Origin of the sequence: Schauerella aestuarii (genome assembly GCF_009866805.1) — a bacterium.
GTDB lineage: Bacteria > Pseudomonadota > Gammaproteobacteria > Burkholderiales > Burkholderiaceae_B > Schauerella > Schauerella aestuarii.
Window position 1 is genome coordinate 851399 of record NZ_SIZW01000041.1, and the last position, 57671, is coordinate 909069.

The following is a 57671-nucleotide window of genomic DNA, read 5'->3' on the forward strand; positions in this document are numbered from 1 at the left end:
TGTAAAAGAATCGCGGATAATGTCGCCTTCGCCAATTGCTTTGCCGCCGCGCCAATCCACCATGACCGCTTCCACACCGTCCACTTCCGCCGTCGATTTCGTGCGCTTCGCGCTGTCTGCCAACGTGCTGCGTTTCGGCAGTTTCAAGGTCAAGTCCGGCCGCATCAGCCCGTATTTTTTCAACGCGGGCTTGTTCAATAGCGGCGCGCTGGTGGGCAAGCTGGCGCAGTTTTACGCCGATGCGCTGGCGCAGTCCGGTGTGCCGTTCGATATGCTGTTCGGGCCGGCCTACAAAGGCATTCCGCTGGCCACCGCCACGTCGGTGGCACTGGCGAGTCATCCCGACATGGCGGGCCGCGATATTCCATTTGCCTACAACCGCAAAGAGGCCAAGGATCACGGCGAGGGCGGCACGCTCGTGGGCGCGCCGTTGGCCGGCCGGGTCGTCATCATCGACGACGTCATCACGGCGGGCACCTCGGTGCGCGAGTCGGTCGACATCATTCGCGCCGCGGGCGCGGAGCCCGCTGCCGTGCTGATCGCCATGGACCGCATGGAACGCGCCGGTGCCGACGATGCCTTGTCGGCGCATTCGGCGGTGCAAGCGGTGGCCGATACGTATGGCATACCGGTGGTGAGCATCGCATCGCTCACCGATATCCTGACGTTGATCGAGCGTGACGATACGTTTGCCGAACATCGCGCGGCAGTACTGGCGTACCGGTCGCGGTACGGCGTCGCGTAAATAAAACAGCCCCGGCAGATCGAATCTGGCGGGGCTGTGCGGCGCGCGGTACCGCGCGCCCAGCGGATCCGAATGCCGCCGATCAGGCGTCGAGTTTCGCCTTCAACAGATCGTTGACCTGCTGCGGATTGGCCTTGCCGCGAGCGGCTTTCATGATCTGGCCGACCAGCGAGTTGAAGGCTTTTTGCTTGCCCGCGCGGTATTCGGCCACGATTGCCGGATTGGCGGCGAGCACCTCGTCGATCATGGCGCCGATCGCACCCGTATCGCTGATCTGCTTCAGGCCGCGCGCCTCGATGATGGCATCCGGTTGGCCGCCTGCTTCACCGGCCCACATCGCACCGAAAACCTCGCGGGCGATCTTGTTGGAAATCGTGCCATCGACGATGCGGTTGATGAGCGCGGCCAGCGCCGGCGCCTGAACCGGCATGGCGGCCACGGTTAGGTCATCGCGGTTCAGCGAGGCCGTGACTTCACCCATGATCCAGTTGGCGGCCAGCTTGGCCTGGCCCGCCGGCAATGCGCGCGCCACCGTCTCGAAATAGGCCGACATGGCCGCATCGGATGTGATCTGCGCGGCGTCGTAGGCCGAGAGGTCGTATTCGGTTTCGAAGCGTGCGCGCTGGGCGTCGGGCAGCTCCGGCATCTCGGCGCGCACCCGTGCGATCCAGTCTTCGCCGATGATCAGCGGGGGCAGATCGGGATCGGGGAAATAGCGGTAGTCGTGCGCGTCTTCCTTGCTGCGCATGCTGCGCGTTTCGTCGCGATCGGCGTCGTACAGGCGCGTCTCTTGAACGACCGTGCCGCCGTCTTCGATGAGTTCGATCTGACGGCGCACTTCGTACTGAATGGCACGTTCGAGAAAGCGGAACGAGTTGACGTTCTTGACCTCGGCACGCGTGCCGAACTCCGCCTGGCCTTCCGGCCGCACCGAGACGTTGGCATCGATGCGAAACGAGCCTTCCTGCATATTGCCGTCGCAGATGCCGAGCCACAGCACCAGCGCATGCAGCTTGCGTGCGTAGGCCACGGCTTCGGCCGCCGAGCGCATTTCGGGCTCGGTCACGATTTCGAGCAATGGTGTGCCCGCGCGGTTCAAATCGATGCCGCTTGCGGGTGCGCCGTTGGGCAGCGAAAAATCGTCGTGCATCGACTTGCCGGCGTCTTCTTCCAGATGCGCGCGCGTCAGGTTGATCGTGCGCTCTTCTTCGCCCACGAAAAACGACACCGTGCCGCCTTGCACCACCGGGATCTCGTACTGGCTGATCTGGTAGTTCTTGGGCAGGTCGGGATAGAAATAGTTTTTACGCGCAAAGATCGAGCGCGGCGCGATGTGCGCATTCACCGCCAGGCCGAAGCGGATCGCGCGCTCGACGGCGCCGCGGTTCATGACCGGCAGGCTGCCGGGCAGGGCGAGATCGACCAGATTGGCCTGAGTGTTGGGCGCCGCGCCGAAGCGCGTGCTGCTGCCCGAAAAAATCTTGGATTCGGTCGAGAGCTGAACGTGCGTCTCGAGCCCGATGACGATTTCCCAACGCATACTGGCGTCCTAATGTGCAATACAAGTGCAAAACAAACTGCGGATGACGAGGTTCAAGCGCCGGGGCGCTGGCGATGCCAATCGGTGACTTGCTGATAACGATCGGCGACGGCCAACAGTCGGCCTTCGTCGAAATAATTGCCGATGATCTGCAGGCCGACAGGGCGTTTGGCATGGGCGGCGACGCCGAAGCCGCACGGCACCGACATGGCAGGCAGGCCGGCCAGGCTCACGCCCAGCGTGTATACATCCGCCAGCCAGTCGGCCGTGGGGTCGTCGCGGTTTTCGCCGATGTTCTTGGCCACGCCCGGCGTGACCGGACCCATGATCACATCGCACTGTTCGAACGCACTGCGGAAATCGTCGACGATCATGCGGCGCAGGCGTTGGGCTTGCAGGTAGTAAGCGTCGTAATAGCCATGCGACAGCACGTACGCGCCGATCAGCATGCGGCGCTGCACTTCCGGGCCCAGCCCTTCGGCACGCGAGCGGCTCGTCATGTCGGCCAGATCGGTGTAGGTGGCGGTGCGGTGACCGTATCGCACACCGTCGTAGCGCGACAGGTTGCTCGAGGCTTCCGCGGGCGCGATCACGTAGTACGCGGGAATCGCAAGCTCGGTGCGGGGCAGCGAAATCGCGACGCGCACGGCGCCCAGCGACTCGTAAACCGCCAAGGCAGCTTCGACGGCCGCGGCCACTTCCGGCGTCAGTCCGGCGCCGAAGTACTCCTTCGGCACCCCGATGCGCAGGCCTTCGAGCGGCCGGCTGCTCTTGGCGTCGAAAGCAGTTTGTGCGTGGTTGAAATCAGTGCGCACCCGGCCCGGCGCATTAGCAACGCCGTTGCAGGTTTCGATGCTGGTGGCGTCGCGCTCGTCGAAGCCGCTGACCACGTCGAGAATTTCAAGGAGGTCGCGGCTGCTGGCGGCGATAGGGCCGGCCTGATCCAGGCTGGAGCCGAACGCCACCATGCCGAAGCGCGAGACGGTGCCGTAGGTGGGTTTGATGCCACTGACCCCGCACAGCGCGGCGGGCTGACGTACCGAGCCCCCCGTATCGGTGCCGGTGGATGCGGGCACCAGGCGAGCGGCGACGGCGGCGGCCGAGCCGCCCGACGAGCCGCCGGGCACCGCCAGGCGATCCCACGGGTTGCGCACGGCACCGAAGGCTGAGTTTTCGTTGCCCGATCCCATCGCGAATTCGTCGCAATTGAGCTTGCCCAGGGACACGGCACCGGCAGTAGCGAGCCGCTCGACCACGGTCGCGTCGAACGGGCTGGTGTAGTTCGCCAGCATCTTGCTGGCGGCGGTGGTGCGCCACTGGCGCGTGACGAACACGTCCTTGTGGGCGATGGGCACGCCGGTCAGCGGGCCCGCGGTGCCGGCTGCAATGGCCGCGTCTGCCGCACGCGCTTGCGCCAGCGTGAGCTCGGCATCGGTGTGCAGAAAGGCATTCAGGTCGCCGGCACCGGCAATGGCGTCCAACGCGCTCTGGGCGAGTTCGACGGCGCTGACCTGACGGGCGGCGACGGCGTCGCGCAAGGCGGCGATGCCGTCGAATTGGGTGTGAAGCGGGGCTGTCGACATGGACTTACTCGATGACCTTGGGAACCAGAAACACGCCTTCCGCGGTGGCGGGGGCGTTGGCGAGGAGCGCCTGGCGCTGCTCGACGGAGGCCGTCTCGGTGACGGCATCCTCGCGCAGCCGCAGGCTGACCTCGGCGAGCGCCGACAGCGGGTGCGCCAACGGCTCCACGCCGGTGGTGTCCACCGACTGCAGCTTGGCAATGATGTCGAGCATGCCGTTTAATTCGTGCTCCGCGCGGGTCAACTGATCCGGAGTCAATGCGATGCGGGCCAGCCGAGCGATGCGGACCACGTCCTGTTCTGTGAGCGCCATGGGTAGTTACGAAAAAGATGAGATCGAGCGAATGGGCGCGTAGCCCGCGTGTTGCGGTCAATCCAGCGCTATGAACGTCAATTCGCCGGGATTTGTGCGCTATTTCCGGCGAAATTATAAGTTATGATTCACGATTCCATCGCCGCGGCGTTTCGGCGGGCTTGCGTATACGCGAGTCAGACGCCCCCGCAGCATGACTTCACACACATCGAATCGAGCTGAGCTCCCATGTTCGGATTTCTGCGTAGTTACTTTTCCAGCGATATGGCGATCGACCTCGGGACCGCCAACACGCTTATTTATGTTCGTGGCAAAGGCATCGTCCTGGATGAACCGTCCGTCGTCGCCATTCGGCACGAAGGCGGTCCGCACGGCAAGAAGATCATTCAAGCCGTCGGTCGCGAGGCCAAGCAAATGTTGGGCCGGGTTCCAGGCAATATCGAAGCCATCAGGCCGATGAAGGATGGCGTTATCGCCGACTTCACGGTCACCGAGCAAATGCTCAAGCAATTCATACGCATGGTGCATCCCCGCAGCATGTTCGCACCGAGCCCGCGGATCATCGTCTGCGTGCCCTGCGGCTCGACCCAGGTCGAGCGCCGTGCCATTCGCGAATCCGCGTTGGGCGCAGGTGCCTCGCACGTATATCTGATCGAAGAGCCGATGGCAGCCGCCATCGGTGCCGGGCTGGCTGTGTCCGACGCCAGCGGCTCCATGGTGGTCGATATCGGTGGCGGTACCACTGAAGTCGCCATCATTTCGCTCGGCGGCATGGTCTACAAGGGTTCCGTGCGCGTGGGCGGCGATAAGTTCGACGAGGCCATCGTCAACTACATCCGTCGCAATTACGGCATGTTGATCGGCGAACCTACCGCCGAATTGATCAAGAAGCAGATCGGCTCCGCATTCCCGGGGTCGGAAGTCCGCGAAATCGAGGTCAAGGGCCGCAATCTGGCCGAGGGCGTTCCCCGCAGCTTCACGGTCTCGTCCAACGAGATCCTGGAGTCGCTGACCGATCCGCTCAACCAGATCGTGTCTGCGGTCAAGATCGCGCTCGAACAAACGCCGCCCGAACTCGGGGCGGATATCACCGATAAGGGCATTGCCCTCACCGGCGGGGGCGCGCTGTTGCGCGACCTCGATCGCCTGCTGCAAGAAGAAACGGGTCTCCCCGTCGTTGTTGCCGACGATCCGCTGACGTGCGTGGTGCGCGGCTGCGGCGAGGCGCTCGAGCATCTCGAAAAGCTCGGCGCGATTTTCATCAACGACTGACCGGCGCGGGCTTTTGCCGGCGTCCTCGGACGCGGGCACCGACCGGTTTCGATGGTTTGGTGCGCGCGGCGCTTGCATTGAGTATTCATGGCAAGACATCACGGGACTCCGCGACTTTTTCGGCACGGCCCTTCGGCCGAAGTGCGGCTGTTGGTGCTGGCCCTGGTCGCTTTGGCGCTTTTGATCACCGATGCACGCATTCGCGTGCTCGATCCCGTTCGTCAGGCCGTGGCCGTTGCGCTCTATCCCTTTCAACGGGTGGTATTGCTGCCGCGCGATGGCGTACAAACCGTCTACGAATGGATGAACGCCGCGAGCCTGATCCGCAACGAGAACGAGGCGTTGCAAAGGCAGCGCATCGAGCTCTCGCAGGTGGCCTCGCATGCTGCCCAACTGGCCGCAGAAAACGCGCAGTTGCGTCGTCTGCTGGGCATTTCCGATACCACCGCCCAGTCCGCCGTGGTGGTCGAGGTGCTCTACGAGCCGCCCAATTCCTTCAATCAGCGTCTGGTGTTCAACAAAGGCAGTAACGCCGGCATCGCCCCAGGCATGCCCGTGATCGACGAAGGCGGGGTGGTCGGGCAGATCATCCGCGTGACGCCGATGACGGCCGAAGCCGCCCTGGTGACCGACGAGCAGGTTTCCATCCCGGTGCAGATTTTGCGCAACGGGCTGCGCTTGATCGCGTTCGGCGGCGACTCCGCAGGCGAAATGGAAGTACGCTATCTGGCAGCCAATGCGGATATCCGTCAAGGCGACACGATTGTCACCAGCGGCGTCGGCGGCTTGTTTCCTGCCGGATTGCCGGTGGCCAAAGTCGATTCGGTCGAGCGCGATACGGCATCCGGTTTTGCGCGCGCGGTGGTTCAGCCGCTGGCGCATCCCGAGCGTTACCGGCACTTTCTGGTGCTGCAAGTGGATACAGCGGGCGCGAATATGAACCGTGACGAGGCACAGGCCGGTGAAAAGCAATAAGGCCAATCAAGCGAGCGCGCTGGCGGCGCGCCGCATCGTCGAGCCCGAACGCGTCGCGCGTCCGGCGCATACGGCATTCATGTGGGGCACGGTCATCGTGGCCTGGCTGGTGTCGCTCCTGCCCTGGCGGCTCTGGCCGGGCTCACCCGATCTGCTGCTGGTCGTGATTGCGTTCTGGTGCATTCACGAGCCGTCGCGCATCGGCATGTTTACCGCATTCGTCTTCGGCATCCTGATGGATGTGCATGACGCGGGTTTGCTCGGCGAACACGCCTTGGCGTACACCTTGGTGGCATACGGGGCGATCGTGCTGCATCGTCGTTTGCAGCGCTTCGATTTGCTCAGCCAGGCCATCCATATGCTGCCGGTGTTCATCGTGGCCGAATTGCTTACCGTCGTGATTCACGCGTGGCTGGCAGGCGCCTGGCCCGGCTGGCAATGGGGCTTGGGCGCTGCGCTCACGGCCGCGATTTTTCCCGTGGTCGGATGGGTGTTGCATCTGCCTACCCGTGGTGCGGACGACGGCGAACCCGCGTCTTCCTGATTCATGTTCGAATTCAAAAAAACCGGCCAGCAGCAGAAGCAGCGCTTTCGCTTTCGCGCCTGGGTGGGCGGTGCCTTCGCACTCGCCTTCTTTCTCGCGTTGGGCGGACGGTTCTGGTATTTGCAGGTTGACCGCTACGAGGGATTTTCCGAGCGGGCCGATCGCAACCGGATTTCGGTGGTGCCGATCCCGCCGCGCCGCGGTCAGATTCTCGATCGCAACGGTGCCGTGCTGGCGCGCAACTACCGCACCTATACGCTTGAAGTCGTGCCGGCCAAGGCGGGCAATCTGGATGCGCTGTTCGAGCGCTTGATGCCGCTTGTGTATGTGAGCCCGGCGGATCAGCGCCGCTTCAAACGCCGCGTGGGCGAATCGAGCCGCTACGCCAGCCTGATGTTGCGCAATAACCTGAACGATACCGAGGCGGCGTGGTTTTCGGCGCACGCCTTCGAATTTCCGGGTGTTGAATTGCGCGCCCGCTGGGTGCGCGAATATCCGTTCGGGCAGGTGGCCGGTCACGTCGTCGGATATATCGGGCGCATCGCCGAGAACGACGTCGAAAATCTCGAAGAGGCCGGCCAGCTCGGCAATTATCGCGGCACCGATGTGATCGGCAAGAAAGGCGTCGAGAAGACCTGGGAAGCGGTCTTGCACGGCCAGACCGGTCTGGACGAAGTGGAAGTCAATGCGGCGGGCCGCCCCGTGCGCGCGTTGCGCCGGGTCGATCCCGTGCCGGGCGCCGATATCAAGTTGTCGCTGGACATGGGCTTGCAACGTGTGGCCGAGAACGCATTCGGGAATCGCCGTGGCGCGCTGGTGGCGATCGAGCCGGCCACGGGGCAGATCCTCGCCTTCGTGTCGCAGCCGTCGTTCGATCCCAATCTGTTCATCGACGGCATCGATGTGGAAAGCTGGCGCGGACTGAACGAGTCGCCCGATCATCCGCTCATCAATCGGCCGTTGTACGGCACTTATCCGATCGGTTCGACGTACAAGCCGTTTGTGGCGCTGGCGGCGCTGGAGCTGGGCAAACGCTCGGCTTCGCAGCGGGTGTCCGATCCCGGTTACTTCGAGTTCGGCGGTCAACGCTTCCGCAACGCGGGCAGCGCGGCCTATGGGTCGACCGACATGCACAAGGCGCTGGTAGTGTCTTCGGACACGTATTTCTATTCGTTGGGCCCGGAAATCGGCGTCAACGCATTGCACGATTTCTCGAAGCAGTTCGGCTTCGGGCAATTGACCGGTATCGATCTGGAAGGCGAGCGGGCTGGTGTGTTGCCTTCGACCGAATGGAAACGCCGCGCGTATAAAAAACGCGAACAGCAGCAATGGTATGCGGGCGAAACGATTTCGGTCGCGGTGGGCCAGGGCTACAACTCGTTCACGTTGCTGCAGCTGGCGCAAGCCACTTCCACGCTTGCCAACAACGGCCTGTATCTGAAGCCCCACATCGTGGCGGCCAAGAAAGATACGCGCAATGGCCGCGAAGACGACGTCATTCCAGGCTCATACCAGATCCCCTTGAAGCAGCAGAACATCGACGTCGTGAAGTCGGCCTTGGCCGATGTGGTGCGCGTCGGCACGGCGCGGCGGGCGTTTGCGGGCACGCCTTATCAGGCGGCCGGCAAGACAGGCACCGCGCAGGTGTATAGCCTGCGCGGTGCGAAGTACAGTGCGTCGTCGATCGACGAACGCCTGCGCGATCACGCGTTGTTCATGGGTTTCGCACCGGCCGACAAGCCGAAGATCGCCGTGGCGCTGATCGTTGAAAACGCCGGTTGGGGCGCCAGCGTGGCCGCGCCCGTTGCACGCCAGGTGTTCGACTACTGGCTGCTGCACAAGATTCCGGATGGTCCGGCCAATCCCGATCCTGAAGAGGGCGTGGAGGAAGAGGGCGACGTGGTCGATATCGGCACCGATGCGCCCGGCGCGCCGTCGCAGCCCCTGGTGCCGCCTGCCCCGGCGTTGCCGCTGGTGCCCACGGGCGCCACCGATGAATCGGCGGAATCGTATCTGCCGTTCAATGGGCATCCGCTGTTGCGCGGGCCATTTCCGCCTCCGCCGTTCGATACGCGTGTCGCGCCGACGGTGGCGTTGCCGCCGACCAATAGTTTGTCGTATCGGGCGATCGGTATGCCGACCGCCACGATTTTGCCTCCCGATACCCCATGAAGCGTCTTGGCCTCATCCTGCTGCGCGTGCTGACGGCTTTCGACTGGCCGCTGCTCTTCATCCTGCTGATGTTCGCTACGCTGGGCCTGACCGTGATGCACTCGGCCGTGGGCAGCACCGATTGGCGGTTCGCCGAGCAATCGCGCAACTTCATGATTGCCTTCGCATGCATGTGGGTGGTCGCACTCGCGCCGCCGCGCCTGCTGATGAAGGCGGCGGTGCCGTTGTATGTGATCGGCGTGGTGCTGCTGCTGGGCGTGGAATTTTTCGGCGAAACCAGCAAAGGTGCCACGCGCTGGCTCAACCTGGGCATCACACGCATTCAGCCGTCCGAGATGTTGAAGATTTCGGTGCCGTTGATGCTTGCCTGGTATTTTCAGCGGCACGACGGTCAGGTGCGCGTGCGGGATTTTTTCGCAGCCGGTGCGTTGCTCTGCATACCCTTCGCGTTGATCGTCAAGCAGCCCGACCTGGGCACCGCCTTGCTGGTGTTCGGCGCCGGGTTTTGCGTGATTTACTTTGCGGGTCTGTCGTTCAAGCTGCTGGTGCCGCTGATTACGGTGGGCATCATCGGCGTGAGCACGTTGGTGTATTACGAAGATCAGCTCTGCCTGCCCGATGTGGATTGGGTGGTGTTGCACGACTATCAAAAGCATCGCGTGTGCACGCTGCTCAATCCGAGTTCCGATCCTTTGGGCAAAGGGTTTCACACGATTCAATCGATGATCGCGGTGGGTTCCGGCGGGCTGTACGGCAAGGGATATATGCGCGGTACCCAAACCCATCTGGACTTCATCCCTGAACGCACCACCGACTTCATTTTTGCCGTGTATGCCGAGGAGTTCGGCTTTTACGGCGGCGTGTTGCTGCTGATTCTGTATGGCCTGCTCATCGCGCGCGGGCTCACGATCGCCGCGCGATCGGCCACCCAGTTCGGCCGCCTGCTGGCGGGCGCGTTGACGATGATGTTCTTCATCTATGTGTTCGTGAACGTCGGGATGGTTACCGGCGTGCTGCCGGTGGTGGGGGTACCGTTGCCGTTCATGAGCTATGGCGGCACCGCCTTGCTCACCATGGGCGTGGCGTGCGGGATTTTGATGAGCATCGGCCGCTACCGTGGCCCCAAGGCGAGCTGAGCACAGCCCTGGCGCCAACGTGAGCTGAGCACAGCCGCTCGTTTCTTCAATTGGAATGCGACAGTGCGAAGTCGCGATCCATGCCCGCTTCGAACATCCCTTCCAGCAGCTTCTTCACCGGCGCGGGCAATCCATACTTGTCGAGATCGCGCGCGCTCACCCACACCTGCTGTGCGCCGCCGTGAGAAGGTGCCGCCGTGGGTGCCGTCACCGGAATGAACCACGGACGCACATGCAGCCGGTAGTGCGTGAACGTGTGCACGAACGCCGCCAGGGCATAGGCCTGGCGGCCGGTCAGTCCCAGCGCGTGCGCGGCGGCAATGGGTTCGGCCTCGGCTGCACATTCGGGCAGGCTCCACAGCCCGCCCCAGATCCCGGTTTGCGGGCGTTGGATCAATAGCACGGCCCCGTCGTGCTCCAGGATCAGCATGCTGGTACTGCGTTCGGGCACCGCGCGCCGCGTTTTGGGGGTGGGCAGCGACGCCTGGCGGCCCTCGCGTTTGGCCGTACAGGTGTCCGCCACAGGGCAGCGCTCACAGGTGGGCGAGCGGCGGGTGCACAGCGTGGCCCCCATATCCATCAGCCCCTGCGTGTAGCCCACCATATCCAGGGTGTCGTCGTGCGCATGGACCTGCTCGCGCGCGAGTTGCCACAGCTTTTGTTCGACGTCGCGTTTGGCCGGGTCGCCTTCGATCCCGAAGTGTCGCGTAAACACCCGTTTGACGTTGCCGTCCATGATGGGTGAGCGCTCGCCAAACGAGAACGCGGCGATCGCAGCCGCCGTTGACGGACCGATGCCGGGCAGGGTGGCGATCGTTTCGGCGCTTTGCGGAAAGGCGCCATCGAATCGGGCGACGATCTCCTGTGCGCAGCGGTGCAGGTTGCGCGCGCGGGCGTAGTAGCCCAGCCCCGCCCAGTACGGCATCACCTCGTCCTGGCTGGCCGCAGCCAGCGAGGCTACATCCGGAAAGCGTTCCAGAAAGCGTGCGTAGTAGCCGATCACCGTGGCGACCTGCGTTTGCTGCAGCATGATTTCCGACAGCCAGATGCGATACGGGTCGCGGGTGCGCTGCCAGGGAAGATCGTGCCGGCCATGCGCAATTTGCCAGGCCACGATGCGAGAGGCGAAGTCCATACGCAATTATCGCAGGATCGGTGCTGGCATCGCCCTATTGCGGCATCGCGGTGTGGCGGTTAAAACCATAGGCAAACGTAGTCATAAACGTAGTAGCGCTTGGGTCTCACACGACACCTTGCTTCACAAGAGCGGTGGTGGGTGCCGAGACTCGGCATCCCGCACCCACGGAGTAGACAAATGAATGCCCCCATCACGCCGGCGCAACGCACGGCGCTATCTGCTGTAACCCTCGACGACCGCTATACGCTCGACCAAGGCCGCGCCTGGATGAGCGGCATCCATGCACTCGTGCGCCTGCCCATGATGCAACGCGTGCGCGATCTCGACGCGGGTCACAATACCGCGGGCTTCGTGTCCGGTTATCGGGGTTCGCCTTTGGGCGGCGTCGACCAGAACATGTGGAAAGCGGCCAAGCACCTCAAGTCGCATCATGTGGAATTTCAGCCCGGCATCAATGAAGACCTGGCCGCGACCGCCGTCTGGGGTTCGCAGCAGGTCAACCTGTTTCCCGGCGCCAAATACGACGGCGTTTTCGGCATGTGGTACGGCAAAGGTCCCGGGGTGGACCGCTGCGGCGATGTGTTCAAGCACGCGAATGCCGCCGGCACCTCGCCACTGGGTGGCGTGCTGGTCGTGGCGGGCGACGATCATCCCGCCAAGTCGTCCACGCTGCCGCACCAAAGCGATCACATCCTCAAAGCCTGCATGATTCCGGTGCTGTTTCCGTCGAGCGTGCAGGAAGTGCTCGATTACGGTTTGCACGGTTGGGCCATGAGCCGCTATGCGGGCGTTTGGGTGGGGATGAAGTGCATTACCGACATCGTTGAAGTGTCGGCGTCGGTCGATGTGGACCCGCATCGGGTGAAGATCAATCTACCCGAAGATTTTCACTTGCCTGCGGAAGGGCTGAATATTCGCATTCCCGACACGCCGCTGCAGCAGGAGGCACGGCTGCTCGACTACAAGCTCTATGCGGCGCTGGCCTATGCGCGTGCCAATGGGCTCAACCGCCAGTTGTGGGACGTGCCCGCCGATCAGGCCCGATTCGGCATCATGACCTCCGGCAAAGCTTATCTGGATACCCGCCAGGCGCTGACCGACCTGGGGCTTACGGATGAAATCTGCCGCACCATCGGTGTACGGCTTTTCAAGGTGGGAATGGTGTGGCCGCTTGAAGCGACCGCCACGCAAACGTTTGCCGAGGGCCTGGACGAGATCCTGGTGGTCGAAGAAAAGCGGCAGGTGCTTGAGTATCAACTCAAGGAAGAATTGTTCAGCTGGATTGGCACGGGCAAAAAGATCCCGCGCGTAGTGGGTAAATTCGGCGATAAGGACGGTGGTGAATGGTCGGTGCCGCAGGGCAATTGGCTGTTGCCGGCGCACTACGAATTCTCACCTGCCATGGTGGCACGTGCCGTAGCGGCGCGGCTGCTGAAGTTCGAGTTGCCGGATGAGGTGCGTGCCGGCATCGAGGCCCGCCTGGCCTTTCTGGATGCGCGCGACACGGCGCTTGCCCGCCCCCGTGTGGTGGCCGAGCGCAAGCCGTGGTTCTGTTCGGGCTGTCCGCACAACACCTCGACGCGTTTGCCGGAGGGCTCGCGTGGCATGGCGGGCATTGGCTGCCATTACATGGTGACGTGGATGGGGCGCAACACGCAGGTATTTACGCAAATGGGCGGCGAAGGCGTGCCGTGGCTCGGTCAATCCGCTTTTACCGAAGAGCCGCATGTGTTCGCCAATCTGGGCGATGGCACCTACTATCACTCCGGATTGCTCGCCATTCGGGCGGCGGTGGCGGCCAAGGTTCCCATTACCTACAAGATTCTGTTCAATGACGCTGTGGCCATGACGGGCGGGCAACCGGTCGACGGGCCGATCAGCGTGCCGATGATTACGCGGCAAGTGGCAGCCGAAGGCATCGAGAAAATCGTCATCGTGACGGATGAGCCCGAAAAATATGAGGGGTTGAAGGGTGAACTGGCGCCCGGCGTACCGGTGATCCACCGCGACAAGCTCGATGAAGTGATGCGCGATCTCCGCACGCACGTGGGCGTGTCGATTCTGATCTACGACCAAACCTGTGCGACCGAGAAGCGCCGGCGCCGTAAACGCGGCTCGTATCCCGATCCCGCCAAGCGCGTGGTCATCAATGAACGCGTGTGCGAAGGCTGTGGAGATTGCTCCGAGAAGTCGCATTGCTTGTCGGTCGAGCCGCTCGAAACGCCATTTGGCCGCAAGCGCACGATCAATCAGTCGAGCTGCAATAAAGACTACTCCTGTTTGAAAGGCTTCTGTCCCAGTTTCGTCACGGTGGAAGGCGGCAAGCTGCGCCGTCCGAAGGCGCTGGCGCAAGACAAATCACCGGACGCGGGCCTGCCCTTGCCTGCGACTGCGGGGCTCGCACAGCCCTATGGGGTGTTTGTGGCGGGCGTGGGTGGCACAGGTGTTGTCACTATCGGGCAACTGCTCGGTATGGCCGCGCACCTCGAAGGCAAGGGCTGCTCGGTACTGGATATGGCGGGTCTGGCGCAAAAGGGCGGTGCGGTGTATTCGCACGTCGTGCTGGTGGCGTCGCCTGAGGAGATCGTCAATACGCGTGTGGCCATGGGCGAGGCCGATCTGGTATTGATCGGCGATCTCGTCGTGGGAACGAGCCAGGAAGCGATTGCCCGCATGCGGCCGGGGCGCACGCATGCGCTGCTCAATAGCGATGTGGCGCCTACCGCCGAGTTCATCACCAATCCCAACTGGCGACTGGCGGGCGGCGATCTGCAAGCAGATCTGGCGGCGGCCTGCGGTCCGGGTCGTGTGGATACCCTCGATGCCGCCGCGCTGGCGGTGAAATTGTTGGGCGATGCGATCTATGCCAATCCCCTGATGATGGGCTACGCGTTCCAAAAAGGATGGTTGCCGCTGGGACTGGACGCCTTGTTGCGGGCCATCGAACTCAACGGCACGCAGATCGAGAACAATCTCTCGGCGTTCGCCTGGGGCCGGCGCGTGGCGGCCGATTCGGCGTTCGTCCACGATCTGGTCACGCCGCATACGACCGTTGCGCCCATTGGGGCGGACGACCTCGACGTGCGCGAAGTGAAGCGCCATGTGGCGCCGGTCGTGGATATCAAACGGGTGGCCGTCGCCATCGAGGAAGTGATGGCGCCGCGAGTGGCCTTCCTCACCGCCTATCAAAATGCGGCGTACGCGCGCGAGTACAGCAGCTATATCGATCGGATCGCTCAAGCCGAACGCAGCAGCACCGGCACGACGCGTCTGGCCGAAGCGGCAGCCCGCTATCTCTTCAAGCTCATGGCGTACAAGGACGAGTACGAGGTGGCGCGTCTCTATACAGACGGCGCGTTCTTGAAGCGTATCGAGGATATGTTCGAAGGCGAGTGGTCACTGCGCTTTCATCTGGCACCGCCGCTCTTCTCCAAACGCGACAGTGAGGGCCATTTGATCAAGCGGGCGTATGGCCCAGGCATGTTGCGCGCTTTCAAATGGCTCGCACGTGCGCGCTTTCTGCGCCACACCGCGTTCGATCCGTTCGGCTATACCGCCGAGCGCCGGGCAGAGCGGGCGCTGATCTCGACCTATCGCGACACGATTGCCGGCCTGTTGCCACAGCTTACTCAGGGCAACCTGGATGCTGCCGTGGCTTTGGCCACCTTGCCCGAAGAGATTCGCGGCTATGGGCACGTCAAGGAAGCGGCCATGGAGAAGGCCGAAGCGCGGCGCGCGATGCTGCTGCAGCAGTTCGCTGCGCGTTCGGCCCCGGTTGACGGGAAAAAGGCGGCCTGAGAGGGTTGAATGGATGGGTCAGCTCGGCGGGGGCGTCTCGGCGGGCTGACGCTTCCGCACGGATAGCGCCGACCGGTTATCCGGCGACGCTCAGCGGCTGGGGGCGGTAAACCAGGACGCCGTGCCGCTCGCCGGGCGGGACGGGGCGGTATCGAATCGCTCCACCCGCGGCTTGGCCGGTTTGGTGTCGCGCATCGATTGCACCACCGCCTGCTCGCGGGCAGCCACGGCATCGGCCCGCTGCGACGACGCCATCTTTCGCATCAGCGCCTTGCCGGACTTCGGAAAGTAATGAATGCGCCGGGCGTAGTCGGCGCGCAGATCCTGGCCGACCACCGGAATGCCTTCGAGCTTGAGGTAGCGCAGCACGAATTCGGCATTGCGTTCGCCGATGTTCATGTATTGCATGGCGCTCAATACCGCGCCGCCGCCGAATACCTTGGCCTGCAGCCGCTCGCGCACGCCGCCCGCCTTGAGGATCTCGTTGATGAGCATTTCCATGGCGTAGGCGCCATACCGCATCGTGGAGGACGCAGGCGACGTGGTGTCGCCATCTGGCAACATGAAGTGATTCATGCCACCGATCCCCGCGACCGGATCGTTCACACAGGCGGCCACACAGGATCCCAGCACGGTCGACAACATGATGTCGTCACCCGCGACGTAGTACTCGTTGGGAAGAATCTTGACCGCATTGCACCTGAAGGTGCTGTCGAAGTAGTGACGGGAAGCTTTGTCTTCAGAGGGGAAGGGCATGGCGGTACGGGGAAAAACCCAAAAAATGTAGCGCCGCGGAAAGAAGTTCCCGATCGAATGCAGGCGAGATAGCAATATAGCTGGAGTTCTCGCGCTGCATTGGGGGAATAGCGACGTTAAAACCGCGTATTGCGTGTGACTGACCAGCGGGCCGAGAGGGCGCCCAGCGCTGCCGCGCCCACGACGGCCAGGATCAGCAGCGAAGCAGGGGGCATGTGAAGCGTGAACGTGGCGCCGTAGCTACGGGCCAATCCCACCAGGGCACTGTTGAGGGGTTGCAACAGGATGGAGGCGAGCGCAATGGCCACCAGCCCGGCCACTGCACCGGTCACGGCACCCAGATACAGGAAGGGACGCCGCACGAACGATTCGGTTGCGCCCACCAATCGGGCGACCGCGATCTCCTCGCGCTGCGAGAGCGCCTGCATGCGGACGGTGTTGAAGACGGTGGCCAGCACGACGACAGCCACGCAAGCCGCCAGGAACAGCAGCCCGATCCGGGCAAAGCGAAGCAACGCTTCGAGACGCTGCACCCAGGCGCTGTCGAGCTGCACGACGTCGACCTGATCCAGCTTGCGCCATGTGGCCGCGAGCGTATCGGCGCGCGTGGCCAGATCGTCGCCCGTGCGTAGCGTGGCAACAACAGCATCGGGCAGCGGATTTTCGGGCAATACCGCCAAGGACGCCGACCACGCCGGGTTGTTGCGCAACGCGGCGAGCGCCTCTTCGCGCTTGATCACGCGAACGTCTTCGATCTGCTGCGCATGCTCGGCGCGGATCTGGGCGGCGACGCGTTCGGCCGCGCCGGGGGCGGCATCGACCCGCATGTACACGGTGAGCTCGGGGGTGACGGACAATTCGCGCGCCACGGGCTGCACCGAGATCAGGATGGCGCTGCCCAACAGCGGCAACGCCAGCGCCAGCCCCATGACCAGTAGATTGGACAGCGACGAAAACGGCTGGCCGGCAAGCCGGCGCAAGGTGACGGCAAGGGCGTAACGGTGTTGGCGCAACCAGGAATTCATGCTTGCGCTCCCTTCGAGTCGGCGAACTTGCCGTTATCGATGCGCAGGGTGCGCGTGGCATAGCGTGCCATGAGCTCCTGGTCGTGCGAGGCGATGAGCAGGGTGACACCGACCCGGTTGAAGTCGCGGAACACGTTCATGATGCGCGTGGCGGTGTCGTGATCGAGGTTGGCCGTAGGCTCGTCGGCGATCAGGATGGCGGGGCGGTTGACGATGGCGCGCGCGATCGCCAGACGCTGCTGTTCACCGCCGGACAATTCGATCGGACTCAAATCTTCCTTGCCCGACAAGCCGACCTTCTCGAGCGCGGCGCGGGCACGTGCACTGGCCGTGGCGGTGGGGTTGCCGGTGACGGCCAGCGGCAGCATCACATTGGCCAGCGCCGTGCGATCGAACAACAAGTGGGTATCTTGAAGGATGACCCCGACGGCGCGCCGCAGGTAAGGGCGCGCCCGGGCCGTCATCTTTTCAAGCCGCTGGTTGTTGACCTGCACCGAACCCCGGCTGGACGGCTCCAGACCGCCGATGAGCTTCAACAGCGTGGATTTGCCAGCGCCCGATGGGCCCGATACGAAGACGAACTCACCGGCTTCGACACGGAAGTTGATATCGGCGAGGATGTTGCGTCCCCGGCCATACGATTTGAAGACGTGTTGGAATTCGATCATGGCGGCTTTCGTTGGAAGCGCTAATCATACCTGTCCTGCTTATGGACGATGGCAATTGCTGCAATGCGATTGCGTCTGATTTTTTCCGATATCCTCGCCAGCGCGAGGATCGCAGAAGTCCGCCCTATGGCCGACGATTGGGCGCAGTTAGCGGGGATATGTCCCCGATTGATGCTTTTTATAACAAGGGATTTTCCCTATGTCCCTAAATATCGGCCAGCGGCTACCATCCGCTCCAAGCGAAAGCTTTGTTGCAAAACATCTATCACGTTGTAAGCCCGGAGATTGTGTATGAAAGCATTGAAACTCGTCGCCATCGGCGCCGCATTGTTCGCCGCGTCCTCGGCCGCTCAGGCTGGCGCGACCTACGACGCCGTGAAGAAGAAGGGGTTTGTACAGTGCGGTGTGTCGACCGGTATCGCCGGTTTCTCGGCCGCCGACAGCAAGGGCGAATGGAAGGGCCTGGACGTGGACATGTGCCGCGCGATCGCCGCCACCATGTTCAACGATTCCACCAAATTCAAGGTCACGCCGCTCAACACCCAGCAACGCTTCACCGCGCTGCAATCGGGCGAAATCGACGTGCTCACGCGTAACACCACGCAAACGCTCACCCGCGACACCACCCTCGGCCTCATCGGCGCCGGCGTCAATTACTACGACAGCCAAGGCATCATGGTCTCGAAGGACCTGGGCGTGAAAAGCGCCAAGGACCTCAACGGCGCCACGGTTTGCGTTCAGCCCGGCACCACCACCGAACTCAACCTGGCCGACTGGTTCCGCTCGGAAAAGATCGAATTCAAGCCGGTCGTGATCGACAAGTTCGACGAAATCGTGCGTGCGTTCACGGCCAATCGCTGCGACGCGTTCACGACCGACAAGTCGCAATTGGCTTCGATTCGTACCACGCTGGAAAATCCGGACAAGTACGAAATCCTGCCGGAAGACTTCTCGAAAGAGCCGCTCGGCCCGATGGTCCGTCAAGGTGACGATCCCTGGCTGAACGTGGTTCGCTGGTCGTTGTTTGCCCAGATCGAAGCCGAAGAATATGGCATCACGTCCAAGAACGTCGATGACATGCTCAAGAGCCCGAACCCCAACGTGCAGCGCATTCTCGGTGTGACGCCGGGCATGGGCAAGAACATGGGCGTGGACGAGAAGTGGGCCTACACCATCATCAAGCAGGTCGGTAACTACGGCGAAGTGTTCGAGCGCAACCTGGGTCAAGGCAGCGCGATGAAACTGGCACGTGGCGTTAACGCCAGCTACAAGCAAGGCGGCGTGATGTACGCCTGGCCCGTGCGTTAATACCTTTGCCGCGCGGGCACCGTCGCCCTTGTGACGGCGCTCGCGCGCACGCGCTGCATCCTGCTTAATGGATCTGCGTACCGGATGCGCGCACTTGCGCGCATTCTTCAGTCTTACTGCGGTTAATTGATCCATGACGACACATCAAAAAAATGCGCCCGTCTCGCCGCCAGCCCGGCGCATGTCTTGGAACGATCCAGGTGTACGCGCCATTGCGTACCAAGTCATTGTGCTGCTGCTGGTCGCGTTTGCAGCCTGGTTCCTGATTTCCAATACGCTTACCAACCTGGCCGTGCGCAATATCACGACCGGATTCGATTTTCTGGGCCGCGAGGCAGGCTTTGCCATCGGCGAGTCCGCCATCAGCTATGGCCCGGCCGACAGTTACGGCCGCGCCGTCTTCGTCGGTATTCTCAACACCCTGCGTGTGGCCGTGCTCGGCATCGTGCTCGCCACGATTTTCGGCACGCTGCTCGGTATCGCCCGCCTGTCCAAGAACTTCCTGCTCAACAAGGTCGCTTCGGTGTACGTCGAAGTGATGCGCAACGTGCCCTTGCTGCTGCAATTGTTCTTCTGGTATGCCCTGATCACCGAGAACCTGCCCGGCCCCCGCAATGCCCTCAATCCTTTGCCCGGCGTGTTCATCAGCAACCGCGGCGCACGGATTCCGGGTGTCGATGGGCCGTCCCTGGACTGGATCTTCTGGGGTTTCGCACTGGCGATCATCGCCAGCGTGGTCCTGGCGAACTGGGCGCGCAAGCGTCATGAAGCCACCGGGCACATGTTCCCGGCGGGTCGTATCGTGTTGGCCATGCTGATCGGCTTTCCGATCGTGGGCTGGCTGATCAGCGGCATGGCATTGACCTTCGAGGTGCCCGAGCTGCGCGGCTTCAACTACACCGGCGGCATTTCGATGTCGCCCGAGTTCTTCGCGTTGCTCGCCGGCCTGGTCATCTACACCTCCGCCTTCGTGGCCGAGGTCGTGCGCTCCGGCGTGCAGTCGGTCAACAGCGGGCAGTGGGAAGCTGCCGGTTCGCTGGGCCTGAGCCGGGCGCGCGTGCTGCGTCTGGTGGTGCTGCCGCAAGCCTTGCGCGTCATCATTCCGCCGATGACGAGTCAGTACCTGAACCTGACCAAGAACAGCTCACTGGCCGTGGCCATCGGTTATCCCGATATCGTCTCGGTGGTGAACACGACCTTGAACCAGACGGGGCAGGCGATCGAAGGTATTTTGATCATCATGGCCGCCTACCTCACCGTCAGCCTCTCGATCTCGATATTCATGAACTGGTACAACAAGCGCATTGCGCTGGTGGAGCGTTGAGATGAGCAGCACAACGACATCACCTACGGCGCCTCTGCCGCCGCCCACCGAGCACACCGGCGTGTGGGCCTGGTTCCGCTCGCGTCTGTTCTCCTCGCCGCTCAATATCCTGGCGACCGTGCTGATCGCGTGGCTCTTGCTGATGTTCATTCCGGCCGTGGTCGAATGGGCATTCATCAAGGCCAACTTCACTGCCGCCACGGCGCAGGAGTGCCGTGCGACGGGGGGCGCCTGCTGGGCGTTCATCATCGAGAAGCATCGCCTGATCCTGTTCGGCACCTATCCGTACGATGAACAATGGCGTCCGCTCTTGGCCACGATCCTGCTGCTGGCGGTGATCATCGTCAGCGCGATCCGCATCTTCTGGAAGCCGTGGCTTGCCCTGGTCTGGGTCGTTGGCCTGGCCGGTTTCTACGTGCTGATGGGCGGCGGTATTTTCGGTCTCACGCCGGTCGAAAACACCCGTTGGGGCGGTCTTCCGCTGACGCTCATCCTGGCCACCTTCGGCATCGCCTGCGCGTTTCCGATCGGGGTGTTGCTGGCACTGGGACGCCGCTCGCGCATGCCGGCCATCAAGGCGCTGTGCGTGGTCTACATCGAATTGATCCGCGGCGTGCCGTTGATCAGCCTGCTGTTCATGTCCTCGGTCATGCTGCCGTTGTTCTTGCCGGTCGGTTTCTCCATCGACAAGCTGCTGCGGGCGCAGATCGCCATCATCATGTTCGCGTCGGCCTACATCGCCGAAACGGTACGCGGCGGTTTGCAGGCCATTCCGAAAGGGCAGTACGAGGGCGCGGATTCGCTTGGGTTGTCGTACTGGCAGGCCATGCGCAAGATCATCCTGCCGCAGTCGCTCAAAGTGGTGATTCCGCCGTTGGTGGGGATCTTCATTTCGCTGTTCAAGGATACGTCGCTGGTCGTGATCATCGGTATTTTCGACTTGACGCTGGCAGCCAAGGCCGCGTTGTCGGATGCGGCATGGCGCGGGTTCGGGATCGAAGCGTACGTCTTCATCTCGCTCATCTATTTCGTGTTTTGCTATTCGATGTCCAAGTACAGCCAATCGATCGAACGCCGTCTGCAGACGGGACATCAACGGTAAAGTTGCGCCGGGGCGGCCGCAAGGCGGCGCGCCCGGTGCGTTCAAGGGAGTACAGGCATGTCCGATGCCATGATCAAACTGCAAGGCGTGAACAAGTGGTACGGTCAGTTCCACGTGTTGCGCAACATCAATCTCGACGTGGCCTCCGGCGAACGTATCGTGGTGTGCGGACCTTCGGGTTCGGGCAAGTCCACGATGATTCGCTGCATCAACCGGCTTGAAGAACATCAGCAAGGTCAGATCATTGTCGATGGCACCGAGTTGACCAACGATCTGAAGCAAATCGAAGTGATCCGCCGCGAAGTCGGCATGGTGTTTCAGCACTTCAATCTGTTCCCGCACCTCACCGTGCTGGAAAACCTCACGCTGGGACCCATGTGGGTGAAGAAGGTGCCGCGCGCCGAAGCCGAAGCGACCGCGATGAAGTACCTGGAACGCGTGCGCATTCCCGATCAGGCCAAGAAATTCCCGGGTCAGTTGTCCGGCGGACAACAGCAGCGCGTGGCGATCGCCCGCTCGCTGTGCATGAACCCGAAGGTCATGCTGTTCGACGAGCCCACCTCGGCACTCGATCCCGAGATGGTCAAGGAAGTGCTCGACGTCATGGTGACATTGGCTGAAGAGTCCGGCATGACCATGATCTGCGTCACGCACGAAATGGGCTTTGCCCGCAAGGTGGCCGATCGCGTGATTTTCATGGACCGTGGCGAGATCATCGAAGAGAACAAGCCCGACCAGTTCTTCGATAATCCGCAGAATGAGCGCACCAAGCTCTTCCTGAGCCAGATCCTGCATTGATGGCAGGATGATCGACCGCGCGCATCGGGCGCAAGCGTGTCCGGCCGCCGAGCGCGCATAGCGAGAGGCCCTCCTGTTGGAGGGCTTTTCTTTGGGCGATGCTCTTCGCCGAAGCCGCGCCGCGTGCCGACGTTCGAGCCTCCGCGCCGGACCTGCTTCCGGTGTCATATGGCATGCAGAAGTGTTGCGTTCATGTCAGTGCGCTTCGGGTAATCCCCAGTCTCGCGTGGCAAGCCACGATACGCTGCGTTATATTCACCGCCTCTCACAATCGAATAATGACAGGAGACATCATGTCCCTCGCTCTGCGCGGTCGGCCGGCACGTCGGCGCTCTCTCATCGGGGGCCTCGCGTTGGCCGCCTTCGCCCTGACGGGCATGACGTCGGTGGCGACCGCAGCGGAGGATGTCGCGGCGTTTCCGTCCAAGCCGATTCGCTTCATCGTGCCTTACCCGCCCGGCGGCCCGCTGGATACGATGGCCCGCATGCTGGCCGAGAAAGTGCGCGGCCCGCTCGGCCAAGCCGTCATCGTGGAAAACAAGGCGGGTGCCGGCGGCAACATCGGCGCCGACATGGTGGCGCGCGCGCAGCCCGATGGCTACACGCTCGTGATGGGCGCGGTCGCCACGCATGCCATCAACCCGTGGCTCTTCAATAACCTGCCGTACGATCCGGTGAAGGATTTCGAAGCCGTCGCGCTCGTGGCCTCGGTGCCGAACGTGCTGGTCATCAACGTCGACTTCGCCAAGAAAAACAACATCGAATCATTGAAGGATCTGATCGCCTATGCGAAGGCGCATCCCGGTGCGTTGAACTACGGTTCGGGCGGCAACGGCAGTGCCGGTCATTTGTCGGGCGAACTATTGAAGGCGCGTGCCGGCATCGCTGCCGAGCACATCCCTTACCAGGGTGCGGCGCCCGCGCAATTGGCCTTGTTGTCGGGCCAGTCCGACTTCATGTTCGACAACCTGGCAGCATCGGCACCGTTGATCAAGGATGGCAAGGTCAAGGCCTTGGCCGTCACGACCGTCAAGCGTTCGCCGCTGCTGCAGGACGTCCCCACCGTGATCGAAGCTGGCATTCCCGACTTCGATCTGGAAACCTGGTTTGGCGTGTTCACCACCGCCGGTGTGCCCAAGGAGATCGTCGCCAAGCTCAATGCCGCTTACGCGCAAGCCTTGTCGCAAGACGACGTGCGGCAGCGTTTGCTGACGATGGGGTCGGAACCGCAGCCCACCAGCAGCGCTGCCTTTGCCGACTTCGTCAAAAGCGAAATGGCCAAGTACAAGGAAGTGGTCAAGCTCTCGGGCGCCAGCCTGAACTGATCGCGGCACGGGCGCCCGGCGCCCACGTGCAAAGGCCTTGAGACGGTGTGACACCGGCTCAAGGCCTTTTTCAATGGTGAGCGCCAGTGGCAGCGTGTGGGAGAGGGGCTCAGCTTGGCTTTGCGGCTCAGTCTGGCACCGCTTCGTGGCTCAGCCGGCGTGGCTCAGTTCAGCGCCGCTTCGTGGCTCACCCTGCGTGGCTCAGCCCGGCGTCGCCCAGCCTTTCGACAGCTCTACTGCTTGCCGCCAGCGCGCCAGCCGCGCTGTGCGTTGATCTTCATTCCATTGCGGCTCGAAGGTTTTCTCGGCCTGCCACTGCGCCGCGAACTCATCCATCGTCCAGATCCCGCAGGCAATGCCGGCCAAGCCCGCTGCGCCCAGCGCGGTGGATTCGGGGATGCGTGGGCGTACCACCGGCACGCCCAGCAGATCGGCCTGGATCTGCATGAGCAGGTCGTTGCGGGCCGCGCCGCCATCCACGCGCAGCTCGGAAAGCGCGATGTCGCTGTCGGCGTGCATCGCATGCAATAGCTCCGCGCTTTGCAAGGCAATGGCTTCGAGCGCCGCGCGCGCGATGTGCGCCCGGGTGGTGCCGCGCGTCATCCCGATCAGGAGGCCGCGCGCATACGGATCCCAATCGGGAGCACCCAGACCGGCGAAGGCGGGCACGAGAAAAACGTCGTCGGTATCTGCCACGCTGGCTGCCAACGCTTCGGTTTCATCGGCACGCTCGATGATCTTGAGCCCGTCACGCAGCCATTGCACCGTGGCGCCTGCCATGAAGACGCCGCCTTCCAGCATATAGGTGGTGTGCCAGCCTTTGTCGTCGCCGGGCAGGCCCCACCCCACGGTGGACAACAGGTTGTGGGTGGAGGTGACCGGTTGGTCGCCCACGTTCATCAGCATGAAGCAGCCGGTGCCGTAGGTGTTCTTCGCCATCCCGGGCGTGAAGCACGCCTGGCCGAAGGTCGCGGCCTGCTGGTCGCCGGCGACGCCCGCGATGGGGATGGCGCCGCCGAAAAGCGTGGCCGCGGCATGGGCGCGCACGCCACTGCTGGGCACCACCTCGGGCAGCAGGCTGCGCGGGATGTTCAGGCGCGCGAGCAAATCGTCGCACCAGGCCTGCTTGTGGATATCGAACATCAGCGTGCGCGAGGCGTTGCTGGGGTCGGTAACGTGCGTCTGACCGTCGGTGAGGTTCCAGATCAGCCAGGTGTCGACGGTGCCGAAAGCCAGCTCGCCGCGCTCGGCGGCCGCACGGGCACCCTTTACGTTATCCAGCAGCCAGGCGAGTTTGGTGCCTGAAAAATACGCGTCCAGTACCAGCCCGGTGCGGGCTTGCAGCACGTCGGCATGGCCGGCGTCGCGCAGCGATTGGCACAGGGCGGCCGTGCGGCGATCCTGCCAGACGATGGCGTGCGCCACGGGCCGGCCGGTTTTGCGCTCCCACAAGAGGGTGGTTTCGCGTTGGCTGGTGATGCCTATGCCGGCGATATCGGCGGCCGTGGCCCCGGCGTTGCGCAAGGCTTCGCGGGCCACCTCAAGCTGGCTGTGCCAGATTTCCATCGGATCGTGCTCGACCCAGCCCGGCTTGGGGTAGTACTGGCGAAACTCGCGTTGTCCCACGCCTTTGACCGCACCGTTGCGGTCGAACACCATCGCGCGCGAGCTGGTGGTTCCCTGGTCTAGCGCCAGAATCAGTTCATTCTTCACTGTGTTCCATCTCCTCGGCTTTCTTCTCGCGTTTGTGCCTGCTGTTGAGCTGCGCGCCGGCGTCGGGGGCCAGGCGGCGGAAGAAGAAGAACGATGAGGCCGTGAAGAGGCCCACCACGATGAATCCATTGGCCACGTCCTGCAGATCGAGGCTGGCGTGACCGCGCAACGTCATGCTCATGTTGAGCGTGAAGGCGGCCACACCCACGCCCAGGCTGATCGCCAGTTGCTGCGCCATCGCCGCAAAGCTGCTGGCGCGGCTCATCGCTTCAGATGAAATGTCGGCATAGGTGAGCGTGTTCACCCCGGTGAATTGCAGCGAGCGGAAGAAGCCGCCGATCAGCAACAGCAGGATCATCAGCCACACCGGCGTGAGCGGCGTGAATGTGGCGCAGATGGCGACGAACACGGCGGTGAGCAGGGCGTTGATCATCAGCACGCGCCGAAAGCCGAACTTCATCACGATCGGCGTGGCCACGAACTTCATCAGCAGGGCGCCGGCCGCGCTGGCAAACGTGATGAGGCCGGCCGAAAAAGGCGACAGGCCAAAGCCCACCTGCAGCAGCATCGCCAGCAGGAAAGGCGTGGCGCCCACCGCGAAGCGGCACAGGTTGCCGCCGGTAATCGAGATCGAGAACGTGGGCAGGCGCATCAGCGACAGATCGATGATGGGCGCGGCAGTGTATTTTGAGTGCCAGTAGTACAGCAGCCCGCAGACGATGCCGATGGCGATCATCCCGGCCAGAACGGGCAGGGGAAGCAGGCCATGGCCGATCGCATCGAACCCGGAGACGAGCGTGGCCATGCACACGGCGCTCAGCAGAAATCCCACCCAATCCAGCGGCGGTTTTTTGTCGAGCCGCACGTCCTTTACGAAGCGCATGACCAGCGCGATGCCGATGATGCCGATGGGGATGTTGATCAGGAAGATCCAGTGCCACGACGCGTAGGTCACCAGAAAGCCGCCCAGCGGCGGCCCGATCACCGGGCCCAGCAACGCCGGCATGGAGAGGAACGACATTGCGCGCAGCAGGTCTTTTTTCGGCACGGTGCGCAGCAGGATGATCCGCCCCACCGGCACCATCATCGCCCCGGCCATGCCCTGGACCACCCGAGCGATCACCAATTGACCGATTGTGGCCGACAACGCACAGGCGATGGAGCTAAGCGTAAACAGCGCGATCGCGGCGATGAACACCCGGCGCGCGCCGAAGCGATCGGCCGCCCAGCCGCTGATCGGTACGAATACCGCCACGGCCAGCAGATACGACGTGATCGCCACGTTGAGCCGCACGGGCGAGGTGCCCAGCGCCCGCGCCATGGCGGGGAGCGCCGTGGCGACGACGGTGGCGTCCAACATTTGCATGAACAACGCGCATCCCACGATGAAGGGGATCATCTTTGCGGCGCGGACGTCGTCTGGGCTATTGAGGGAGGGAGCCTGAAGCGTCGGTTGGGCAGACATGACGTCGAGGGTGGGGCGCGGCGACGCCCGAGGACGGAGGGAGGAGCGTCGATTGTAACGCTGCGGGCTGTCCGACGCCTGAAGCGCTCGCCTGTCCGTCGCCTGAAGTACACTGTGGATCTTCCCGTTTTGCCGTCCCACTGCGTCATGGCCAATAACTACCAATCCGAAATTACCCAGTTCCTCGAGAGCTACAAAAAGTCGCACCCCGAGACCGAGCAACGTCAGCGGGAAGGCCGGGCGCGTTTGTGGGACAAGCCGCAAGACGCCGAACTGCAGGAAGGCTTCCGTCAGGCCCGTGTGCCGCAAAAGCCGTACGTCTATTCGCCTGAAGAGTAATGGCAAAGGCGCGCGCTCCCGCGCGGTCGGCCGTGTCGGGAGACGATCTGGATAAGCTGGTCGCCCCGCAAGTCGACAGTACGCCCGATGTGGTCGATACGGTCGCGTTTGCGCGGCTCTACGGCGAACCGCTCTTCAAGATGCCGCAGGATCTGTATATCCCGCCGGACGCTCTGGAGATTTTCCTCGAAGCCTTCGAGGGACCGCTCGACCTGCTGCTTTACCTGATCCGCAAGCAGAACTTCAATGTGCTGGACATCCCGATGGCGGATGTCACGCGGCAATACCTCTCTTACGTCGAACAGATCCGCATCCACAATCTCGAGCTGGCCGCGGAATATCTGTTGATGGCCGCCATGCTGATCGAGATCAAGTCGCGCATGCTGCTGCCGGTGCGGAAATCCGATACCGGTGAAGAGGCGGAAGATCCGCGGGCGGAACTGGTGCGCCGGCTGTTGGCGTACGAGCAAATGAAGCTCGCGGCGCGCAATCTGGATGCCATCCCCCAGGTGGGCCGCGATTTCATGGTCGCGCACGCCGAGGCCGATCTGAGCGTGGAGCGGGCTTTGCCCGAGGTGGGCGTGGACGATCTGCGCCAGGCCTGGGCCGACATCATGAAGCGGGCCAAGCTCAACCAGCACCATCACATTACGCGCGAGCAACTCTCGGTGCGCGATCACATGACGCACATTCTGCGCCGCCTGGGCGATGTGCGCTTCATCGAGTTTTCCGATCTGTTCATGGAACGCATCGATGCGGGGGCGCCGGCCGCTGTGGTGGTCGTGCACTTCATCGCCATGCTCGAGCTGGCGCGAGAGTCGTTGCTCGAAATCACGCAAGCCGAACCCTATGCGCCGATCTACGTGCGCCTGGCCTACACCGCGGTAGCTGCCTGAGCGTTGCCGCTTCGATGAGAGGGCCATCATGGCCGCGACCGGAGACCGTTTTTGAAAGTCGTCCACACCATCCAGGAATTGCGCGATCAATTGCGCGGTCAAAACCGTGCGGCCTTCGTGCCCACCATGGGCAACTTGCACGAGGGGCATTTGCAGCTCATGAAAGAGGCGCGCCAGCACGGCGATCCCGTGGTGGCCAGCATCTTCGTCAATCGCCTGCAATTCGGTCCCAACGAGGACTTCGATCGTTACCCGCGTACGCTCGCGGCCGATATCGAAAAGCTCGAGGCCGCGCGCGATGTGTACGTCCTGTTTGCCCCCGATGAGCGTGAGCTGTATCCCGAGCCGCAGAACTTTCGCGTGCAGCCGCCCGCCGACCTGGGCGACATCCTGGAAGGCGAGTTTCGGCCTGGTTTCTTCGAGGGGGTGAGCACGGTGGTGCTCAAGTTGCTGTCGTGCGTGCAGCCGCGCACGGCGGTTTTCGGCAAGAAGGATTACCAGCAGCTGATGATCGTGCGCAATATGTGCCGCCAATTTCAGTTGCCGGTGGATATCGTGGCGCATGAAACGGTGCGCGATGCGGACGGATTGGCGATGTCGTCGCGCAACCGTTTTCTTTCCGAAGCGGAACGCGCCGAGGCGCCGCGCTTGTATGCGCTGTTGCAGGGCCTGCGCGAACAGGTAATCGCGGGCGAGATGGATGTGGCGGCGCTCGAACGCGCGGCGCAGGACGATCTCACGGCGCATGGCTGGCAGGTGGACTATCTCGCGTTGCGCCGGCAGCACGACTTGCGCGCGCCTGCGGCCGCGGATATCGAAGGCAAGACGCCATTGGTGATCGTGGCGGCGGCCAAACTGGGTGCCACGCGCCTGATCGATAATCTGGAAGTGTGACGCTGCGGGGGCAAGGGACGGCGCCGACCCCTGTCAGAATCGCCAGCTAGCGGGCACGCCACGCCCATGCCAGACTCGCCCTTCGATAGCAGAGGGCAACCATGGCGCAACCACAACACTCCCCTTACGACTTGCCGCAGCCGGGCACGTTGGCGGAAGGCGTAGCGCGCCTCACACCGCGTGAGCGCGAGGTGCTCGGCTATCTCGCCGACGGCAAGCCCAACAAGGTCATTGCCATCGAATTGGGAATTTCGCAGCGCACGGCAGAAGCGCATCGCGCGCGCGTGTTCGCCAAGCTTGCAGTGCGCAATGCGGTAGAGCTGGTGCGATTGATGTGCGGGCCGCCGATCCGGCTGGCCGAGCCCGATGCGCAATGCGCCTCAGCCGAATCCGGTCAAGGCGAATTGCTATTGGAGGCGTTGCCGCCGGGCAACGACGCCGGTGCATGCGCACCGGGGTTAAGCACCCCTTACTTGCAGGCGGGCGCCGGTTGACCGTTCAACTCGTCGATGGCGTCCAGGTCGGGCTGGCGCGTGAGGTTGTAACTCAGGTTGGGGGTGGTGCCGTCGATCGCGCGCACGCGCAACACGTTGTTGGCGGTGACCACAAACTCGGCGCGCATATTGCCGCGGTTATCGAGCAGCATGACGCGCGGCGGCTTCTCGTCGGTGGCGTCCCAGCAGCCTTGCTCGGTAATCGGCTTGGCGGTGCTCACACCTGCAGATTGATTCAGATAGGACGAACGCGCGCGCCAACGGCCATTGGGCGCCAGGGTAAGCACCAGACGTTGGCCAGTGCACTGCATCCCCGCGCCAAAACACGGCAGCGTGCCGAGATAGGTGTGGGCCTGCGGCACCAGGCGCGCAGCGGTTTCGCTCATCTGCGCGGCGGGTTCGTTCGTGCTCGATGCGCTCGCGGCCACCGGCTGTGCCGTGGCCGTCGCGCCGCGGCGTGCGGGGTTGGGACTTTCGTTGGCGGTCGTTACGACCGATTCGCCATCGGCTTGCGCCTGCGAAGCGGCAATCGCCTGCTGGCTGGGCGTCTTGGCATCCGGCTTCAAGGCGATCTGCAATTGGGACGGCGCGCGCAGCGTACTGCGATAGCCGCCGCCCTGAGCCTGGTTTTGCGAGTCGGTGACCGAGCTTTCGGCCGGCAGGTCGTAGTAGCTGGCATTATCGCGCTGTTGCGCGCAACCTGCTGCGCCGAAGGTCAGCGCGAAGACCGATCCCCACAGCAAGAGCGGCTGACGCCGGAGAGTAAGCGAGGGAAATGCAGCAGCCATGGTGTCGATCCGCGAGATAAGGGGTTTTACGCAGCATTCTACGCATATCCTCGCACCCTTGGCACGATTCGGATCGGTGCGTTTCGATGTGTCACGGTTTGAATACGCAGCAGCATGATGAATAATGCCGCCATCATGTCGTTCCCTTCCGATCTTGCTTCGTTCTGGTGGGCGCTTGGGCTTGCCACCGTGCTCGGCGCTTGCGTCGGCAGTCTGCTCACGCGCCTGATTCATCGCTTGCCGCTGATGATGGAAGAAGAATGGGCGTCGCAAGCGCGTGAGGGCGACGGTGCCGAGTCAGCCCCAGCACGGTTGCGCCTGTTCACACCGCGCGATCACTGTCCGCACTGCCGTGCAACCTTGCAATGGCGCGACACCGTACCCGTCTTGAGCGGGCTGCTGCTGCGGGGCCGCTGTCGGCACTGTGCGGCGCCGGTGGGCCTGCACTATCCGATCGTCGAGGTGATGACCGCGGTGGCATTCGGTTTGTGTGTGTGGCGTTTCGGGCTGACCTGGCCGGCGCTGTATGCCATGGTGCTCGCCGCCGCGTTGATCGCCTTGGGATGGATCGATGCCCGAACCAATCTCCTGCCGGATATCGTCACGTTGCCGTTGATCTGGCTGGGATTGCTGGTGAATCTGAACGGCACGTTTGCGCCGTTGCCGCAGGCGGTGCTGGGCGCGGTCTGCGGCTACGGTTTTCTGTGGCTCGTCTTTCATGCGTTTCGCGCCATCACCGGTCGTGAGGGCATGGGCTATGGCGACTTCAAATTGCTGGCGGCCCTGGGGGCCTGGCTGGGCCTGGCGATGGTGCCTTGGCTGTTGCTGGCGGCGTCGCTGACGGGCGTGGTCTTGGGGTTGAGTCTGATGTTCATCGGGCGTGCGGCACGGGGGCAGGCACTGCCGTTCGGGCCGTATCTGGCCGTGGCGGGACTGCTCGGGCTATGGTTGACCGATGGCGCGTGGTGGTGACCACCGCCGCACTCGGATGCGGCATGACGAAAAGGATGTAATGTTCAAGATCGGTTTGACGGGCGGTATCGGCTCAGGCAAATCCAGCGTCGCGCGGTGGCTGGCGGAGTGGGGCGCCGCAGTGATCGACACCGACGATGTGGCGCACAGCCTGACGGCGCCCGGTGGCGCGGCCATCGACGGTATTCGTGCGCATTTCGGCGCTCAGGCCATCGCTGCCGACGGCGCCATGGATCGGGCCTGGATGCGGGAACGCGTGTTCGCGGCGCCGGAGGTGCGGCGCGAGCTCGAAGCCATTCTCCATCCGCTGATCGGCCGCGAGACCGAGGCGCAAGCGACCGCGGCCACCGGGCTATATCTGGTGTATGTGGTGCCGCTGTTGGTCGAATCGGGTCGGTGGCGCAACCGCGTCGATCGCATCTGTGTGGTCGATTGCGATCCGCCCACGCAGGTCGCCCGCGTGGTGCTGCGCAGCGGGCTGACGGAAGACACCATCCGGCGTATCATGGCGGCACAAGCCAGTCGTGACGACCGGCTCGCCGCGGCGGACGACGTCATCGATAACGGTGGCGACGTCACCACCGCGCAGTTGAAAACACGTGTTCAAGCCTTGCATGACCGTTGGTGCGCAGACGCGCGCGGATGATGACGCCGTCTTGCTGTCGGACGGCCACTGGAAGGCACACACGCCCTCCGGTAAAGCGGAATGGGTTAGCGAAAGGTGAACAGCAAACGTGATTCTTTACGAATATCCCTTTAATGAACGTATCCGGGCCTATCTTCGGCTCGAGTACCTGTTCGATCGGCTTTTCTACTTCGCGCGCGGCGATAATCTGCGCCAGCATCAGATCGCCATCACCACCTTGTTCGATATCCTTGACGCCAGCGAGCGCACGGAGATCAAGGCATCGGTGCTGCAGGATGTCGAGCGCCAGCGCATCTCGCTCACCAATCTGCGCGGCCACCCGCGGGTGGAGCAGGACGCACTCGAGAGCATGTTGCGTGAGATGGAGCAGGTCGCCGCCGCATTGAGCGCCGCCGGCAAAACCGGGCAGGCGCTGCGCGAAAACGAGTGGCTGAACAGTTTGCGGGGCCGATTGGCGGTGCCCGGCGGCGCGAGCCAGGTCGATATGCCGTCGTATCACGCTTGGCAGCACAAGTCGGAAGCCGGGCGGCACGAAGATCTCGAGCGCTGGATTCAGCCGTTGCTGCCGATGCACGAAGGCTTGCGCATTGCGCTGCGGCTGGTGCGCGAATCGGGCGACAAGGCCGAGGCACGTTCCGATCAGGGCGCCTACCAACAGATGCTGGGCGGCAAGACCTACCAACTGTGCCGCGTGTGGATCGATCCGGCGCAGGGGGCCTTCCCGGAGATCAGCGCCAATAAGTACATGGTGTGGATCCGCTTTTCCACCCAGGACGGTGAGCTGAAACCCCAGCCGATCACGGGCGATGTCGGGTTTACGATGGCCTTGTGTAACGCCTGATCACACATTTTTGCGCCAAAATCCGCCAACGCATTCAATTTTCAGCGATTTTTCTGTTGCGGACGATTTCAACTGCAATCGTTGGAATTTCATTCGGCCCCCGGCTCGTACACAATAGCGGCTTCGTATAGGCCCGCCGGATCTTCGTAACATGTCACAGCCCCACTCCTCGCCGCCGCGTTCCCGTTGGACGCGCACGCGCATCGCAGGCCTGATCGTCCTGCTGCTCGTTGCAGCCGGGGTGGTCTGGTTCCTGATGAAGCCGGCGGCCACGACAGCACCTGGGGGGCGGCCGGGCATGCGCGGCGGACCGCCGGGGGCGATGGGCATGAACATGCCCATCCCGGTGAAGGCGGCCACGGCGCGGGCGCAGGACATGCCCATCTACCTGCAATCGCTCGGCACGGTCACTGCCTACAACACCGTCACCGTGCGCAGCCGGGTGGGCGGTGAACTGGTGAAAGTGGCCTTCGATGAGGGGCAGCGGGTGAAAGCCGGCGACTTGCTGGCGCAGATCGATCCGCGTGCCTTTGAGGTGGCGCTGGCCCAGGCGCAGGGCACGCAGCAGCAAAACGTGGCCCAGCTCGAAAACGCCCGCCGCGATCTGCAGCGCTACCAAACCCTCTTCAAGCAGGATTCGATCGCCCGCCAGCAGGTGGATACGCAGCTTGCCTTGGTGCGCCAGTATGAAGGCACGCTCAAGAGCGATCAGGCAGCGGTCAACAGCGCCAAGCTACAGCTCGACTACGCACGCATTACCGCGCCGATCTCCGGGCGTCTCGGGTTGCGTCAGGTCGACGTCGGCAACCTGATCGCCAGTTCGGATACGGCGGGCCTGGTCGTCATCACGCAAACCCAGCCGATCGCGGTGATGTTCACCATCCCCGAAACGCAGTTGCCCGAGGTACTCAAGCAACTGCGCAGCGGTGCCACGCTGCTCGTGGACGCCTACGATCGCGCCAATACGCGCAAGGTGGCCTCCGGCACGCTGGAGACGCTGGATAACCAGATCGACGTCGCCACAGGTACCGTGAAGCTCAAGGCGCGTTTCGAAAACGCCGACGAAAGCCTGTTCCCCAACCAGTTCGTCAATATGCGATTGCTCGTGCAGACGCGCGAGAACGCCACCGCGATCCCGACAGTAGCCGTGCAGCAGGGCGCGACCGGCGCGTTCGTTTTTGTGGTCAAGGCGGACAATACGATCGAAGTGCGCACGGTCGAGCTGGGTCCGATCTACAACGATATGGTCGCGGTCAACAAAGGACTCAATGTGGGCGAAGTGGTGGTCACCGAAGGCACCGACCGCTTGCGCAATGAGAGCAAGGTGCAGGTGATGACCGACGCGGCCGCCGCGATCCCGGCCGCCACCGGCAACGCGTTGGGCGGCGGCACGCCGCCGGGCGCCGATGGCAGTACCACGCAGCGCCGCCGGAACCCCGCGCCTTGAGCCCGTCACGCCTCTTCATCCTGCGGCCGGTCGCCACGACGCTGTCGATGTTGGCGATCCTGATCGCCGGCCTGATCGCCTACCGGTTCCTGCCGGTCGCCGCGTTGCCGGAAGTCGACTACCCCACGATTCAGGTGGTCACGCTCTATCCGGGCGCGAGCCCCGATGTGATGACCACGCTCGTGACTGCGCCGCTCGAACGGCGCTTCGGGCAGATGCCGGGTCTGGCGCAGATGGCGTCGTCCAGTTCAGGCGGGGCCTCGGTGATCACGCTGAAGTTCACGCTGGAAGTGAGCCTGGACGTGGCCGAGCAGGAGGTACAGGCGGCCATTAACGCGGCCTCCAATCTGTTGCCGTCCGATCTGCCGGTGCCGCCGATCTACAACAAGGTCAACCCGGCCGACGCGCCGGTGCTGACGCTGGCCATTTCGTCGCCGACCATGCCGCTGCCGCAGGTGCGCGATCTGGTCGATTCGCGCGTGGCGCAAAAGCTCTCGCAAATTCCCGGTGTGGGTTTGGTGAGCGTGGCCGGCGGCCAACGGCCGGCCGTACGGCTGCAGGTCAATCCCACCGCGTTGGCCAATAACGGCTTGAGCCTGGCCGATCTGCGCACGGCGATCGTGGGCGCCAACGTCAATCAGCCGAAGGGCAATCTGGACGGGCCGCAACGCTCGACCACGATCAATGCGAACGACCAATTGCGCTCGCCCACCGACTACAACGATCTCATCATCTCCTACAAGGACGGCGCCCCGATACGCTTGAAGGATGTGGGCTTGGCCGTGCAGGGCGCCGAAGATATCCGCCAGGCCGCCTGGGCCGGCAAAGAGCCGGCGATTCTGCTCAATATCCAGCGCCAGCCCGGCGCCAACGTGATCGATGTGGTGGACCGCATCTATGCGTTGCTGCCGGCGCTCAAGCAAGCGTTGCCGGCCACGCTCGATGTGTCGACCGTCACTGATCGCACGCTGACGATCCGCGAATCGGTGGCGCATGTGCGCTTCGAGTTGCTGCTGGCCATCGCGCTGGTGGTGATGGTGACCTTCATCTTCCTGCGCAGTTTTACCGCCACGTTGATCCCCAGCGTGGTGGTGCCGCTCTCGTTGATCGGCACGTTCGGCATCATGTACCTGGCCGGATTCAGCATCAACAACCTGACGTTGATGGCCTTGACGATCGCGACCGGTTTCGTGGTGGATGACGCCATCGTGATGATCGAGAACATCGCGCGGCATATCGAGGAGGGCGAAACGCCCATGCAGGCCGCGCTGAAAGGCGCGTCCCAGATCGGCTTCACGCTCATATCGCTCACGCTGTCGCTGATCGCGGTGTTGATCCCGCTGCTGTTCATGACCGAAGTGGTGGGGCGGTTGTTCCGCGAGTTTGCGGTCACCCTCGCCGTGGCGATTCTTTTCTCGCTGGTGGTGTCGCTCACGCTCACACCGATGATGTGCGCGCGCATGCTCAAGCCCGAATCGGAGCAGAAGCACAACCGCTTCCACCAGTTCACCGGCCGCTGCATCGATCGGCTGGTCGCCGTCTACGACCGCATTCTGGTCAAGGTGCTGGCGCACCGCAAGCTCACATTGCTGGTGGCGTTGGGCACGTTTGCGCTCACTGTGGTGCTGTACGCGCTGGTGCCCAAGGGTTTCTTTCCGCAGCAGGATACGGGGCTGATCCAGGCGATCACGCAAGGCCCGCAATCGATTTCGTTTGCCGGTATGGCCACGCGCCAGCGCGAAGCCGCCGGCATCATCATGGAAGACCCCGCTGTCGCTGCGGTGTCGTCGTTCATCGGCGTGGACGGCAGCAATGCCACCATCGCGGCCGGCCGGATGCAGATTGCGCTCAAGTCTGGCGATGCACGCAGCGATTCGGTGGCCACCGTGATGGCGCGGCTGCAGGACCGATTGGGCGACCGGACCGGGCTCACGGTATATATGCAGCCGGTGCAGGATCTCACCATCGAGGATCGGGTGAGCCGCACGCAGTATCAGCTCACCTTGTCCAATCCTGATCTCTCGGTGCTCAGCCAGTGGGCGCCCAAGCTGGTGGACAAGTTGAGCGAGACGCCCGGTTTGGCGGACGTGGCGCACGATCTGCAGGACGAAGGCCTGCAAACGTACGTCGACATCGATCGCGACGCGGCCTCGCGATTGGGCATCAGCGCATCGGCCGTGGATGAGGCGCTTTATGACGCATTCGGTCAACGCCTGATTTCGACGATCTTCACCCAATCGAATCAGTATCGCGTGGTGCTCGAAGTGGCGCCGCAGTTCCGCCAGGATCCGTCGGCCCTGGCGCGCATCTACGTGCCCACCACAAACAGCACATTGGTGCCGCTGGCCAGCATCGCCACGATTTCCGAGCGGCGCACGGTGCTGGCGATCAACCGGCTCGATCAGTTCCCGATGGTCACGGTGTCGTTCAATCTGGCGCCGGGGGCGTCGCTCTCGGATGCGGTCGAATCGATCAAGCAGGCCGAGATCGATATCGGCATGCCGAGCGGCGTCGAAACGCGCTTCCAGGGTGCGGCGCAAGCCTTCCAGTCGTCGCTGTCGAGCACGTTGCTGCTGATCCTTGCCGCCATCGTCACGATGTATATCGTGCTGGGCGTACTGTACGAAAGCTATATCCATCCCATCACGATTCTGTCGACATTGCCGTCGGCCGGGGTGGGGGCGTTGCTGGCGCTCTTGATCAGCGGTACCGAACTCGACATGATCGGGATCATCGGCATCATCCTGCTCATCGGCATCGTCAAGAAGAACGCGATCATGATGATCGACTTCGCTTTGGATGCCGAGCGTACGCGCGGGTTGGCGCCGCTCGCAGCCATTCACGAAGCGGCACTGTTGCGCTTCAGGCCCATTCTGATGACCACGCTGGCGGCGCTCTTCGGTGCCGTGCCGCTGATGCTGTCCACCGGCACGGGTGCCGAATTGCGTCAGCCGCTGGGGTTGGTGATGGTGGGCGGCTTGCTGTTCAGCCAACTGCTTACCATCTTCACTACGCCGGTGATCTATCTGATGTTCGATCGCCTGTCGCGCCGGGGCAAGAAGCCCGCGGCTACGGTGTCGCATGACGGCCACGTCACGCCTGGCGATCACCCGCCCGCACCGCCCACGGAGCGCCCGGCGTGAACTTGTCCGCGCCCTTCATCAACCGCCCGGTGGCCACGACGCTGTTGTCACTGGCCGTGGTGCTGGTGGGCATTCTGTCGTTCGTGCTGCTGCCCGTGGCGCCGCTGCCGCAGGTGGATATTCCAACCATCTCGGTATCGGCGAGTCTGCCGGGGGCCAGTCCCGAAACCATGGCGTCCAGCGTGGCCACGCCGCTCGAGCGTGCGCTGGGCAGCATTGCCGGCGTGACCGAGATGACGTCGCGCAGCACGCAGGGTTCCACGCGCATCACCTTGCAGTTCGATCTCAGTCGCGATATCGATGGCGCGGCGCGCGATGTGCAGGCCGCCATCAATGCGTCCCGCAGCCTGCTGCCGACCAGCCTGAAAAGCAATCCCACCTATAACAAAGCCAACCCGTCTTCCGCGCCCATCATGACGCTGGCGCTCACCTCGGACACCTTGAGCCAGGGCCAGCTCTACGACATCGCCGCCACGATCCTCGCGCAGCGCCTGGCGCAGGTCAACGGCGTGGGCGAAGTGACGGTGGGGGGCAGTTCGCTGCCGGCGGTGCGAGTCAACCTGCTGCCCGGCGCATTGTCCAATCGCGGCGTGTCGCTGGACGAAGTGCGTCAGGCGCTGGCCGGCGCCAATGCCAATCGGCCCAAGGGCGTGCTCGAAAACGAGGATTATCACTGGCAGATTCTGGCCAGCGACCAGCTCAATCGTGCCGAGCAATACCGGCCGCTGATCGTGGCGTGGCGCGATGGTGCGCCGGTGCGTCTCTCAGACGTGGCGCGTGTCGAAGACTCGGTCGAAGATCTGTTCCAGACGGGCTTCTCGAACGACAAGCCGGCCATCTTGCTGATCGTGCGTCGTCAGGCCGCAGCCAACATTATCGAAACGGTGGACGAAGTGCGGCGCCAACTGCCGCAGCTCAACGCCTTGCTGCCCGGCAGCGTGCAGATGGTGGTGGCGCAAGACCGCACGCCCAGTATTCGTGCGTTGTTGCACGAAGCCGAACTCACGCTCATCATCGCGGTCGGCCTGGTCGTGCTGGTCACGTTGCTGTTTTTGCGCCGCTGGCGCGCGGCCATCATTCCCAGCATCGCGGTACCGGTGTCGCTGGTCGGCACGTTTACCGTGATGTATTTCTGCGGCTATACGCTCAACACCATCTCGCTGATGGCCCTGATCGTGGCCACCGGCTTCGTGGTCGACGACGCCATCGTGGTGCTCGAGAACATCATGCGCCACATCGAAGACGGCATGCCACCGCGCGAGGCGGCCTTGCGCGGGTCGCGCGAAGTGGGCTTTACCGTGCTGTCGATGAGCCTGTCGCTGGTGGCCGTGTTCATCCCCATTCTGCTGATGGGCGGGATCGTGGGACGACTGTTCCGCGAGTTTGCGGTGACGTTGTCGGCCTCGGTGCTGGTCTCGCTCATCGTGTCACTCACCTTGACGCCGATGCTGTGCGCGCGCTGGCTCAAGCGCGAGCCCGACGACGCGCCGCCGCCCAACCGCATCATGCGCTGGTCGGAGTCGGGCTTCGCCTGGCTGCTGTTGCGCTATCAAAGCGCGTTGCGGTGGGCGCTGCGTCATGGCGTCACCATGATGCTGGTGCTGGTGGGCACGATCGGCTTGAACGTGTATCTGTATGGCGCGATTTCGAAGGGCTTTTTCCCGGAGCAGGATACTGGCCAGCTCATCGGCTTTTTCCGCGTCGATCAAGGTACGTCGTTTCAGGCGACCGTGCCCAAGCTCGAGTATTTTCGCGGCGTGATTCTCAAGGATCCGGCGGTGCAAAGCGTGACCGGTTTCGTGGGCGGACGCGGCGGCAGCAACAGCAGCTTCATGCAGATTCAGCTCAAGCCGATGTCCGAGCGCGGCGTGCCCTCCGAAGCGGTGATCAACCGGCTGCGCAAGCAGATGGCCAATGTAGCGGGCGCCAATATGTTCCTGGTGGCGCAGCAGGATATCCGCGTGGGCGGGCGCGACAGCAGCGGTTCATACCAGTACACCCTGATGGCGAGCGATCTGCCGGTGCTGCGCACCTGGATGCCGCGGGTGCAGCGGGCGCTGGCGGCTCTGCCGGAACTCACGGATGTGGACACCGATACCAGCGATCGCGGCACGCAGATCAATCTGGTCATCGATCGCGAGGCGGCCACGCGCCTGGGCGTGAGCATGGCCTCGATCTCGTCGGTGTTGAACAATTCGTTCAGCCAGCGGCAGGTATCGACGATGTACGGCCCACTCAACCAATACAATGTGGTGATGGGCGTGGATCAGCGGTTTGCCGAAGACGCCGAGTCGCTCAAATTGGTCGACGTCATCACGGCCAACGGCGACCGTGTGCCGCTGGCATCGTTTGCCCGATTTGAAGTCGGCACGGCGCCGCTCAGCGTATCGCACCAGGGCTTGTTCGTGGCCGACACGGTGTCGTTCAGCCTCGCGCCGGGCGTGTCGTTGGGGCAGGCCACCCTTGCGGTCGAGAATGCCATCGCGCGTATCGCCTTGCCGACCGATCAGATTCAGGCTGGCTTTCAGGGCACGGCTGCGCTTTTGCAAACGACCTTGTCGCAGCAGCCGTGGCTGATCCTGGCTGCGCTCGTCACGATGTATATCGTGCTGGGCATACTGTACGAGAGCTTCATCCATCCGCTGACGATTCTGTCGACATTGCCCTCGGCCGGTATCGGCGCGTTGCTGGCGTTGGAAGTGCTCAACACGCCGTTTACATTGATTGCGCTGATCGGTGTGTTCCTCTTGATTGGTATCGTGAAGAAGAACGCCATCATGATGGTGGACTTCGCGCTCGATGCCCAGCGGCATCAGAAACTGTCGCCTTCCGACGCCATTTTCCAGGCCTGCGTCACGCGCTTCCGGCCGATCATGATGACCACGATGGCGGCGATCTTCGGTGCGTTGCCGTTGGTGCTGGCCATTGGCGCCGGTGCCGAAATCCGCCAGCCCCTGGGGATCACGATCGTGGGTGGCTTGGTGCTGAGCCAGTTGCTCACGCTCTTCACCACCCCCGTCATTTATCTTTATCTGGATCGTTTGCGCCTGTGGGGCCACACGCGCTTCGGCCGCCGTGGCCGCCGCGACGATCCCGAGTTGGAATCGCTATGAAGTCGATGTTCTCTCCTGGTCGTTTCGCGTTGCGACGCGCCGTGATGGTTGCCGTGTGTGCGGGATTGAGCGCTTGCGCCGTGGGTCCCGACTACGTGCCGCCGGTGGTGGATGTGGGCGAAGGCTATAAAGAAGCTGCCGTCGACACCTCGGGATGGACGCCGGCGCAACCGCGCGACGACCACCCTCGCGGCGAATGGTGGCGCATCTACCAGGACGGCACGCTCGATGGCCTGATGGCGCAGCTCAACATCGCCAATCAGAACGTCGCGCAAGCGGAAGCGAACTACCGGCAGGCCCTGGCACTCGTGCGCAACGCGCGGTCCGATTTGTTTCCCCTGATCACCACCGGCGCGAGTCTTTCGCGCGCGGGCAGTGGCAACGGCACCTCGGGGTCGGGCGGCACCACCTCGTCAGGAGGCGGGCCCAGTAACCAATACACCGCATCGGGCACGGTGAGCTGGGAGCCCGATGTGTGGGGCCGCGTGCGACGCAATATCGAATCGCAGCAGGCCAACGTGCAGGCCAGCGTGTCGGATCTCGCTACGGCGCGCTTGAGCGCGCAATCGGCGCTGGCGCAAAACTACTTCCAACTGCGCATTCTCGATGAACAGGCTCGCTTGCTGGCGCAAACCGTTGCGGCCTACGAACGCTCACTCAAGCTGACCAGCAATCGGTACGACGCCGGCCTGTCGGCCCGGGCGGATATCGCCGTTGCGACGACGCAGCTGGAGAGCACGCGCGCGCAAGCCATCGATCTGGAATGGCAACGGGCGCAGTTCGAACACGCCATTGCGGTGTTGATCGGCGTGCCGCCATCGCGCTTCACGTTGGTCGCCACCGATTTCGGCCAGGCCGTGCCGCAGATCCCCGCCGGGTTGCCATCGGCCTTGCTCGAGCGCCGTCCCGATGTGGCAGCGGCCGAGCGCCGTATGGCGCAGGCAAACGCACAGATTGGCGTGGCGAAGGCCGCTTGGTTTCCCAACCTTACGTTGTCGGCCGACGGCGGCTTTCGCAGCGGTCAATTCGCAGAATGGCTGACGGCGCCCGCGCGTTTCTGGTCGTTGGGTCCGCAGTTGGCCGCCACGATTTTCGATGGTGGCCTGCGCGCCTCGCAGGTCGAGCAAGCCGAGGCGTCATACGACGGCCAGGTGGCGGCGTATCGGCAAGCGGTGCTCTCGGCGTTGGGTGAGGTCGAGGATTACCTTGGTCAGATGCGCGTGTTCGAACGCGAACAGGTGGTGCAGAATCGCGCGCTGGCGTCGTCGCGCGAGTCGTTACGGCTCACACGCAATCAATACGAATCCGGCCTGATCGATTACCTGAGCGTGGCCACGATTCAAGCCACTGCGCTGTCGAACGAGCGCACGGCGCTGAACCTGATCGGCAATCGTTTGACGGCAAGCGTGCAGTTGATTGCCGCGCTCGGCGGCGGTTGGGACGGTGTCGAGCAGGCCATGCGCGACGCACAACCGGCGGTGGATGCCGCGAAAAGGTAGGCGCCACAAGTAATGTGGCGCGGAAGGGCGGCCTGGCGACAGCCGATGTGTGGCGGCATCGGGCTTGCATTGGGGAAGACCCCGTTTGCGGTGCGGTCATGTGACGATCTTTCCGCACGGCATTCATAATATGGGGCTTACCCGTATTCGCTTCAGGAAGTTTGCATCATGTCTCTCTCGCGTCCCCTGCGCACTTTTGCCCTTGTTGGCGCGGCGCTGGCCGCCAGCGCATCGATGTTCTCGGCGCCCGCCCTTGCCGCCCAGGAACGTCCGCTGATCCTCGTCGTGCCTTATCCGCCGGGCGGCAGCACCGATATCGTGGCGCGCATCATTCAACCCGAATTGTCCAAGCGCATGGGCGGCCGTCCCGTTGTGGTCGAGAATCGCGCCGGTGCCGCCAGCCAGATCGCCACCTCGCATGTGGCACGGGCCGAACCGGATGGCAACACGCTCCTGGTGAGCTTCGATAACCACGCGCTGAACCCGGTGGTGAAAAGCAACCTGCCGTATGACACCTTCAAGGATTTCGTGAGCATCGGGCAAACGGTGCGGTTTCCGCTCATCATCGGCGCCAATCCGTCCGTGCCCGGGGACGATCTGAAGGCGTTTCTTGCGGCCGCCAAACAAGCCAAGCCCAATCGCTACAACTTTGCGTCCACCGGTGTCGGGTCGCTCAATCATGTGGCGCCCGAGGAGCTCAAGCAGCTTTCCGGCGTAGAGCTGCTGCACGTCCCGTATTCCGGCGGCGGCCCCGCCGTGCAGGCTGTGGTGGGTGGGCAATCCGATATGACCTGGCTGAGCTATGCCGCGCTGCGCGGTCAGATTCAGGCCGGGAAAATCAAGCCGTTGGCGGTAGCCGGCGACAAGCGTCTACCCGACCTGCCCAATGTGCCCACGGTGGCCGAATCGGGCTTTCCCGGCTTCGTGGCCTATTCCTGGAGCGGCATGTTTGCGCCGGCCGGCACGCCCGAGCCCGTCGTGAAGAAGCTGACGGCCGATTTCCAGGCCGTGCTGGCGATCCCGGAAGTGAAGCAAAAGCTCACCGATGCCGGCTTCGAAGTGGTGGGCTCGGATGGCCCGGCACTTGATGCGTATGTGAAGCAGGAATTCGATCGGTGGTCGGCGTTCGTGAAGGCCTCGAAGATCTCGTTCGAGAACTGATGGTTCAGCGGTCGATGGGCAACGTTTGACGTTGGATACGCGACCTTTGAAGCTGGATCGCTCTGCCAGATTGAGCCTTTAAACCGCGCAGTTGGCGTTGTATCTGCCGAGCGCGCGGCACGGATCGAGGGCGGTATCGGAGGCGCTGTATGGACTAGACGCGGGCGTGATTTGCGCTTGAGCGCTTTACGCCACCGTCACGAGCAGATTCACGCCCGTCGCGATTGCCTCGCGCGGCACGCCATACATGTGCAGCGAGATGCAGACTTCATCGCTTTCGTTGCCCAACCGATGGATGTGGCCCAACCCGGGGCTGGCCGCAATGTGGTCGCCTGCGCGACGCACTTTGCCCCCACAGACCGCCGCCGTCTCGCTGGCCTCATCCCAGCCGTAGTGGGTTTCGGTGAGATCGCCTTGCAGCACGCGGTAGCCGCACCAGGTTCGGTGGCCGTGCACGGGGCTGTGCTGGCCCGGGCGCCAGATCAGGTACACCAACGTAAACGCGCCTTGCGGATCGCTGAAGATCACGTGCCGGGTATAGCTTTCTGCCCGGCCTGCGCGCAGCGCTTGCGGCAAGTCCGCCAGAAGTGCAGCCGGATCGGCCAGACGAAACGCCGGCAATGCGGTGAACGCGGCAGCGGGATCACCGCGTGCGCCCAGCATGGCGTCGCACAGCGTGCGCAGTGCGGGTGATTGCGTCGGCAGGGGATGCGCGTGAGCGTAGGATGAAGTCATGGCTCCATCGTAAAGACGATGCCGAGGTACAAAATTGCCAATGCGGCGCTCGATTGCGCCCCGATTAGAAAAACATTCCAAACGGGCCGCGGCAAGACGATCGCAGGCGCCGGATGCCGGCTTGGGCTGCGCTTTACGCTGGCTCGGCGACCGGGCAAGATGGCGAAACTATTGCTGTTGTTGTTTATGAGGCGCGTGTGGACCAGACCGATATCAAGATTCTGCGCATTCTGCAGAAAAACGCGACCTGCTCCGTGGCGGAAATCGCCGAGCAGGTCAATCTGTCCGTCACGCCCTGTTGGCGGCGCATCCAAAAGCTGAAGGACGACGGCGTGATCGCGCGCGAAGCGATCTTGCTCGATCCCAAGGCGCTGGGCTTGAATCTCACAGTGTTCGTGTTCATCAAAACCAGTCAGCACAATGCCACGTGGACGCAGTCGCTGATCTCCGCGGTGAGTGCTCTGCCGAATGTGGTGGAGTTTTACCGCATGGCGGGCGACGTGGATTACTTGCTCAAGGTCGTGGTGGAAGACATGGCCGCGTACGACCGCTTTTATCGCCGCCTGATCGGTGCTGTGGATCTGTTGGACGTGAGCGCCAGCTTTTCCATGGAAGTGATCAAAAGCACCACGGAGCTACCGTTGGATTGTGTGTGACTGCGCGGTATGACCGGCAGGCCGCGTGCGGCATCGCGGTTGACGACTGGTTTGGCGTACCTGGATGGATGGCCCTTGCGGACGCTTCGGGCTGCGCATTCGCAGGCGTATCGAACAGCGTTACCCCGGTCTGCAGCAGGTCGGCAGTACGCCGACTCGATCCACGCAAAATTTTTTCGCGCCATCGTCCTTTTTGAGATGACATTTTTGCAACACCTCAAAGCATTTTGTTGTCTTGCAATATTTTTCTCCGCAGGCGGGCGTAGGATAAAACCTTGCATGACTGGCATGCGAATGTGACAGCAGCTCGAGGTTTGCTATGTCTTTGGCGGGGCCGACAGGGTCGGTCGGACGGATGTGCGGCACGTCATCAACGACGGTCGACGGCATCCTCGAAAGTTGGAATCGGACCGACGACCTGTGGGTGTTTGCCTACGGCTCATTGATCTGGCACCCCGGATTTCCCTGGGTGGAGCGGCGCCTGGTGACGGTGCGCGGTTTTCACCGGGCTCTGTGTCTCTGGTCGCACGACCACCGTGGTTCACCCGATAACCCAGGTTTGGTGTTTGGCCTCGATCGCGGAGGCTGCTGCCGCGGCGTGGCGTTTCGCATCGCTGCAGCCGATGTGCCCCAAGCGTTCGAAACCTTGTGGCAGCGCGAGATGCCCACGGGCGCCTACACGCCGCGCTGGGTGGGTGCCGCAAGCTGCCGCAGCGAGGCGCCGCCCGTGCGCGCGTTGGCGTTTCTGTTGAACCGTGCGTGCAGTCATTACGCGGGCGAATTACCCGAGGACACCTTGCTCACCACGATCCGCAATGCGGTTGGCGCTTCGGGCCCTTGCCTGGATTACGTTACCCAGACCGCACGGGCGCTGCGCGACCATGGCATCGACGACGAACGGCTGGGATTGCTCGTGCGGCGTTTGACGGAAGCATCGGTGCCATCGCCGATGCCTTCCGCGGCACCGCTACCGCTCACCCCGGTGACGCCGCTGGCTCCGGTGCTGGCCTGACTGAACGTACCGCAGGGCCGATTGATCGATCGGCGATTGCCTGCCGGCTGATGGATCGGGCGCCGGCACTGGTACTGGCCTGACCCACCGGCGGCCTTACAGCAGAAAGATCGTTGCCAGTCCGAGGAAAATAAAGAACCCCAGCGAATCGGTGGCAAAGGTCAGCAGCACCGACGATCCGATGGCGGGATCCTTGCCGAATCGCGCCCGCACCATCGGCACCATCACGCCAAAAGACGCGCCGATCAGCATATTGCAGATCATCGCCGCCATCATCACCAGCGCGATGGCGATCGATCCCGAAAATACCCACGCAAACATGGCCGCCACCAGGCTGCCGCACAGCCCGACGAGCAAGGTCACCATCATCTCGCGCTTGACGAGCGGCCACAGATTTCGGCCGGTGATGCGACCCATGGCCAAGGCGCGGATGATCATCGTCATCGTCTGATTGCCCGAATTGCCGCCGATACCGGCCACGATCGACATCAGGAATGCGAGCACCACGATCTGGCTGACGGTGTTCTCGAAGCGCGAGGCCACGGTCGAGGCCACCGCTGCCGTACAGAGATTGACCAGCAGCCACGGCGCGCGGTTGCGCAGGGCGCTCATCACCGGTGCAAAAATATCCTCCTCGGCCATACCGGCACGCGACAGCGCCTGCTCTTGCGAGTCTTCGCGCATCACGTCCACGACGTCGGCAATCGTCACGCGGCCGATCAGCCGATATTGATCGTCGATCACCGGCGCGGATACCAGGTCGTACCGTTCGAAGGCGCCGGCGGCATCGGCATCGGAATCCAGCGGGTTGAGCGCCAGATAATCGGTTTTCATCACCGAGCGCACGTCGGTCTCGGGTTCGCTCACCAGCAACCGCGACACTTCGAGAATGCCCTGCAGCCGATCCTGACGGTCGACCACGAATATCTGGTCGGTGTGATCGGGCAATTCCTGCAGGCGGCGCAAGTAACGCAACACCACTTCGAGCGTGACGTCTTCGCGCACGCGCACCATCTCGAAATCCATGATGGCGCCCACGCTGTCTTCCGGATAGCCCATGGCCTCCAGCAGTTGCGCGCGCTCTTCGTCGGTCAGGCCTTTCTGTACCTCGGCCACCACGTCGGGCGGCAGGTCCGGCGCCAGATCGGCCAGCTCGTCGGCATCCATGTTGCCGGTGGCCGCCATCAGATCCTGGCGGTCCATCGACTCGATCAGCGATTCGCGAACCCAGTCTTCGACTTCGAGCAGCACATCGCCGTCGTGTTCGGGATCGACCAGACCCCACACCATCTGGCGTTCGTCCTTGGGCAGCGAGCCCAGGATGAACGCGACATCGGCAGGGTGCAACGCATCGATGATGGCCTTGAGCTCGGCCTCGTGTTGACGATGCACGAGGTTCTCGACGATCTTCGCCTTGTCGTCGCCGGCTTCCTGCCGGTGCACAAGTTCTTCCACCAGATGCTGGCGGCGCAGGAGTTCCTGGACTTCACCCAGTGCATGCTGGGCGTCTTCGGGATCGAGGCGGCGCGGCTTGACGGCCGCTGGGTTGTCGTCGGCGTGGGGGTGCATCATCGAAATGCCTGACTCAGAGAGGCGGAAGAGGGCGGCTTTGCCGTGCCTCGTCGGTAGCGACGTAGGTCACGGAGGCTTCGGTCACCTTGACGATTTCGGCGTCCATGCGATGCCGCTCGGCATACACGACGACCGACACGGTGACGGACGTACGCCCCACACGCTCGATATCGGCGTAGAAGCTCAGCAGGTCGCCCACGAATACGGGTTTCTTGAAGACGAAAGCGTTGACGGCGACCGTGGCCACGCGGCCGGCCGCGCGGCGGGCCGCGATGACGGCGCCGGCGATGTCGACCTGGGACATGATCCAGCCGCCGAAGACGTCGCCATGGATGTTGGCGTCGGACGGTTGCGGCATCACGCGCAGTACCGGAATCCTGCCCGCGGGAAGTGTGGTTGTTTCAGTCTTTGCGCGCGCGTCGGTCACAACCGGCTCCCATCGGATAACCGGTCGATTATGCAGGAAAAAAATGTCTCCCGCGCGCTCAAACCGCCAGTTTGACGACGGCGTAGCCGCCAATGAGCAACCAGGCGTAAAGGATGAGGCCGAGAACCATCACACGGGGTCCCGCCTGGCGGATGCTGGCGAAGCGGGTTTCCATGCCGAGGGCCGTCATAGCCATCGTGAGGGCGAAGACGTCCAGGCGGCGCACGGCGGTCAGGACGTCGGCCGGAATGATGTTCAACGAGTTGATGATGGCGAACACCAGGAAGCCGATCGCGAACCAGGGAATGGGCAGCTTGGCGCTTGCGGCTTGCGCGCCGCCTTCCTTGCGCTGCCGCTGACGCAACCACATGCCCAGCACCAGCAGCACCGGCACGAGCAAGGCCACCCGGGTCATCTTCACGATGGTCGCCACCTCGGTGGTCGCGGGATCGATATTGCTCGCGGCGCCGACGACCTGCGCCACCTCGTGAATCGTGCCGCCGATATAGATGCCCAGCGCCTGCGTGTCGAGTCCCAGCCAGCCGGCGCGATAGAAAATCGGATAAAGAAACATCGATAGCGTGCCGAACAGCACCACGGTAGCCACGGCGACCGCGCTTTTGTGCGGCTGCGCGCGCAGCGTGGGCTCGAAAGCCAGCACGGCGGCCGCGCCACAGATCGCGCTGCCGGCGGCCGTCAGCATGGCGGTATCGCGATCCAGCCCCAGCAAGCGTTGGCCCACGACGGTACCGATCACCAGCGTGCCGACCACGATCGTGGTGGAGACGACGAGCCCCGGCATGCCGACGGCGGCGATCTGCTGCAGACTGACGTTCAATCCGTACAGGGCCACCGCAACGCGCAACACCCGGCGCGCCGTGAAGTGCACGCCGGCGTTGAAGCCCGCCGGCATGTCGCCCCGCAGGAAATTGCCGAACAGCATCCCGCACACGATGCCCACGACCAAGGGAGAAAATCCCAATTGCTTGATCGCCGGTAAATCGGCGAGTTGCACCACGGCGGCGGCAAACAAGGCAACGAACAGAATGCCGGTGAGCTTGTCGCGCCAGGCGGGCGGGAGGGGGGCGGCGTGGGCGGTCACAATGATCCAGACGATTGATATTACGTATGGAAATATAAATCGGCCCCGTCAAACGAAAAAGACCGATTTTTAGATAGCTACTATCGGATAATCCGATAGTAATGCTGACTATTAACGGATCACGCCCATGACCCCGGACCAACTTCTTACTTTTGCCCGCGTGGCCGACGAACGCAACATCAGCCGGGCGGCCGTGGCATTGCATCTGTCGCAACCCGCCGTTTCAGGGCAGTTGCGCGCCTTGCAGACGTGGTTTGGCGAGCCGCTATACCACCGCAGTGGCCACGGCATCGCGCTCACCGAGGCCGGCGAGCGGTTGGCCGAGCAGGCGCGGCAGCTTCGCCAGAGCTACGAGCAAGCGCGTGCGTTGCGCGATACCTGGCGGGGCGTAATCGCTGGCACATTGCGCTTGGGCGCGAGCACCACACCCGCGAGCTATCTGCTGCCGGCATTGGTGGCGGCGTTTCGCGCGGCCCATCCTACCGTTGGTGTGCATCTGTCCGACGGCAACACGCGCGAGATCGTCGAGCGGTTACCCACGCTGGATATGGCGTTCATCGAAGGTGAAGTGCCGCCGCAATTGCCCGCCGACACGGCCGTCTACCCCTGGCGGCAGGATGAAGTGGTGGCGATTGTGGGGGCGGCGCACCCCTTGGCGGGTGCCGGCCGTTTGCCATTGGCGGCGTTGGCCGACGAACCGATGGTGATGCGTGAGCCCGGCTCGGGCGTGCGCCGATTGGTCGAGCAGGCGTTTGCCGATGCCGGACACTTTCCGGTGGCGGCACTGGAGCTCGCCGGTGTGGAGGGCGTGAAGCACGCCGTACGGGCTGGGCTGGGCGTCGGTTTCGTGTCGGCGATGTCGATGCAGCACGAGGACGGCACATTGGCCGTGGTGCGCATCGGATCATTCACCTTGCAACGCACCTTGAGCATTCTGGTGCCCCACGCCAGCGCGCCCAGCCGGGCGGCGGCGCGGTTTCTGACGGCGTGTTTGAACGACTAGGCCGGTTGGGCCAACCATTTGCGAGCGAGCTCAACCCAGTACGTGGCGCCCAGCGGCAAGACCTCGTCGTTGAAGTCGTAGCTGCCGTTGTGCAACATGCACGGGCCCATGCCGTGGCCAGCATCGCGATGCTCGCCCAAGCCTGCACCCAGCCAGATATAGCTGCCGGGTTTGGAGAGCAGCATGAACGCGAAATCTTCTGCACCCATTGTGGGGTCCACTGCGGCATTCACATTCTGGCTGCCGACGATGTCGCGCAGTACGCCGGCACTGAACGCGGCTTCCTTGGGATGGTTGATGGTGGGCGGATAGTTGCGGTCGAATTGGAAGTCGACCGTGCAGCCCATGGCCGCCGCCGTGTGCTCGGAAATTTCGCGCATCCGGCGTTCGATGAGGTCCAGCGTTTCGAGCGTGAATGTGCGCACCGTGCCGCGCATGACGGCATCGTTGGGCACCACGTTGTCGGCACTGCCGGTGTGAATCTGCGTGATGCTCAATACGGCGGCGTCGACGGGATTGCGGTTGCGCGTGACGATGGTTTGCATCGATTGTGCGAGCTGCACCACGGCCATCACGGGATCCACACCCAAATGCGGCATGCCCGCGTGGCTGCCCTTCCCGGTGAGCGTGATCTTGAACTCGTTGGCCGACGCCATGATCGGGCCATCGGTCAATCCAAACTGGCCCACAGGCATGCCCGGCCAGTTGTGCATGCCAAATACCGCGTCCATCGGAAAGGTGTCGAACAGGCCATCGTCGACCATGCGCTTGGCCCCCGCGCCGCCTTCTTCAGCGGGTTGGAAAATGACGTAGACGATGCCGTCGAAATCGCGCGATTCCGCGAGATAACGCGCGGCGCCCAACAGCATCGTGGTGTGGCCGTCGTGGCCACAACCATGCATCTTGCCGGGGATCGTGCTTGCGTGCGCGAAGGTGTTGACCTCCTGCATCGGTAGCGCGTCCATGTCTGCGCGCAACCCAACCGCGCGCGTGCCGTTGCCCTTGCCGCGAATGACGCCCACCACACCCGTGCCGCCCATGCCGCGGTGCACTTCGATGCCCCATTCGGTGAGTTTCGCAGCCACCACATCGGAGGTGCGGAACTCTTCATAAGACAGCTCGGGATGCGCGTGCAAATCGCGTCGGATGGCCGTCAATTCGGCGTGCCAAGACAAAATCGGTTCGATGAGTTTCATATGGATGACGGTCGAAATTCAATATTTCTGAGGGTATCATCAAACCCATAAATAGCTAATGGAGACAACCCTCATGAACCGACCGTGGCTCGCGCACTACCCGGCTGAGGTGCCAGCAGAAATATCCACCGACGGCTATGCGTCGCTTGTCGATCTTCTCGATCGCGCTTGCGTGCGTCACGCCGATCGCGTGGCATGCACGGCGATGGGTGCCGACCTGACCTATCGCCATATCGACGAGCACGGGCGCGCCTTTGCGGCCTGGCTGCAATCCCTGCAACTGCCGCGCGGATCGCGCGTGGCCGTCATGATGCCCAATGTGCCGGCGTATCTGGTGGCGCTGCTGGGTGTGTTTCGCGCCGGTCATGTCGTCGTCAACGTCAATCCGCTTTATAAAAGCGTCGAACTCGAACGTGTGCTCAAAGATAGCGGCGCGGCGGTGATCGTGTTGCTTGAGAATTTTGCCCGCACGCTGCAAGACGTCTCGGATCGCGGCAGCCTGCAGCATGTGGTGGTGACGGGGCCGGGGGATTTGCTGGGTGGCCTCAAATCCATGGTGGTCAATCTGGGGGCCAAATATCTGAAAAAGATGATCCCCGAATGGCATATCGACGGCGCGCTCAAATTGAATACCGTGCTGGCAAGCGGTGCACGCGCATCGTTTACGCCGCCCATCATTGCGATGGAAGATATCGCTGTGCTGCAGTACACCGGCGGCACGACCGGTACGCCCAAAGGCGCCATGCTGTCGCACCGCAATCTGGTCGCCAACACCTTGCAAACCGAAGCGGTGGCGGCGCCTGCATTGCGCGGCTCGGGAGAATCGCAACTGGTGATCATCAGCGCGCTGCCGCTGTATCACATCTTCGCGCTCACGGTGTGCGGCTTCTATGCCATGCACAAGGGCATGCGCAACCTGCTTATCATCAATCCGCGCGACCTGCCCACCCTCGTTGCAGCCTGGAAGAAAACGCCGGTCAACCTCTTTCCCGGGGTCAACACACTCTTCAACGCGCTGGCACACAACAGTGCCTTTGCTCAGCTCGATTTCACCCCGCTGCGATTGACGTTGGGGGGCGGCATGGCCGTGCAGCGCGCGGTGGCCGAGCGCTGGCTCAAGCTCACCGGCAAACCGCTGATCGAGGGCTACGGACTATCCGAAACGTCGCCCGTGGCCGTGGTCAATCCCACAGACGCCAAAGAGTATTCAGGTGCGATCGGCTTGCCGTTGCCGTCCACCGATGTGGCGATTCTGGACGATGCAGGCAACGCACTGCCAATCGGGGAGCGGGGCGAGATCGGCATCCGCGGTCCGCAGGTCATGCTCGGCTATTGGCGCAATGAGGCCGAGACGCGCGCGGCCATGACGGCGGATGGTTTTTTCCGTACCGGCGATATTGGTGTGATGGACGAGAAGGGCTACACCCGCATCGTCGACCGCAAGAAGGACATGATTCTGGTGTCGGGTTTCAACGTCTATCCAAATGAAGTTGAGGAAGTCGTGGCCGCGCATCCCGGCGTGCTCGAGTGCGCCGCCATCGGCGTGCCCGACGAGCATTCCGGCGAGTCCGTGAAAGTGTTCGTGGTGAAGAAGGATCCGGCACTGACCGAGCAGGATGTGCTCGAATTTTGCCGCGACAAACTCACCGGCTACAAGCGACCTCGGCAGGTGGTGTTTCGCGAAGAATTGCCCAAGACCAACGTGGGCAAGATCCTGCGGCGCGAATTGCGCGAAGACCCGCCGAAGGAAGGCGGGCAAGGCACCGATCGGCCATCCAGCGCGCCGTCGCAACGCCGCGCTTGAGCAACTGTTGTATTGATGAAGCGGCCGACCCAGACCGCTTCAAATTTTAAGTTGCCGCCTACGCAGGACGCTTCAGATGTGGGTCGATCATGGCTTGCAATTCCGCCGTCGTGTCGCGGTTGCCGGCGATCACGTAGCCGCCGATCGGCCAGGGGTCGCGTCCATACATATCGCGGGCCACGCCACCGGCTTCGCGCACGAGCAGCGTGCCGGCCGCCACGTCCCATGAGGCCAGAGCCATTTCCCAATATGCGTCGTAACGTCCGCATGCCGTCCACGCCAGGTCCAACGAGGCCGCGCCTGCGCGCCGCACGCCGCGTGTGGTATTGATCGCGTCATGCAGCATCGGCATGTACTGATCCGAAAACGAGAAGTCGCGAAACGGGAAGCCCGTGGCCACCACCGACTCGGCCAGTGTGGGCGTGCGCGAGCAGGCAATGCGATGGCCATTCAGCCACGCGCCGACGCCGTAGACGGAATTGAACAATTCTTCGCGGCTGGGGTCATACACCACGGCGACCACGGGCGTATCTTCGGTCAACGTTTCGGTGCCTGAGATCACGGTGCCCGCGTGGGCCACGAGCGCGATCGACACCGCGTAGTGCGGAATGCCGTGCAGGAAATTTGTGGTGCCATCGAGCGGGTCGATATACCAGGTGGCTTGTCCTTCGGGACGGCCACCGGTTTCTTCGGCCACGATGCCGAAAGCGGGGGTGCGTTCGCGCAGAATCTCGATCACGGCCGCTTCCGATTCGCGGTCGGCCTGCGAGACCAGATCGTTGCGCGCCTTGTGGTCGATGACGAGATCGGCGCGGTGACTGGCGTAGGCCTGCAGAATGGCGGCACCGGCATGCGCCGCAGTGACGGCAACATCGAGTGCGCCGCCGAGATCGAGAGGAACAGTATGCGTGGAGTCAGTCATGAATCGTGGAGCGTCTCAACTTGGGTTTTAATCGAATCGGCGTAAAGCATTGCACTATCGAGCGGGGCCGTATTGGCGGAGATTCTCCGATGGTACCCCTGACGTCCTCATTCTAGAATCGCCAGTTGTCTTTTTCATGTCGGGTCCCTTGCCTTCGTCTCCTCCCCACGCTTTGCCCGATCCGCTTGCCGCCCTCGATCACGGCGGCACCTTGCACAGCGCGCGTTTCAATGAAACGTACCACGCTCGCACGGGTGCCCTCGTGCGCGCGACGCGCATTTTTCTGGCGGGCACGCACACGCCTGAGCGATGGCGCGGCACGTCACGCTTCACGGTGGCCGACCTCGGCTTTGGCGTGGGAATCAATTTCCTGACGTTGTGGGACGCCTGGCGCCGCGATCCTCAACGGCCGCGCGCGCTGCATGTGGTGGCCTTCGAAGGCTATCCGCTGGATGTGGACGACATGCGCCGGGCACTCACAGCGCTCGTGCCGCAGGGCATGATGGGCAGCGTTCACGCCATGCTCGCGCAATGGCCGGCGCGCCTGCCCGGGGTGCACCGGCTCGAATTCGAAGGGGGATCCGTCACGCTGACGCTCGCGTTCGGCGACGTGCGCCACACCTTGCCGCAGTCCGATGCGACAGTCGATGCGTTCTTTCTCGACGGGTTTTCGCCCACGCGCAATCCCGAGATGTGGACCGCCGATGTCATGACCCACCTTGCCCGCCTGGCCGCACCCGGCGCGCGACTGGCCTCGTGGGTGACGGAGCGGGCCGTCGTCAACGCGTTGCTGGCGGCGCACTTCGATGCCGAGATCGTGGGCGGTGCCGGCGGCGGACGCATGATGACGCTTGGCACATATGGGGGCACTGGTCGGCGCATTGCGCCGGCCGCACCCGATCACGTCCTGGTGGTGGGCGGCGGTATCGCGGGTGCCGGCATCGCGCAGGCGCTTGCGCTGCGCGGCGCTGCAGTGACCGTGCTCGACGCCGCGCCGGCCGGCGTGGGCCGAGGGGTGCATGCGGGTCACCGTGCCGCCGCGCTCACCCCGTTGATCTCCCGCGACGACGACGTGCGTGCACGGCTTTCGCGGGCGGGCAGTCACCGCGCCCAGGCGCGCTGGCTCACCTTGCCGGGCGCGGCCGCGCCCGTGCGCTGCGGCACCTTGCAACTGGCGCGCGACGATGCCCAGGTCGCCGTCATGGCCGATACGGTGCATCGGCTGGGCTTTCCCACCGACTGGGTGCGCGCCGTCGATGTGGCGCAAGCATCGGCATTGGCGGGCCTGAGTCTGGCGCGTGGCGGCGTTTTCTTTTCCAGCGGCATGCGCATCGACCCGCATGCGCTCATTGTCGGGCTCCTGGACATGCCGGCCATCAAGACGATGTGCGCGGATGTGCGCCGTTTATCGCAGAATGCGGCCGGGCAATGGTGCGCGCACGATGCACACGATGCGATCGTGGCATGTGCACCCGTCGTCGTCGTTGCCAACGCCGCCGACGCGCCGCGACTGCTCGCGCCCTTTGCGGGCACCTCCTGCCCCAGCTTGCCCAAGATGCACGCGTTGGCGGGCGAGGTGAGCTTCGTACCGGCGCAAACATTGGGCGGCGGGCCGCGCCGCATCGTGGGTGGACAAGGCTACCTGCTGCCCGAGACGGGTGGCTATTGCGTCGCGGGCAGTACCTACGCGCACGGTGCGGCCATGTCGGTCGTGACGCCGGCGGGACGCGCAGTCAATCTGGAGAAAGCGCGCGGGTTGCTGGCAGAGAAGGGGCTGAATGACGGCGGCGTATACGGCGATCGCTCGGCGGCTTCCATGGCGGCCGAGATCGATGCTGCCGATGGGCCAGCACCCGGCACGCTCTTCGGTTTGTCTGCCGGCGCGGCCAATGGGTCGTCAGCGCATGCGGGACCGGATGATCTTGCGGGGTGGGCGGGATGGCGCGCCGTGTTGCCCGGCCGGTTGCCGGCCATCGGTGCGGTGCCGGATCGGCCCGGATTATGGATGGCCACCGGCTACGCATCGCGCGGATTGAGCTGGTCGGCGTTGGCGGGCGATCTTATTTCAGCTGCGCTTTTCGGCGAGCCAAGCCCTCTCGAAACCGGGCTACAGCACGCTATTGCGCCACGTTAGGGCACACTAGAGGGGCGTCTAACAGGTGCCGTCCAACCCGTCTACATAATAAAAAGGGCCGGTTGAGTTTATTTCAAAGCCTAAATCCGTCAAAATAGCGTTTTTTGATGGTTTTGGCTTAAGCCAGGGGATCCTCTGTGCCGCCCAAGTACGATTTTGATCATACGATACAACTCGATTCGGCCGAGTTGCTGACTTCCCGTTCCACTCGCGTCGATTTCGACGCGGGCGAAGGGTTGCGGCTGGCCATCGAGGCGCATGCGCCCGGTGTTTACCGGCTGCGTTGCGGTGAGGCGTCTCGCCTGTCAGACGAAAAGCCCACCAGCAGGCAGCGCGCTGTCACGGACATGCTGTTGGCCCGCCAGGAGGCCGTCGGCGAAGCAACGCTGGTGCCTCTGGATAACGCACACGGCTGGCGTCTTACCCAAGGCGATACGGCGCTTGAAATTCACACCAGTCCGGTGAGGATTGCCCTTTACCGGGCCGAGCAACTGGTATTCACATCGCACTCCACGCCGATGTCGCCTGATTTTGGGCACAGCGCGCTGGACGATGAGGATGCCGCGACCTGGACGGCCACGTTCGCCCTGCAGGACGGCGAGGCGGTTTACGGGTTGGGCGAAACTCCGGGCGATCTCAATCGCCGGCAAGAGTTCGTCGTGTCCGACGATCCCGCGCACCGCGCGTTGCCGTTGGCCTGGAGCCCGAAAGGGTGGGGCGTGTACGTCAACACCATTCGCCGCGTCGAACACGCGGTGGGGGTGGATGACGAGCCGTCTTCCTATCTGGTCACCATCGACGATACTGCGCTCGACGTGTTTTTCTTCGTCGGCGAGCCGGGCGAAATCCTCAACCAGTACACCGCATTGACTGGCCGCTCAGGCCAGCCCTCGCTGTGGGCCATGGGTGCCTGGTTGCAGCAGGCGCCGGGCCAGATGCCCACCGATACGGTGGCATTGGTCGAGCGCATGCGGGCCGAGTCGTTCCCGCTGGACGCCGTGTCGCTGGCGATGCCGGCGGCCTGGGCATTCCAGGCCGACAAGGCCGTATTCGATTGGGATGCCGCGCGCTTTCCCGATGCCAAGCAAATGCTGGCGCTGTTTCACAAGCACCATGTGCATGTGTGCGCCGCCGGCTTTCCTGGCGTTATGCACACCAGCCCGTTGTTCGAAGAACTCGAAGACCGCGGTTGGCTCTTGTCGCGCGACGACGGTTCGGCGCAGGTGTTCGACGGCATTCCGGCCACGCAAGGCAAGCCCTATGGCTTGCTCGACCTGACCTATCGGGATGTCTACAACCTGTGGGTCGAGCGTCACCGGCAACTGGTCGACGACGGTCTGGATGCGCCCGCCTGCGACGCGCAGATCGATATTCCCGAAGGCGTCACGGCGCGTTCGGGCGAAACGGGCGCAGCCTTGCGCACGCAGTATCCGTTGCTTGCCCGCCGCGGTCTGTATGACGCGGTGGCGGGGCACAAGGTGCCGCCGGAGGGCATTGCGCCGGGCACCGACCTGTTTCCGGCCGCCCAGCGGTTGCCGTGGCAAGTGGGCCCGCAAGTCACCAACGATTGGGATGGCCTCACGCATACGTTGCGTACGGCCTTGTCGATCGGCGCCAGTGCCGTACCGGTGCAGATCCATGCAATCGGTTGCGCCGGCGCTGCGCTGGACAAGATGACGCCTGAGCTTTACCTGCGTTGGCTCACGTGCGGCGTGTTCTCCGGCAATCTCTGTTTCCAAGGCACGCCGGGTCTGTTGCCCTGGGACTTTGGCGATGAGGTGGCCGAGCATGCCAAGACGTGGATGCAGTGGCGCTATCGCTTGATTCCTTACGTGTTGGGCGCCATCGAAGACGCGGCGCGTTCCGGGTTGCCGGTGCAGCGCTCGATGGCCATGTCGTTCCCGCACGATGAGCAGGCGCACGGCTGGGATATGCAGTATCTGCTGGGACCGGCATTGCTGGTCGCCCCGATCACGCAGCCGGGCAGCCAGGTTCGGGTATATCTGCCGAAGGGCGACGCCTGGTGGGATCTCAATACGGGCCATCGCTACGAAGGCGGTGCCGAATGGACGATCGACTGCACGCTGGGCCAATACCCGGTGTTCGGCCGCGAAGGCCACATGTTGTGCCTGGGACCCGCCACGCAGCACACCGGCGACTTCAACTCCGCCCGCA

Annotated in this window: 46 protein-coding genes (1 of these 46 cut by a window edge); 30 read left to right on the forward strand and 16 right to left on the reverse strand. The window is 63.3% G+C overall.

Annotated features, from left to right (window positions below; all coding sequences use genetic code 11):
* Window positions 1-61: 61 nt before the first annotated feature.
* Window positions 62-745: an orotate phosphoribosyltransferase gene (gene pyrE / locus EYW45_RS14890; protein ID WP_161136161.1), complete on the forward strand. Its 684-nt coding sequence runs from the start codon at window positions 62-64 to the stop codon at window positions 743-745.
* Between the two features lie 82 nt (window positions 746-827).
* On the opposite strand, the gene gatB is transcribed toward pyrE, so the two are convergent.
* From gatB to gatC, 3 genes are read right to left on the reverse strand one after another with little or no spacing between them, the layout of a single operon-like run.
* A complete protein-coding gene (gene gatB / locus EYW45_RS14895; protein WP_161136162.1) occupies window positions 828-2285 on the reverse strand; it encodes an Asp-tRNA(Asn)/Glu-tRNA(Gln) amidotransferase subunit GatB in 1458 nt (485 codons plus the stop codon).
* Between the two features lie 53 nt (window positions 2286-2338).
* Window positions 2339-3868 (reverse strand): Asp-tRNA(Asn)/Glu-tRNA(Gln) amidotransferase subunit GatA, encoded by a 1530-nt coding sequence (gatA, locus tag EYW45_RS14900; protein WP_161136163.1) that lies wholly within the window; start codon window positions 3866-3868, stop codon window positions 2339-2341.
* A 4-nt stretch (window positions 3869-3872) separates the two neighbouring features.
* Window positions 3873-4181, reverse strand: coding sequence for an Asp-tRNA(Asn)/Glu-tRNA(Gln) amidotransferase subunit GatC (gene gatC, locus EYW45_RS14905; protein ID WP_161136164.1), 309 nt, complete (start codon window positions 4179-4181; stop codon window positions 3873-3875).
* Window positions 4182-4409: 228 nt separating this feature from the next.
* On the opposite strand from gatC, the gene EYW45_RS14910 reads away from it, so the two are divergent.
* The 5 genes from EYW45_RS14910 to rodA all read left to right on the forward strand — a co-directional run bounded on the left by EYW45_RS14910 (window position 4410) and on the right by rodA (window position 10280).
* Window positions 4410-5453 carry a rod shape-determining protein gene (locus EYW45_RS14910; protein WP_161136165.1) on the forward strand — a complete coding sequence of 348 codons (1044 nt, stop codon included), beginning with the start codon at window positions 4410-4412 and terminating at the stop codon, window positions 5451-5453.
* A gap of 87 nt (window positions 5454-5540) precedes the next feature.
* On the forward strand, window positions 5541-6428 hold the full coding sequence (gene mreC / locus EYW45_RS14915) for a rod shape-determining protein MreC (protein ID WP_161136166.1): 888 nt from the start codon (window positions 5541-5543) through the stop codon (window positions 6426-6428).
* A 79-nt stretch (window positions 6429-6507) separates the two neighbouring features.
* Window positions 6508-6972 carry a rod shape-determining protein MreD gene (mreD, locus tag EYW45_RS14920; RefSeq protein ID WP_161136276.1) on the forward strand — a complete coding sequence of 155 codons (465 nt, stop codon included), beginning with the start codon at window positions 6508-6510 and terminating at the stop codon, window positions 6970-6972.
* A 3-nt stretch (window positions 6973-6975) separates the two neighbouring features.
* Window positions 6976-9144, forward strand: a complete 2169-nt coding sequence (mrdA, locus tag EYW45_RS14925) for a penicillin-binding protein 2 (RefSeq protein ID WP_161136167.1) — start codon at window positions 6976-6978, stop codon at window positions 9142-9144.
* A complete protein-coding gene (gene rodA / locus EYW45_RS14930; RefSeq protein ID WP_161136168.1) occupies window positions 9141-10280 on the forward strand; it encodes a rod shape-determining protein RodA in 1140 nt (379 codons plus the stop codon). Before mrdA ends, rodA begins: the two co-directional genes overlap by 4 nt.
* A 46-nt stretch (window positions 10281-10326) precedes the next feature.
* Here the strand turns inward: rodA and mutY are convergent, their stop codons facing one another.
* Window positions 10327-11415 carry an A/G-specific adenine glycosylase gene (gene mutY / locus EYW45_RS14935; RefSeq protein WP_161136169.1) on the reverse strand — a complete coding sequence of 363 codons (1089 nt, stop codon included), beginning with the start codon at window positions 11413-11415 and terminating at the stop codon, window positions 10327-10329.
* Between the two features lie 180 nt (window positions 11416-11595).
* On the opposite strand from mutY, the gene EYW45_RS14940 reads away from it, so the two are divergent.
* Window positions 11596-15216, forward strand: a complete 3621-nt coding sequence (locus EYW45_RS14940) for an indolepyruvate ferredoxin oxidoreductase family protein (RefSeq protein ID WP_161136170.1) — start codon at window positions 11596-11598, stop codon at window positions 15214-15216.
* 90 nt (window positions 15217-15306) lie between these two features.
* Here EYW45_RS14940 and cheD read toward each other — a convergent pair whose 3' ends face one another.
* The 3 genes from cheD to EYW45_RS14955 all read right to left on the reverse strand — a co-directional run bounded on the left by cheD (window position 15307) and on the right by EYW45_RS14955 (window position 17665).
* Window positions 15307-15972, reverse strand: coding sequence for a chemoreceptor glutamine deamidase CheD (gene cheD, locus EYW45_RS14945; RefSeq protein ID WP_161136171.1), 666 nt, complete (start codon window positions 15970-15972; stop codon window positions 15307-15309).
* Window positions 15973-16088: 116 nt separating this feature from the next.
* Window positions 16089-16997: a cell division protein FtsX gene (locus EYW45_RS14950; RefSeq protein WP_161136172.1), complete on the reverse strand. Its 909-nt coding sequence runs from the start codon at window positions 16995-16997 to the stop codon at window positions 16089-16091.
* Window positions 16994-17665 carry a cell division ATP-binding protein FtsE gene (locus EYW45_RS14955; RefSeq protein WP_161136173.1) on the reverse strand — a complete coding sequence of 224 codons (672 nt, stop codon included), beginning with the start codon at window positions 17663-17665 and terminating at the stop codon, window positions 16994-16996. The genes EYW45_RS14950 and EYW45_RS14955 overlap by 4 nt, the downstream gene beginning before the upstream one ends.
* Window positions 17666-17956: 291 nt before the next feature.
* Between EYW45_RS14955 and EYW45_RS14960 the strand changes: the two genes are divergently transcribed.
* From EYW45_RS14960 to EYW45_RS14980, 5 genes are all read left to right on the forward strand, one after another.
* The gene (locus tag EYW45_RS14960) at window positions 17957-18973 is read left to right on the forward strand and encodes an amino acid ABC transporter substrate-binding protein (RefSeq protein WP_161136174.1); all 1017 of its coding nucleotides are present in this window, start codon (window positions 17957-17959) and stop codon (window positions 18971-18973) included.
* 133 nt (window positions 18974-19106) lie between these two features.
* Window positions 19107-20297: an amino acid ABC transporter permease gene (locus tag EYW45_RS14965; RefSeq protein ID WP_161136175.1), complete on the forward strand. Its 1191-nt coding sequence runs from the start codon at window positions 19107-19109 to the stop codon at window positions 20295-20297.
* A 1-nt stretch (window position 20298) separates the two neighbouring features.
* Window positions 20299-21399 carry an amino acid ABC transporter permease gene (locus EYW45_RS14970; protein WP_161136176.1) on the forward strand — a complete coding sequence of 367 codons (1101 nt, stop codon included), beginning with the start codon at window positions 20299-20301 and terminating at the stop codon, window positions 21397-21399.
* 57 nt (window positions 21400-21456) lie between these two features.
* Window positions 21457-22197, forward strand: a complete 741-nt coding sequence (locus EYW45_RS14975; protein WP_161136177.1) for an amino acid ABC transporter ATP-binding protein — start codon at window positions 21457-21459, stop codon at window positions 22195-22197.
* A gap of 293 nt (window positions 22198-22490) precedes the next feature.
* Window positions 22491-23522: a Bug family tripartite tricarboxylate transporter substrate binding protein gene (locus EYW45_RS14980; protein ID WP_161136178.1), complete on the forward strand. Its 1032-nt coding sequence runs from the start codon at window positions 22491-22493 to the stop codon at window positions 23520-23522.
* 201 nt (window positions 23523-23723) lie between these two features.
* Here EYW45_RS14980 and glpK read toward each other — a convergent pair whose 3' ends face one another.
* Together glpK and EYW45_RS14990 are read right to left on the reverse strand one after the other, a co-directional pair.
* A complete protein-coding gene (gene glpK / locus EYW45_RS14985; protein ID WP_202444750.1) occupies window positions 23724-25235 on the reverse strand; it encodes a glycerol kinase GlpK in 1512 nt (503 codons plus the stop codon).
* Window positions 25225-26700 (reverse strand): DHA2 family efflux MFS transporter permease subunit, encoded by a 1476-nt coding sequence (locus EYW45_RS14990; protein ID WP_407924921.1) that lies wholly within the window; start codon window positions 26698-26700, stop codon window positions 25225-25227. The genes glpK and EYW45_RS14990 overlap by 11 nt, the downstream gene beginning before the upstream one ends.
* 147 nt (window positions 26701-26847) lie before the next feature.
* Between EYW45_RS14990 and EYW45_RS14995 the strand changes: the two genes are divergently transcribed.
* From EYW45_RS14995 to EYW45_RS25040, 4 genes are all read left to right on the forward strand, one after another.
* Window positions 26848-27039 (forward strand): DUF3460 family protein, encoded by a 192-nt coding sequence (locus EYW45_RS14995; protein ID WP_161136277.1) that lies wholly within the window; start codon window positions 26848-26850, stop codon window positions 27037-27039.
* On the forward strand, window positions 27039-27935 hold the full coding sequence (locus EYW45_RS15000) for a segregation and condensation protein A (RefSeq protein WP_161136181.1): 897 nt from the start codon (window positions 27039-27041) through the stop codon (window positions 27933-27935). Before EYW45_RS14995 ends, EYW45_RS15000 begins: the two co-directional genes overlap by 1 nt.
* 51 nt (window positions 27936-27986) lie before the next feature.
* Window positions 27987-28829 (forward strand): pantoate--beta-alanine ligase, encoded by an 843-nt coding sequence (gene panC / locus EYW45_RS15005; RefSeq protein ID WP_161136182.1) that lies wholly within the window; start codon window positions 27987-27989, stop codon window positions 28827-28829.
* A 101-nt stretch (window positions 28830-28930) separates the two neighbouring features.
* On the forward strand, window positions 28931-29323 hold the full coding sequence (locus EYW45_RS25040; RefSeq protein ID WP_161136183.1) for a response regulator transcription factor: 393 nt from the start codon (window positions 28931-28933) through the stop codon (window positions 29321-29323).
* Here the strand turns inward: EYW45_RS25040 and EYW45_RS15015 are convergent.
* Window positions 29299-30111, reverse strand: a complete 813-nt coding sequence (locus EYW45_RS15015; RefSeq protein ID WP_161136184.1) for a copper resistance protein NlpE N-terminal domain-containing protein — start codon at window positions 30109-30111, stop codon at window positions 29299-29301. The genes EYW45_RS25040 and EYW45_RS15015 overlap by 25 nt on opposite strands.
* Before the next feature lie 135 nt (window positions 30112-30246).
* Between EYW45_RS15015 and EYW45_RS15020 the strand changes: the two genes are divergently transcribed.
* From EYW45_RS15020 to EYW45_RS15055, 8 genes are all read left to right on the forward strand, one after another.
* Window positions 30247-31083, forward strand: a complete 837-nt coding sequence (locus EYW45_RS15020) for a prepilin peptidase (RefSeq protein ID WP_161136278.1) — start codon at window positions 30247-30249, stop codon at window positions 31081-31083.
* 40 nt (window positions 31084-31123) lie between these two features.
* Window positions 31124-31729 carry a dephospho-CoA kinase gene (coaE, locus tag EYW45_RS15025; protein ID WP_161136185.1) on the forward strand — a complete coding sequence of 202 codons (606 nt, stop codon included), beginning with the start codon at window positions 31124-31126 and terminating at the stop codon, window positions 31727-31729.
* Between the two features lie 88 nt (window positions 31730-31817).
* Window positions 31818-32570 carry a cell division protein ZapD gene (zapD, locus tag EYW45_RS15030; protein WP_161136186.1) on the forward strand — a complete coding sequence of 251 codons (753 nt, stop codon included), beginning with the start codon at window positions 31818-31820 and terminating at the stop codon, window positions 32568-32570.
* Between the two features lie 151 nt (window positions 32571-32721).
* A complete protein-coding gene (locus EYW45_RS15035) occupies window positions 32722-34017 on the forward strand; it encodes an MdtA/MuxA family multidrug efflux RND transporter periplasmic adaptor subunit (RefSeq protein ID WP_161136187.1) in 1296 nt (431 codons plus the stop codon).
* Window positions 34014-37160: an MdtB/MuxB family multidrug efflux RND transporter permease subunit gene (locus EYW45_RS15040; protein ID WP_161136188.1), complete on the forward strand. Its 3147-nt coding sequence runs from the start codon at window positions 34014-34016 to the stop codon at window positions 37158-37160. Before EYW45_RS15035 ends, EYW45_RS15040 begins: the two co-directional genes overlap by 4 nt.
* On the forward strand, window positions 37157-40273 hold the full coding sequence (locus EYW45_RS15045; protein WP_161136189.1) for a multidrug efflux RND transporter permease subunit: 3117 nt from the start codon (window positions 37157-37159) through the stop codon (window positions 40271-40273). The genes EYW45_RS15040 and EYW45_RS15045 overlap by 4 nt, the downstream gene beginning before the upstream one ends.
* Entirely contained in the window at window positions 40270-41772 is a 1503-nt protein-coding gene (locus tag EYW45_RS15050; RefSeq protein ID WP_235939041.1) for an efflux transporter outer membrane subunit, read from the forward strand. Before EYW45_RS15045 ends, EYW45_RS15050 begins: the two co-directional genes overlap by 4 nt.
* 168 nt (window positions 41773-41940) lie before the next feature.
* Window positions 41941-42933 carry a Bug family tripartite tricarboxylate transporter substrate binding protein gene (locus EYW45_RS15055; protein WP_161136190.1) on the forward strand — a complete coding sequence of 331 codons (993 nt, stop codon included), beginning with the start codon at window positions 41941-41943 and terminating at the stop codon, window positions 42931-42933.
* A gap of 186 nt (window positions 42934-43119) precedes the next feature.
* On the opposite strand, the gene EYW45_RS15060 is transcribed toward EYW45_RS15055, so the two are convergent.
* Complete coding sequence (locus tag EYW45_RS15060) at window positions 43120-43668, reverse strand: cysteine dioxygenase family protein (protein WP_161136191.1); 549 nt, start codon at window positions 43666-43668, stop codon at window positions 43120-43122.
* A 197-nt stretch (window positions 43669-43865) separates the two neighbouring features.
* Here EYW45_RS15060 and EYW45_RS15065 point away from each other — a divergent pair, with 197 nt between their 5' ends.
* Entirely contained in the window at window positions 43866-44324 is a 459-nt protein-coding gene (locus tag EYW45_RS15065) for an Lrp/AsnC family transcriptional regulator (protein WP_161136192.1), read from the forward strand.
* A 319-nt stretch (window positions 44325-44643) separates the two neighbouring features.
* Window positions 44644-45336: a gamma-glutamylcyclotransferase gene (locus tag EYW45_RS15070; protein ID WP_161136193.1), complete on the forward strand. Its 693-nt coding sequence runs from the start codon at window positions 44644-44646 to the stop codon at window positions 45334-45336.
* A 96-nt stretch (window positions 45337-45432) separates the two neighbouring features.
* Here the strand turns inward: EYW45_RS15070 and mgtE are convergent, their stop codons facing one another.
* From mgtE to EYW45_RS15085, 3 genes are all read right to left on the reverse strand, one after another.
* A complete protein-coding gene (gene mgtE / locus EYW45_RS15075; RefSeq protein WP_161136280.1) occupies window positions 45433-46905 on the reverse strand; it encodes a magnesium transporter in 1473 nt (490 codons plus the stop codon).
* A 16-nt stretch (window positions 46906-46921) separates the two neighbouring features.
* Window positions 46922-47266, reverse strand: a complete 345-nt coding sequence (locus EYW45_RS15080) for an acyl-CoA thioesterase (protein WP_161136281.1) — start codon at window positions 47264-47266, stop codon at window positions 46922-46924.
* A 127-nt stretch (window positions 47267-47393) separates the two neighbouring features.
* Window positions 47394-48437, reverse strand: coding sequence for a YeiH family protein (locus tag EYW45_RS15085; RefSeq protein WP_161136194.1), 1044 nt, complete (start codon window positions 48435-48437; stop codon window positions 47394-47396).
* A 127-nt stretch (window positions 48438-48564) separates the two neighbouring features.
* On the opposite strand from EYW45_RS15085, the gene EYW45_RS15090 reads away from it, so the two are divergent.
* On the forward strand, window positions 48565-49440 hold the full coding sequence (locus EYW45_RS15090) for a LysR family transcriptional regulator (protein ID WP_161136195.1): 876 nt from the start codon (window positions 48565-48567) through the stop codon (window positions 49438-49440).
* Here EYW45_RS15090 and EYW45_RS15095 read toward each other — a convergent pair.
* Entirely contained in the window at window positions 49437-50636 is a 1200-nt protein-coding gene (locus EYW45_RS15095; RefSeq protein ID WP_161136196.1) for a M20 aminoacylase family protein, read from the reverse strand. The genes EYW45_RS15090 and EYW45_RS15095 overlap by 4 nt on opposite strands.
* Before the next feature lie 73 nt (window positions 50637-50709).
* Here EYW45_RS15095 and EYW45_RS15100 point away from each other — a divergent pair, with 73 nt between their 5' ends.
* Window positions 50710-52440 (forward strand): AMP-binding protein, encoded by a 1731-nt coding sequence (locus EYW45_RS15100; protein WP_161136197.1) that lies wholly within the window; start codon window positions 50710-50712, stop codon window positions 52438-52440.
* A 58-nt stretch (window positions 52441-52498) separates the two neighbouring features.
* Here the strand turns inward: EYW45_RS15100 and EYW45_RS15105 are convergent, their stop codons facing one another.
* Window positions 52499-53362, reverse strand: coding sequence for an inositol monophosphatase family protein (locus tag EYW45_RS15105; RefSeq protein ID WP_161136198.1), 864 nt, complete (start codon window positions 53360-53362; stop codon window positions 52499-52501).
* 136 nt (window positions 53363-53498) lie between these two features.
* Between EYW45_RS15105 and mnmD the strand changes: the two genes are divergently transcribed.
* Window positions 53499-55496, forward strand: a complete 1998-nt coding sequence (mnmD, locus tag EYW45_RS15110) for a tRNA (5-methylaminomethyl-2-thiouridine)(34)-methyltransferase MnmD (protein WP_161136199.1) — start codon at window positions 53499-53501, stop codon at window positions 55494-55496.
* Window positions 55497-55633: 137 nt separating this feature from the next.
* Window positions 55634-57671, forward strand: partial view of a glycoside hydrolase family 31 protein gene (locus EYW45_RS15115; RefSeq protein ID WP_161136200.1) — the 5' portion only. It continues 188 nt past the right edge of the window; only the first 2038 of its 2226 coding nucleotides appear in the window; its start codon is at window positions 55634-55636; its stop codon lies off the right edge, out of view.

Excerpts from the sequence above, each read along its gene's own strand:
- pyrE (WP_161136161.1), top strand. The coding sequence starts at position 62 with ATGACCGCTTCCACACCGTCCACTTCCGCCGTCGATTTCGTGCGCTTC.
- gatB (WP_161136162.1), bottom strand. The coding sequence starts at position 2,285 with ATGCGTTGGGAAATCGTCATCGGGCTCGAGACGCACGTTCAGCTCTCG.
- gatA (WP_161136163.1), bottom strand. The coding sequence starts at position 3,868 with ATGTCGACAGCCCCGCTTCACACCCAATTCGACGGCATCGCCGCCTTG.
- gatC (WP_161136164.1), bottom strand. The coding sequence starts at position 4,181 with ATGGCGCTCACAGAACAGGACGTGGTCCGCATCGCTCGGCTGGCCCGC.
- EYW45_RS14910 (WP_161136165.1), top strand. The coding sequence starts at position 4,410 with ATGTTCGGATTTCTGCGTAGTTACTTTTCCAGCGATATGGCGATCGAC.
- mreC (WP_161136166.1), top strand. The coding sequence starts at position 5,541 with ATGGCAAGACATCACGGGACTCCGCGACTTTTTCGGCACGGCCCTTCG.
- mreD (WP_161136276.1), top strand. The coding sequence starts at position 6,508 with ATGTGGGGCACGGTCATCGTGGCCTGGCTGGTGTCGCTCCTGCCCTGG.
- mrdA (WP_161136167.1), top strand. The coding sequence starts at position 6,976 with ATGTTCGAATTCAAAAAAACCGGCCAGCAGCAGAAGCAGCGCTTTCGC.
- rodA (WP_161136168.1), top strand. The coding sequence starts at position 9,141 with ATGAAGCGTCTTGGCCTCATCCTGCTGCGCGTGCTGACGGCTTTCGAC.
- mutY (WP_161136169.1), bottom strand. The coding sequence starts at position 11,415 with ATGGACTTCGCCTCTCGCATCGTGGCCTGGCAAATTGCGCATGGCCGG.
- EYW45_RS14940 (WP_161136170.1), top strand. The coding sequence starts at position 11,596 with ATGAATGCCCCCATCACGCCGGCGCAACGCACGGCGCTATCTGCTGTA.
- cheD (WP_161136171.1), bottom strand. The coding sequence starts at position 15,972 with ATGCCCTTCCCCTCTGAAGACAAAGCTTCCCGTCACTACTTCGACAGC.
- EYW45_RS14950 (WP_161136172.1), bottom strand. The coding sequence starts at position 16,997 with ATGAATTCCTGGTTGCGCCAACACCGTTACGCCCTTGCCGTCACCTTG.
- EYW45_RS14955 (WP_161136173.1), bottom strand. The coding sequence starts at position 17,665 with ATGATCGAATTCCAACACGTCTTCAAATCGTATGGCCGGGGACGCAAC.
- EYW45_RS14960 (WP_161136174.1), top strand. The coding sequence starts at position 17,957 with ATGAAAGCATTGAAACTCGTCGCCATCGGCGCCGCATTGTTCGCCGCG.
- EYW45_RS14965 (WP_161136175.1), top strand. The coding sequence starts at position 19,107 with ATGACGACACATCAAAAAAATGCGCCCGTCTCGCCGCCAGCCCGGCGC.
- EYW45_RS14970 (WP_161136176.1), top strand. The coding sequence starts at position 20,299 with ATGAGCAGCACAACGACATCACCTACGGCGCCTCTGCCGCCGCCCACC.
- EYW45_RS14975 (WP_161136177.1), top strand. The coding sequence starts at position 21,457 with ATGTCCGATGCCATGATCAAACTGCAAGGCGTGAACAAGTGGTACGGT.
- EYW45_RS14980 (WP_161136178.1), top strand. The coding sequence starts at position 22,491 with ATGTCCCTCGCTCTGCGCGGTCGGCCGGCACGTCGGCGCTCTCTCATC.
- EYW45_RS14990 (WP_407924921.1), bottom strand. The coding sequence starts at position 26,700 with ATGTCTGCCCAACCGACGCTTCAGGCTCCCTCCCTCAATAGCCCAGAC.
- EYW45_RS14995 (WP_161136277.1), top strand. The coding sequence starts at position 26,848 with ATGGCCAATAACTACCAATCCGAAATTACCCAGTTCCTCGAGAGCTAC.
- EYW45_RS15000 (WP_161136181.1), top strand. The coding sequence starts at position 27,039 with ATGGCAAAGGCGCGCGCTCCCGCGCGGTCGGCCGTGTCGGGAGACGAT.
- EYW45_RS25040 (WP_161136183.1), top strand. The coding sequence starts at position 28,931 with ATGGCGCAACCACAACACTCCCCTTACGACTTGCCGCAGCCGGGCACG.
- EYW45_RS15015 (WP_161136184.1), bottom strand. The coding sequence starts at position 30,111 with ATGGCTGCTGCATTTCCCTCGCTTACTCTCCGGCGTCAGCCGCTCTTG.
- EYW45_RS15020 (WP_161136278.1), top strand. The coding sequence starts at position 30,247 with ATGTCGTTCCCTTCCGATCTTGCTTCGTTCTGGTGGGCGCTTGGGCTT.
- coaE (WP_161136185.1), top strand. The coding sequence starts at position 31,124 with ATGTTCAAGATCGGTTTGACGGGCGGTATCGGCTCAGGCAAATCCAGC.
- EYW45_RS15035 (WP_161136187.1), top strand. The coding sequence starts at position 32,722 with ATGTCACAGCCCCACTCCTCGCCGCCGCGTTCCCGTTGGACGCGCACG.
- EYW45_RS15050 (WP_235939041.1), top strand. The coding sequence starts at position 40,270 with ATGAAGTCGATGTTCTCTCCTGGTCGTTTCGCGTTGCGACGCGCCGTG.
- EYW45_RS15055 (WP_161136190.1), top strand. The coding sequence starts at position 41,941 with ATGTCTCTCTCGCGTCCCCTGCGCACTTTTGCCCTTGTTGGCGCGGCG.
- EYW45_RS15060 (WP_161136191.1), bottom strand. The coding sequence starts at position 43,668 with ATGACTTCATCCTACGCTCACGCGCATCCCCTGCCGACGCAATCACCC.
- EYW45_RS15070 (WP_161136193.1), top strand. The coding sequence starts at position 44,644 with ATGTCTTTGGCGGGGCCGACAGGGTCGGTCGGACGGATGTGCGGCACG.
- mgtE (WP_161136280.1), bottom strand. The coding sequence starts at position 46,905 with ATGCACCCCCACGCCGACGACAACCCAGCGGCCGTCAAGCCGCGCCGC.
- EYW45_RS15080 (WP_161136281.1), bottom strand. The coding sequence starts at position 47,266 with ATGCCGCAACCGTCCGACGCCAACATCCATGGCGACGTCTTCGGCGGC.
- EYW45_RS15090 (WP_161136195.1), top strand. The coding sequence starts at position 48,565 with ATGACCCCGGACCAACTTCTTACTTTTGCCCGCGTGGCCGACGAACGC.
- EYW45_RS15095 (WP_161136196.1), bottom strand. The coding sequence starts at position 50,636 with ATGAAACTCATCGAACCGATTTTGTCTTGGCACGCCGAATTGACGGCC.
- EYW45_RS15100 (WP_161136197.1), top strand. The coding sequence starts at position 50,710 with ATGAACCGACCGTGGCTCGCGCACTACCCGGCTGAGGTGCCAGCAGAA.
- EYW45_RS15105 (WP_161136198.1), bottom strand. The coding sequence starts at position 53,362 with ATGACTGACTCCACGCATACTGTTCCTCTCGATCTCGGCGGCGCACTC.
- mnmD (WP_161136199.1), top strand. The coding sequence starts at position 53,499 with ATGTCGGGTCCCTTGCCTTCGTCTCCTCCCCACGCTTTGCCCGATCCG.